The organism is Alphaproteobacteria bacterium, from assembly GCA_023898745.1.
Lineage (GTDB): Bacteria > Pseudomonadota > Alphaproteobacteria.
This window is the reverse complement of the sequence record CP060237.1, coordinates 864,955-922,625: the sequence shown is the minus strand read 5'-3', so window position 1 is coordinate 922,625 and position 57,671 is coordinate 864,955. Positions and strand designations below refer to the sequence as shown.

The window sequence follows — 57,671 nt, the reverse complement described above, 5'->3', positions numbered from 1 at the left end:
TCAAACTTACAAGACCTGAATACATTGGTATTTTTTCTAGGGGAATTAAGTTTGAGAATTTTATAACAAATGACGTTAAATACAAAGGCACCGTCCAAGCAATGGTTCCAAAAATAATGGCTGTAAGGTACATTTTTCTATACATCATCCAAAATGCAAAAAACAAAAACGCACACCAGTTCAGTGTAAATTTTCGATCTTTTTTCCATTTTTTATAAGCTGCAAGATAGTATTCTGTTTGTTTTGTTTTCTTTCCGTCTGTTGTGGCGATATCTAAAAATTCTTTATCGCTAAGCATAGTAATTAACAATTCCTTCATATATCTTTTTGTAAAAGATTGTCTTTAGAAATGCAAGAGTATTTCTTTGTATATTTCTTTGAGTTTAGTCAAATCCTCCAACAAAACTCGTTCGTCTTTTTGGTGTGCTTGATCATAAAACAACCCTAATTCAAAACAAGGGCACAGGTCTTTAATAATAAACCCGTCGCTTGCTGCGCCGTGAGTTGAAATATTCGCGCTGCTTAAATTGAATTTGGAAATATCACAATAATAAGGTATGCCACAGAACTCAAAGTGACATTCATGCTCATGGGCGATACTTTGAATCCATGCTTTTAAAGATTCATGTGTATGAATATCGTTAAATCGAATATTAAATCGGATATCGATATAAGGTGGGATCACATTGGTTGCAGTGTTATTAACATCGATGGATGTAAGCTCCAAATTAGATGCTTGAAAATGCTCATTACCCTTATCTAATACATGTTCATTTAGTTTTTTTGCGAGGTCTAGCGCTATAGGAATAGGGTTTTTTGCTTCATCCGGATATCCAACATGTCCAGCTTGCCCATGAACACGAATGCGTGTATTGATACTGCCACGACTTCCTATTTTAATGCGATCACCAACCTTGTTTTTTGAAGTGGGCTCTCCAATCAAACACAGGTCTATTTTTTCATTTTTATCTTGTAAATATTTAATAATTTCACGTGTACCATAGGTTGCATCACCTTCTTCGTCGCTCGTTAAAAGAAAGCTTACAGAATAATTAATTTTATCTTTAACTTCCAAAAATGCAGCAACAAAGCATGCAATAGCGCCTTTCATATCGTTGGTACCGCGTCCATATAAATATCCATTTTTTACAACGCCATCAAAAGGCGGAACAGACCAATTATCAGACACTGGCACAACATCGATATGGCCAGCAAAAGCAAAATGTTTAGCGCCGTTTTTATATTTTGAGAATAAATTAGATGTATTTCCTTTGTTGATATAGCTATGTTCAAAATCAGGAAGATAAGATGCAATAAGCTCTAGACATCCATTATTCTCTGGAGTAATGCTTTTAATTTTTATGAGTTTTTTAGCAAGTTCGTGTTCAAGCATGTTTTTTGCGTGGGGTTGTCATCACGAGGAATGCGGCAACGCGGTGATCCATAATGGATGGCCACAACCCTTAAGGGTCTCGCCATAACGACCTTACCTATTTTCTTATCCTAATAAATTATGGTAGCATACTCTATATAAGGACTTGAACAAGAAACAATGGCAAAGAAAAAAGGCGCAGTCATTCAAATCAGGATGATCAGTTCTGCAGACACAGGATATTTTTATGTAACTAAGAAAAATGCAAGAACAAAGCCTGATAAGTTAGAAATGAAAAAATACGATCCTCGTGTGAGAAAGCACGTAATGTTCAAAGAAGCAAAAATGAAATAGGTCTATGACAGAAGAAAAAGATCAAGAAGTAGAAGTAGATCCTATAGAGGAGCTGCAAGAAAAAGTTAAGGCGCTGGAAAGTGAAGTTCTTAGGGGTCGTGCAGACCTTGAAAACACTAGAAAGCGCTTTGAAAAAGAGCGCGTGGATGCGGCTCAGTTTGGTGCATTTCGTTTTGCAAAAGATCTGCTGAAGGTGATTGATGGTCTTGAAATGGCGTTGCAAAGTATTGAAAAAACGCAAGACGTTAAAAGTACTGTGGATGGCATCAAGATGATCCACCAAGAATTTGATAAAATTCTTAATGCGCATGGTGTTAAAAAAGTTGATTCACTTCATCATGAGCTCGACCCAAATGTACACGAGGTGGTTACAGAGATTGAAGATGAGACTTCTGAACATCCATCGCAAACAGTGGTGCGAGTGATGCAAGAGGGGTACAAGATGCACGAGAGACTTCTTAGACCTGCGATGGTTGGGGTGAAGAAGTAGCTATTTCAACTCCTGCCAATTTTCTCCCATTTTCATATTGGCAATAATCGGGACATCCAAGAAATCACATACAGTTTCCATCAAGAATTTCACTTTCATTTTTACAATATCAACTTCATTTTTTGGAACTTCAAATAATAATTCGTCATGAACCTGCAAAATCATCTTAGAACGTAATTTATCCATCTGTAGCCAAAAATATACACGATTCATCGCAATTTTCATCATATCGGCTGTTGTGCCTTGCAAGGGCGCATTGATGCTTTGACGTTCAGCATGTCCAGCAAACTTTCCTTGAATTTCAGAAATATAAATACGTTTATTGAATAGCGTTTTTACAAAGCCTTGTGTTTTGGCCATAGCTTTTTGTGTTTCAATGTACGCTTGAACGTTTTTATATTGACCTACATATTGATCAATGATTTTTTGCGCTTCAGATTTTGGGATTTTCAATGCTTCAGATAATCCAAATGCGCTCATGCCATAAATGATACCATAGTTAATCATTTTCGCATTGCGTCGCGTTTCATCTGTTACAGTTCCGAAAACTTCTTGGGCTGTTTTGGCATGGATATCCTCGCCATGGCGAAATGCTTCAACCAAAGCTTTTTCTTGGGAAAAATGGGCTAACAGTCTAAGTTCGATTTGTGAATAGTCGAAGCTTAATAGTTTCGTGCCTTTAGGTGCTACAAATGCCTTGCGCACATCATCTGATTTTGCTGGAATATTTTGCAAGTTGGGGTTTTGAGAAGAGAGGCGACCTGTTAAAACATTATTGTGCAATAAGGTTGTATGAACGCGGCCTTTTTGTGTTTTTTCAATCAAAGGCTTCACATATGTGTTAAGAATTTTAGCTAGCTGCCTATAGGTTAGAATGAGATTTGTCAGCGGGAGGTTAATTTTTTCTAACACATCAGAGTCTGTTGAATAGCTACCTGTTTTGGTTTTTGTCGTTCCGATAATTTGCATATCTTCAAACAAAATAGCTCCAAGTTGTTTTGGTGAATTGATGTTAAACTCCTTTCCAACAATGTTATAAATTTCTTTTTCACATTTAACTAATTCTTTCTCAATATGATCTTCATATTGCATCAAAAATTCCATATCAATTTGGATGCCGTGCTTTTCAATATTCACGAGAATTTCGGGTAGGTATCGCTCTCCTTGTTCGTAAAGTGACAGCGCTTCGGCTTTAACCAGGTCTTTTTTAAGTAGAGGATAGAGATTTTTATCATTGTAATATGCTTCAAGAGCTTTTAAAGAATGGTCGTGCTTTCCTGAAAATAAGCATAAAGACATAGATTCTAATGCATGATATCCTTTAAGGTTTGTATCTAATTCTTGACACTGATAAATCACATCTTTGACAGAGTGAAAGATTTTTGTGATACCGGGGTTTTCGAGAAGAGGTTTGATGTTTTTCAGAAAATTTGCATCAGATGTCTCAAAAGCAAATCCATTGACTAAACAAGTGGTGCTATTTCCATCTATACGAATATAGACTTCTAAACTATTAAGTGCGCGCTTATAGAACTCCTCAAAAGATGAAAGAGTTTTTAATTTAACAGCTTTCTGCTCTAGCATGGCTAATAAGCTATGAAATCCATTTTCTTGAAAGAATGTACGGTCAGGTGATTCTAAATGTAATTGCGATAAATCGTGTTTTATTTCTAAATCATCTTTCAAATGCGCCAGTTGTTTTGAAATAAAAGCCTTGTCCTTATGCTCAATCAAGCGCTCTTTACGCTTGTTATTTGGGAGATCATCTAAGTGTTCATAAACACCCTCTAAGGTTTTATATTTAGATATGAGCTCCTGTGCACCCTTGGGTCCTATGCCGGGAATTCCAGGAATGCCATCAGAAGAGTCACCCATGATAGATTGCACATCTAAAACCTGATGCGGTGGCACTCCAAACTTTTTCAGGACATCTTCGGACGTCAGTTCTTTTTCTTTAATGGGATGAAAGATTTTCACTTTTTCATTAGTTAGAAGCTGCATAAAATCTTTATCACCAGAAATAATATTTACAATGTAACTACCTTGAGAAGCCTTTTTCGCATAGGATGCAATAATATCATCTGCTTCATAACCATCTTGCTCAACTTGATGGATGCCCAAAGCTTTGCATGCATCTCTTATAATTGGGAACTGTTTTTTTAGATCTTCTGGTGCCTCTACGCGTTTGCTTTTATATTCCGGATAAAGATCATGGCGAAAATTTGTTTTGCCTGAGTCAAACACAGCCAAAAATAATTCATCAGGGCGACTTTGCATAAGCTTGATCATCATGCGACAAAACCCAAAGACAGCGCCGACAGGATCACCTTTTGGGTTGGTTAGAGGGGGAAGGGCGTAGTATGCCCGAAAAACATAGCCATAGCCATCGATTAAATTGAGACGTTTCACGAAAGTTGAAGTTTTTGCTTATTCGTTACATAAATATAACAATATATATCCTACAAAGTCATTTCATCGTGTCAGCAAATTTTACCGTTATTACCTTATTTCCTGAGATGTTTCCTGGTCCTTTGGAGCATTCTTTATCAGGCAAAGCTTTAGAGAAAAAAGAATGGAAGTTGCGTGTAATTAATATGCGTGATTTTTCTCATTCAAAGCATCATAAAGTTGATGATACGTCATTTGGCGGTGATTTTGGGTTGGTGATTATGTGTGATGTTGTGCATGATGCCTTAGTATATGCTCTGACGTTGCATAAAAATCCTATAATTGTATATTTGAGTCCGAAGGGTGAGGTGTTTAAACAAGAACATGTCAAAAGATTTTGGCATCGTCATTCTGAAACAAACACCAGAAGCTCTTTTGCTGAAGCTCAGGATGACGAGCTTGAGATTATATTCCTATGTGGGCGTTATGAAGGAATCGATGAGCGTGTGCTTGAATATTGGCGCGAAAATCATGGACTTATAGAACTCAGCCTAGGTGATTTTATTCTCTCAGGTGGAGAGGTGGCTGCTATAACCATGATGGATGCGATTTTGAGATATCAAACCGTTGAGCGAAAAGAAACATTAGCATATGAGTCTTTCGAAAATTGCTTATTGGAATACCCCCATTATACAAAACCAAGAGAATGGAAAGGTAAGCAAGTGCCTGAAGTTTTGTTGAGCGGGCACCATGGCGATATTGCAAAATGGAAAAAAGAAATGTCCGAAAAGATCACTAAAGAAAAACGCCTGGATTTATGGCAAAAGTATTTGAAAACTTAACCGCATGCGTCATTACGAGCTGACGCATCCCCACGAATTTTCTAAAATCCAAAAAAGTCCTAAACGCTTAACCATGTAAGCTTTTCTTCTGGAGAAATTGATAGAGAAATATAAGGATCACGACTGTCATGGCGAGATTTTCGAAAGAAAATCGTGGCCATCCATGTTTTTCTAGCTCACCACGCCTTGCTTCGCAAGGCTCGTGATGACGTCTGCACATATTTAATTCGTGAGGGATGAATCAGATCGCGAACGTTCGTTAGAGCGCGTGGCCATCTATGGATCACCATGTCGCTACGCTCCTCGTGATGACGACTGTGCGAATATTTGAAATCTTAATAAAAAGTAAATATATTCTAAATACAAGTGTTGTACTCACAAAAACTTACAAAATTTTATACTCTCTATAGTCACGACAAAAAAAACGTGACATACTTTAGTATGATCAGATGAAGAGCATGCAGTTTTGGGTTATCTTGTACCAACAGTTATTGAGCAATCCGGTAGAGGTGAAAGGGCATATGATATATATTCTCGCCTATTGAGGGAGCGTATTATCTTTTTAACAGGTGAGATTAATGATGATGTTGCATCATTGATTTCAGCACAACTTTTGTTTTTGGAAGCTGAGAATCCAGAAGCGCCTATTTATCTCTATATCAACTCTCCAGGAGGCGTGGTTTCATCAACCTTTGCCATGCTGGATACAATGAACTTCATTACTCCAGATGTCTATACGGTTTGTATAGGGCAAGCGTGTTCAGGAGGTTCGTTGCTTCTTGCGGGCGGCACAAAAGGTAAGCGTTATGCCTTAAAAAATAGTCGCGTAATGATCCATCAACCCCATGGTGGCGCAAGGGGCCAAGCAAGTGATATGAAGATTCAAATAGAAGAAATGTTGAAATCAAGAGAAACACTTTATGCAATGTATGCTGATTTTACTGGACAGTCAATTTCTAAGATTAAAACAGCCTTAGAGCGTGATACATTCTTAAGCGCAGATGATGCTTTGAAGTTTGGGTTGGTCGACGAAGTCATAGAAAAAAGAGTTGATATGGCTTTAAAATCCATATAACTTTTTGTTAACCTGAATTTGCCACAGTAGCATAGGAACTAAGATCAAACTTTAGGAGATGGAGACGATATGACGAGAAATACAAACGGTGGACTGCTTTTTTGTTCATTTTGTGGCAAAAGTCAGAATGAAGTGAGAAAGCTTATTGCGGGCCCAGCTGTTTTCATTTGCAACGAATGCGTTGATCTTTGTAATGATATTGTTCATGAAGAAGAGGATATAGCGCCACAAAAGGCAAAAACCTCCGAGACTTTGCCAAAGCCGAAAGAGATCTATAAAGCCTTAGACAACTATGTTATTGGTCAAGATCATGCGAAAAAAGTTCTCTCTGTTGCCGTGTATAACCACTACAAACGTCTCTTTAATGATTACTCTGAAGAAAATATTGAACTAGCGAAATCTAATATCTTATTGTTAGGACCAACAGGGTCAGGTAAAACACTATTAGCGCAAACGTTGGCACGTATTTTGGATGTGCCATTTACAGTGGCTGATGCAACAACACTAACAGAAGCAGGTTATGTTGGTGAAGATGTTGAAAATATTATCTTGAAATTGCTTCAAGCTGCAGATTATAACGTGGAGAAAGCTCAACAAGGTATTGTGTATATTGACGAAGTTGATAAGATTTCAAGAAAATCTGAGAATCCGTCTATTACAAGAGATGTTTCTGGAGAGGGTGTGCAACAAGCTCTTCTCAAAATTATGGAAGGCACTGTAGCATCTGTTCCGCCACAAGGTGGCAGAAAACATCCCCAACAGGAGTTCTTACAGGTTGACACAACAAATATTCTCTTTATTTGCGGTGGTGCATTTTCTGGTGTGGAAACAATCATCAGAAATCGTGTTCAAAAGGGCAGTATTGGATTCAACGCTGCGGTGCATAAAAAAGATACAACACCAACGTTTGAATTGTTGAAAAATATTGAGACGCACGATTTGGTGAAATATGGCCTTATCCCAGAATTTGTTGGTCGTTTACCTGTCATCGCAACTCTAGAAGAGCTTACAGAGGAGGTATTGATTGATATTTTGACACAACCAAAGAATGCTCTGATCAAGCAGTACAAAACTTTGTTTAAGTTAGATAATGTGGAACTAACTATCGATAATGACGCGGTGCATGCGATTGCAAAAAAAGCTTTAGTGCAAAATACCGGCGCAAGAGGTTTGCGGGCGATTATGGAAAATATTTTACTTGATATGATGTTTGAAGCGCCGTCCAAAGAACAAAAAACAGTTCGCATTACAAAAGATATGGTCGAAAAAACACCTGTGATTGATTTAAAAGAAAAAGAAAAAAATAAAGCGATCAATAAAAAAGTAAAAAGTCCTTCAGCGAACAAGAAGTTGTCATCTTGAGGATATAGCGTATCGTCATTGCGAGCGTGCCGCAGCTTTAGCGAAGGCGGCGTGGCAATCTATGATGGATCACCAGGTCGCTGCGCTCCTCGTGATGACAAGTTCCTATACTAAGTCCAAAGCCTCCTGAAATTCATCCCACTCTCTCTTTGACATTTTTGTATCTTCTTGTGTGATTTTCTCACCCTTTAGCATACGTTTAAGCGCTTTTACTGCTTCATCTGAGAAGTTTTGCCCGTTAACAGAATAATTCATAAAGGCCTCATATGTTAAAGGAACCCATTTTGCAATAATATCTTGCATAACTTCAGCGTAAACACGAATTTCGTATTGTGAATGCGGATCGGCTCTTAATTTTACGAAGTGCATAAGGTTGTGCAGGTCAATTTTCCAATACATTTGTGTATATACGTTAATTGGTAAGTTTGCGCGCGCAAGTTCTCTTGCAAGGTCGTAGTCATTAATCAATGATTCATACTGTTCATAAGATTGAGCTGCATTACCAGATAGAATCTCGATAATTTTATCAGATTGTTCTTTTGGCAAAGGCTCTGTCTCGCGACACTGTTTGTTTACAGCAGATTGTGTGGAAATATCCTCAGGACGTGGAATATAAAATTCGTTATCTAATATAGAATATCGTGCAGAATACTCGTTTATATTAGCTGTACGGTGGCGAATCCACTGACGCGCAACGAAAATAGGCATTTTAACATGCAGTTTAATTTCACACATTTCAAACGGCGTTGTGTGTTTATGGCGTAGTAAATAGTGAATCAATCCTCTATCTTGAGAAAGCTGTTTCGTACCTTTTCCATAAGATACACGTGCCGCTTGTACAATAGAGCTATCTGTTCCCATATAGTCCACAACACGAATAAATCCATGATCTAAAATTTTAAACTCTTGACCCAGGATTTTGTCTAATTCAGGAGATTGAACGCGTTGTTCTATATCGCCTGTTGGTGTAATTTTTGACATGTGTGTTTATCTATATGAATTCTCTATAGGTGGATTTTACACGAAATATCTTATCAACCCAAGAAAAAAACCGATGTTATTTGCTTAATCTAGTAGACTTGTTTTTTGAAATTGATTTACCATTAATTCTAATAAGTTAACCTATTTGGTTTTTTTGATGTTATTAACAAATTTTATTTTTGGTAGTGCGGTGGATGCAAGTACTAGTGCTGCAGAAGTTAGAAGTGCAAGTTCTTGGAATGATATTGGATTTTTTCGTGAGCAAGGGGTGGATTGTTCAGATATGTCTTTGCAAAGGCATGACAACTATTTTTTAGAATTGTTTGCTAAGGGTTTAGGGCGGGCGCCTACATTAAATGATGTGTTCCAGCTTGGTAAATTGAACCTACCCGAATATGTGCAAAAATATCTTCTGCATTATGCTACTTGGCTTTTAACGTTAAGAGTAGAGAGTTCATTGCATCAGGATGTGAAAGACGCAAGTTTTATGCTTTTTTCGAGGAATGTGTTCGACAATAACTCGCTTGAAAACATAGTTGGAGTGCTTGAGCCTGTCCCTTTGGCAAGAAGTAGGATTATAAAAGACGATCTTGGAAATGAGGTTGTCTTGCAGCGCGAGGTGTTTGATGCAATAGAACGTCAATTAGATTGCAAATTATTCCAGCGTGTTTTGCCAGTAGTGCGGTCTGAAGGAATAACTCTTGAAGAGATTGTTCATGGGTTATTGGATGGTAAATGTTTGATTGCTGGCTACCCAATCACTGCGCATGGTTTTTCAAGCAAATTTGCTAAAATGCCTACAGTGTTAGCTGCGACGCATGATCATTTTCATTATCAAAACTTTCTTATAAACTTTGAGGGCTGCATTTCAAATTGGATTTTCAAACAATTAGGGCGAGAGCGTTTTGAAGTCTTAAGTGATGAGGTAGATAGGTTATATAATGAAGCAATATCTAGATGGGAGCGCTTTACTAGTTATTTTAAAGAAGCTCTTGCGAGAGAAAAGAAGAAAATGGATGATAGCACGACCAACAGTTATAATGAGTTGCTGGTAAGTTTGTTTTATCTTCTGCATGAGTCTCCTGGACTGTTAGACAGTAGTCTTTTGGATAATCCAGAAAGTTTTGATTTCAGTGTTTTAGCAAAAGAAAAGTCACCATTGAAAGATTTGCCTTACTTTCAAGATAGTGTTGAAGCTACAAAACGAGCGTTGACTGCTAAGTTAAAGCAAAAATTAAGCACACTTCGTGCCCCAAAAGAGGTTATGAGCACTCCTAATGAGAAGTTAGATGAAGAAATGCGCCCCATAATAAACGAGTTGGAAAAAATTCAGCGAACTGAATATATAATATTAAGGCAAAGCGAGTTAGCGGTTGTATTTACTCAGTATGATCCGAAGGAAGATTTAAACCCTCAAGAACGAACCATCCCAACGTTCCTATGGCTGCGCAGATCGTTATTTGATTCTTATTTTAATTTGTCGCAAACCAAACATAGGCTAGCAGACCAACCAACTGAAGCAAAAATTGATTCACACGAAGCTTTCCAAGCTTATGTAGACAAGATGATGCAATCGCTAGCAAAATGTGCGGAAGATGCGAATAGCGCTCTTACAAATCACTCCGCAGGTCAAGCGCAGAATTAAAGTCCTCCAATAATTTTTATTTTTTAGCACTCTAGTTGAACGAGTGCTAAAAACATGTCATAATTATGGTGTAAAAGGGGAAAACACTTTAATTGGAGGTTTACAATGTCAAAAGTAATCGGAATAGACTTAGGAACAACAAACTCATGTGTTGCGATTATGGAAGGTTCAAAAGCGCGCGTCTTAGAGAATGCTGAAGGCGCGAGAACAACACCTTCGATTGTCGCATTCAAAAATGGCGAAAAATTAGTTGGCGGTCCAGCAAAGCGTCAAGCAGTCACAAACCCAGCCAATACAATTTATGAATCCAAGCGATTTATTGGTAAGAAATTTAAAAGCATCAAATCTACTGTAGATAAATTGCCATATAAAGTTGTGGAACATGATAATGGTGATGCATGGTTTGAAATTGATAAAGAAAGGTATAGTCCATCCCAGATTGGTGCATTCATTTTGACAAAAATGAAAGAAACAGCAGAAAACTTTTTGGGTGAAAAAGTTACAGATGCAGTGATCACGGTTCCTGCTTATTTTAATGATGCGCAACGTCAAGCAACAAAAGATGCAGGTGCAATTGCAGGCTTGAATGTATTAAGAATTATCAACGAACCCACAGCAGCGGCTCTGGCATATGGTATTGATACAGAGAAAAATAAAGAAGGCTATATCGCAGTGTATGACCTTGGTGGTGGAACGTTCGACGTTTCTATCCTAGAGCTTGGAGATGGAGTTTTTGAAGTGAAATCCACAAGTGGAGATACAGACCTTGGTGGAGGAGACTTCGATCAAAGAATTATTGATTGGATGATTGAGGAATTCAAGAAGTCTGAGGGTATGGATCTTGGTAAGGATAAGCTAGCCTTGCAACGTTTAAAAGAAGCGGCAGAAAAAGCGAAGATCGAGCTTTCGTCCTCTGTAGAAACAGAAATTAATTTACCATTCATAACAGCAGACGCATCTGGTCCAAAGCATTTGTTGCTTAAGCTTTCACGCGCAAAGTATGAAGGCATGGTCAAGGATCTGATTGAAAGAACAGAAAAAGCATGCACAACAGCCTTAAAAGATGCAGGAATTTCCAAAAGCGAGATTCGTGAAGTTCTTCTCGTGGGTGGTATGACACGTATGCCAAAAGTGCGTGAGTTCGTAAAAGATATTTTCGGAAAGGAGCCTTCTGCTGGTGTGAACCCTGATGAAGTTGTTGCGACGGGTGCGGCAATTCAAGGCGGAATCATTAAGGGTGATGTGAAAGATGTCTTGTTGTTAGATGTAACACCTTTGTCTTTAGGTATTGAAACAATGGGCGGTATTTTCTCAAAATTGATTGAGAAGAACACAACAATCCCAACAAAGAAGAGTCAAATTTTCTCAACAGCTGCTGACAATCAAACAGCTGTGACAATTAGCGTTTATCAAGGTGAACGCTCTATGGCTCGTGATAACAAGAGTCTAGGGCAATTTAATTTGGAATCTATTGCGCCCGCTCCAAGAGGTGTTCCGCAGATTGAAGTGACGTTCGATATGGATGCAAACGGTATTTTAAGTGTATCTGCTGTTGATAAAGGAACAGGTAAAGAGCAGAAAATTACAATTCAATCATCAGGTGGGTTATCTGAAGAAGAGATTGAAAAAATGAAAAAAGATGCAGAGATGCATGAGGAAGAAGATAAGAAAAAGAAAGAGCTAATCGAAGCGAGAAACCAAGCTGAAGGTTTGGTTGCATCAGCAGAGAGTTCTTTGAAGGAGCATGGTGATAAGGTGTCTGAAGATGTAAAAAAAGATATCGAAGATAATATTACATCTATGAAAGAGATTTTAGCAAAAGAAAATGCGGATGTGTCTGAAATTAAAGACGCAACAGAGAAGCTGACACAAGCATCCATGAAGCTTGGAGAGGCGATTTATAAAGATCAACAGGCACAAGCGGGTGGTGGTTCTGATGCTCCGTCTGGAGAGGATGCAAAAACTGTAGACAGTGATAATAACGACGATACGCATAGCAACGCATAATGGCTGCCAAACAGGATTATTACGCAACGCTTGGCGTAAATAAAAATGCAAGCGCAGACGAAATTAAAAAAGCCTACCGCAAGGTAGCAATGAAATATCATCCAGACCGTAATCCTGGCGACAAAAACTCCGAAGAAAAATTCAAAGAAGCGTCCGAAGCTTATGAGATTTTAGGTGATGCAAAGAAGCGTCAGCAATATGATCAGTTTGGGCATGCGGCATTTGGTCAAGGAGGAGGTGCTGGAGGATTTGGTGGCGCTGGAGGTTTTGAAGGATTCTCTGGTGGATTTTCAGGCAATGCTTCAGATATTTTTGGTGACATTTTCGGTGAGTTTTTTGGCGGGGGTCAGCGTCAACGTAAGCCAAATATGCAGCAAGATGGCAATGATGTGCGTTATGATATTTCAATTACTCTGGAAGAGGCATTTTCTGGGGTGGCAAAAAGTGTAAGTTATCGCGTGAACGATACGTGTTCTACATGTGATGGCAAAGGATCAAAAGATAAAAGCGCTTTTCAAGACTGTTCAACATGTCGTGGGCAAGGTCGCGTGCGTATACAGCAAGGTTTTTTTATGATGGAGCAATCTTGTCACGCATGTCAGGGCACAGGCAAGACGATCAAAAATCCATGCCCAACATGTCATGGGCAAGGGCGTACGGTGCAAAATAAAACAACAGAAGCAAAGATTCCTGCTGGTATTGAAGATAATATGCGCGTTCGCGTTGCTGGAAAAGGTGAAGCTGGGCTTAGAGGCGGGTCTTCTGGAGACTTGTATATATATGTAACGGTAAAGCCACATAAAATTTTCAAGCGTATGGGAAGTGATTTGTTATGTCAGATTCCAATACCAATGGTAGATTGCGCTTTAGGTGCAGAAATCGAGGTTCCACTGATTGAAGGTGGAACTCAGAAGGCTACTATTCCTGCAGGTACGCAAAATGGTGCGAAGATTAAAGTGCGCGGCAAAGGCATGTCCGTTTTGCAACGTCAAACCAGAGGAGATTTAATTATTGAATGTCAGGTTGAAACGCCTGTGAATTTATCGGGCAAGCAGACGGAATTATTGCAATCATTCAAAGAAGAGTCAAAGAGTAGAAATAACAGCCCAGATTCCAAAGGATTTTTCGCAAAATTGAAAGAATTTTTCCAATAGTTTTACGAAGGTAATTAACTGTTTTTTAACTCTTGACAAGTATTTTAAATCGGATGAATATAGCAATGGAGGAATCCCATGGAACGCGAGAAAAGTATGTCACGTTTAATGAAATATAAACAAACTGCACCTGCAAGGGATGCAAAAATTGAAAGGAAACACGCTATGAAAGTAGCTTCAACAAAAGGAACAAAAACAAAGACAACAACTCCTAAGACAAAAAAGCCATCTCCTAAGAAGTAAAGTTACGTTTAAGGTTGTGTATTCCAACCCTGTTGTGTGTTTTAATTGCTCACAACGGCATTCTATTCAAATAGTTTTTTTTTAATTATTTAATTAATACATTCGAACATTTAATTATATTAAAATTTAATATATAATATTTATATCTAAGTATTTATCATTAGGTTGGCAAACTTATGTCGCACGTTAGAATTTTATCTTTAGACGGCGGTGGAACGCGAGGTGCGTTTTATTTTTATTTCTTGAACCTTCTGGAAAAGCGTTTAAAGATGCCTGTGCGTGATATGTTTGACTATATCGGAGGCACTTCAATTGGTGGAATTTCTTCTTTATTACTAACACATCCATTGAAATGGTTTGGGTATAGGGATGATTTTTATATTCAAGAAATGATGGATACGCATTTAGAGCAGACTTTGTTAAAAGTGTTTTTTGAACCACCACCATTTTGGATTAAGTCGTTTGGAATTTTTAGCGCAAAATATTCTTACCAAAAAGATGTTATTAATGCTGGTTTAAAAGACCATCTTTTTGGATCGGATCCTTTTGGAACAAACAAAAAAGCGAAATGCCTTGTATTTGCGCATAATGCGAGCACAAACGAGGTAAAAGCCTTCAAATCTTGGAAACACACAGATTATTATTTGTACACTGTTGCGCGGGCAACATCAGCTGCTCCTACATATTTTGCACCTGTATGTATTGGAGATGATGTGTTTATTGATGGCGCAATGGCATCTGCGAACAATCCTACAGCTTTTATGCTATATGAAGCATCCTTGTATGAACCTAAAAAGAAAGCTTTTGTTTTATCTTTAGGGGCAGGGTATTCCAATGTAAATTTCACCTGTGATGATATTGGACACGGAAGCATGAGCGAATGGTCAACGCGTTTTGTAAACTTAATGTTAAGCGCTTCAGATCGCTCTTTTGAGTACTTAAGTGGGCGTCATAAAAATTATAAACGATCTCACCAGATGGAAGAAAGTTGGTTAGAAAATCGCAGTGCATATTTTGGGCGCTATCAACACGGAAGTCTAACAACGTTTCGGATTAAGCCAAATGTATCTTCTGCAATTGACACGCTTGATCCTAAATTGTTCGAAAAATTAAAAGATACTGCTCAAAGAGTGTTTGACGAAAAACCAGACTTAATTGATGCTCTTGAGGAAGGGTTGAGAAATTACTAGTCTGAATCTGTTTTTAAGCTTCTGCAGCAGAAGTTTCTTCTTGTGCTACAGCTTCCACTGCTTCGGATACTAGGACAGTTTCTATTGAAGTTTCTTTTTTCTTAGCTGCTTCTGGATTCATAAGATCATTTAATGCTTCTTTTGTTCCACCAATGAATAGCGTGATATCACAAGAAACTTCAGGATGTAGAACAAGGCTGACTTTATGTTGACCTTCTTCTTTGATGGGCTTATGCAAATCAATTTGATTTTTTCCAACAGTAATATCTTTGTTTTTTAATGCGTTATGAATATCTTTAATTGTAATGGATCCATACAAAACACCGTTAGCTTGTGCTGGAGAGATAATATCCAAAGTAACGCCCTGAAGTTTTGCTGCAACTTTCTCCGCGTCTTTTTTGCGCTCTGTGTTAATTTTTTCAAATTCTTGCTTTTGATCCTCAAAGAGCTGCAAATTTTTGCTGGATGCGCGCAAAGCTTTTTTTTGTGGTAAAAGCCAGTTCTTACCAAATCCGTCTTTAACAGCAACAACGTCACCAATTCTTCCAAGACTTCTAATGTTTTCTAAAAGAACAACCTTCATCATTTTCATTTTCTGCTTTTTATACTGTATTTTAGACGGATTATTGCTAAGCCACAAGAGTATTTTTGCATTAGCTCTTCAAAATATTAAGGAAAATGTCCTATAATAAGCGTGTGTAAGATTCTTAGATATAACTATGACAATAAAATCAGATCGCTGGATTAAAGAGCAAGCGGAAAAACATGATATGATCAATCCATTTGTGGACAAACAAGTAAAAGACGGCATGGTATCTTACGGTGTTTCGTCTTATGGGTATGACGCAAGACTTGCGCCAGAGTTTAAAATTTTTACGAATGTAGACAATGCTATGATTGATCCAAAAAACTTCAGAACAGATAGTTTTGTGGAGCGCAAATCAGATGTGTGTATTATTCCACCAAACAGTTTTGTTTTAGGTCGAACTGTTGAATACTTTAAAATTCCTGAAAATTGTTTAGTTATATGCGTGGGTAAATCAACATACGCACGTTGCGGAATCATTGTGAATGTTACGCCTTTGGAGCCTCGTTGGGAAGGGCATGTGACATTAGAATTTTCTAATACAACCCCTTTGCCTGCAAAGCTTTATGCTAATGAAGGTGTTTGTCAGTTCTTATTTTTTGAATCTGATGAATCGCCTATGGTGAATTATGCAGACAGAGCTGGAAAGTACATGAAGCAAACCGGTATTACGTTGGCTAAAATTTAAGCGTGTTATGTTAGAAGAATTTGTTATACAAGGAAAGCGGCAGCTCAAGGGTTCTGTTACCATTAGCGGTGCAAAAAATTCAGCTTTAAAATTACTGCCAGCAACGTTATTAACAGACCAGATGTGTATTGTGAAAAATGTACCTCAGGTTTCTGATATTAACACAATGATTCAATTGCTTGGAACCTTAGGCTCAAGCATTCAGAGAACTGGTGATCAAATTAGGATCATAACACCTAATATTAAAAGCAGTTTGGCGCATTATGAGATTGTTCGTAAGATGCGCGCATCCACAGGTGTTTTAGGTCCGCTTTTAGCAAGGCACGGCGAAGCAAGTGTTTCTTTGCCTGGCGGTTGTGCGATAGGCGCTCGGCCGATTGATATCCACTTAGATGGATTGTCTAAGATGGGTGCGCAGATTGAGCTGAAAGATGGATATGTTCACGCAAAAGGACAATTAAAAGGCGCGGTTATCCATTTTAAATTTCCATCTATGGGTGCAACAGAAAATATTATGATGGCTGCAACTTTAGCTAAAGGTTCGACAAGAATTTATAATGCGGCATGTGAGCCTGAAATTGTTGATTTAGCACAGCTTTTGAATAAAATGGGCGCAAAAATTCGTGGCCAAGGCACTCCAGACATTGAAATTGAAGGCGTAGATGCATTGCATGGCGCTGAATATGAAACTATGCCAGATCGTTTGGAGGCTGCGACATATGCTATGGCGGCGCTTATAACAAATGGAAAAATTTTATTAAAAAACACGAGAGTGGAATTTTTAGAGCCGTTAAGGTGTTTAAATGCTGTGAAAGTTGAGCTCACATCTGATGGTCCTGTAGTTTCAGGATCTGTGGAAGATCAAAGGCCTGTAAATATAACTACAGCACCGTTTCCAGGATTCCCTACGGATATGCAACCGCAAATGATGGCGTTATTAACTCAAGTTCCGGGCATGTCTGTTATATCTGAAATGCTTTTTGAAAATCGTTTTATGCATGTGCCAGAACTTATTCGCCTGGGGGCAAAAATTGAAGTTATGGGTAGGTCTGCGCATATCTATGGAAAAACACCCTTAAGTGGTGCGCCTGTGATTGCATCCGATTTGCGTGGTGGTACAGCGTTGGTATTGGCAGCGCTTGCAGCTGAAGGCGAAACAGTGGTGAAGCGTATTTATCACATGGATAGAGGTTATGCGAATCTGATGCATAACCTTAATGCGTGTGGGGCGAGTGTTGAGCGTTTGGCACAACAAGATCAAAAGATTCAATTGGTTCGATAAATTCAAAAACTAAACTTGCACCACCCCCTATATTTCCTCTAAAATCTTTACATAATGAGAAGTTAAGTATCACGATTCAAATGGAACAGATGTTCATTATCGGAAGCGGGTTTTTTGCCATTTTATACGCTTCTTTCTTGATTTATAAAATCAACAACCTGCCTACAGGTTCTGAAAAAATGCGCGAGATTGCGGATGCAATTCAAAAGGGTGCGGGGGCGTTTTTAAATCGCCAATATTCTAGCATCACCTTAGTTGGATTTATTCTAGCAATTGGTTTGTATTTATTGATGGGGCTTTATTCAGCGCTTGGATTTATTGTTGGAGCCGTTTTGTCAGGTTTGGCTGGCTATATTGGAATGTTTATTTCTGTTAGAGCAAATGTTCGCACAACAGAAGCTGCAAAAACTGGCTTAGTTCATGCCTTAAATACAGCTTTTTCTTCAGGTGCGATTACAGGTTTTCTTGTAGTTGGCTTAGGTATTTTAGGTGTTGCGTTCTATTATATGCTTTTATCTAGCTTAAACCTTCCTCCAAGAGAATTAATGGAAAGCTTAATTGCTCTAGGGTTTGGATCTTCCTTGATTTCAATTTTTGCAAGATTGGGTGGGGGTATCTTCACAAAGGGTGCTGACGTTGGCGCCGATCTTGTTGGAAAAGTGGAAGCGGGGATTCCAGAAGATGACCCTAGAAACCCAGCTGTGATTGCAGATAACGTTGGAGATAACGTTGGAGACTGTGCTGGCATGGCGGCAGACTTATTCGAAACATTTGTTGTGACGATTGTTGGATCTATGGTTTTGGGTAAAATTTTCTTTAAAGATGCAACGCAAACCGCAATGTCTTTGTATCCATTAACATTGGGAGCGGTTGGCGTGTTTGCATCGATTTTTGGGTGCTTTTTCGTGCGTTTAGATAGTTCGCAGAATATTATGCGTGCGCTTTATAAAGGTCTGATCGCAAGCAGTGTGTTTGCGGTAGTTGGAATCGTAGCGGTTTCTAAATATTTCCTTGGTGGATTAGCGAATTTGTCTATCAATGGCATGGCATTTGGTGTAAATAATCTCATCACATGTGGTGTGGTTGGTATTATTGCTACGGCTGCAATTTTCTTAATTACGGAATATTACACGGGCACTGATCATCGTCCTGTAGACTCTATCGTCAAAGCATCTGCTTCTGGGCATGGCACAAACATTATTCAAGGGCTTGCAATATCTCTTGAGTCAACAGCATTACCTGTTCTTGTGATTTGCGCAGGTATTTTGGTGTCTTATATAAATGCAGGTTTATATGGTGTTTCTATTGCTGCAACTAGTATGTTGTCTCTATCTGGCATCGTTGTTGCGATGGATGCCTATGGTCCAGTAACAGATAACGCAGGTGGTATTGCAGAAATGGCTAACCTGCCAAAGAAAATCCGTGAAATTACAGATAAATTAGATGCAGTTGGAAACACAACAAAGGCAGTGACAAAAGGTTATGCTATTGGTTCTGCTGGTCTTGCATCACTTGTGTTGTTTGCGGCATATGCACAAGATTTGACGCATTATTTTCCTCAATATGATATTTCATTTGGTTTGGATGAGCCATATATTTTGATTGGCTTATTCTTAGGCGGTCTATTGCCATATTTATTTGCGAGCATGGCAATGCGCTCCGTTGGTTTGACAGCAGCAGCTGTTGTGAAAGAAGTGAGACGTCAGTTTAGTGAAATTAAAGGCATTATGTCAGGAGAGGCAAAGCCTGATTATTCAACATGTGTGGATATTTTAACAAAAGCATCTATCAAGGAGATGATCCTACCTTCGATGTTGCCAATTTTGGTGCCTGCGATTATTTACTTAGTGATTTTTTATGGTGTAGATGATCAAGTAGCTGCACTTCAAGCGTTAGGCGCTTCGTTAATTGGAACAATTATTACAGGTATCTTTATGGCGATCCAAATGACATCTGGCGGTGGCGCATGGGATAATGCGAAAAAAGCGATTGAAGATGGTCGTGAAGGCGGCAAGGGTTCAGAAGCTCATAAAGCAGCTGTAACAGGCGATACTGTGGGTGATCCTTACAAAGATACTGCAGGTCCTGCAATCAATCCTATGATCAAAATTATGAACATTGTGGCGATTTTGCTACTGAATGTTATCGCACGTTTCTTTGGGTAGTTTCGCTTGAGTGTAAGCTCTCTTAGAGAGCTGTTATGTTCCCCGGCGGTTTTGCTACATAATTCTAAACTTCAGTAGAACTCATGACTTTCGTCATTCCGGGACGAAGCCCGAAAGAGCTGAGAGCCCGGAATCTATATAGCGTTTATGATAAGATTAATGGATTCCAGGTCTTCGACTAACATCGAATCCTGGAATGACGAATGCTTGGTCATACAAATAAACATCTCAACGTTATGGGCTAAATTATATAGATACTCTATCTATTGCCTAGGTGATATTGTAAGTTAGGTAAACTTAATTCTGTTAAGTTTACCTACTGAGAGTCATTAAAAGAGAATGCCTGATTTGGTTCTTAGTAGGTTCTGTTGTGCATATTAAAGTATTTTAGATACTATGACTAAGCTACACGCTACAATTATATCGCCTTTTAATATGTTCTTGAAAATGACCAGCTGGCATTCGTGAGCCTTACATTTTTTCACATACTCTCAGTTTAGAAAAAAGAAAATATTCTGATGAAAACAACCATCATATAGACAGATCAAACCGCTTTATGCATAAAAGGCTTTTAAATTATTGTGCGGGAGAATGGTTATACTATGACACACATCACCTGGGTCTTTGGCTTAGGTATAAAAATCCTGGGATGACGCGATAGGGGGGGTTAGCGAATGAATCCTCTCTCATTATGTGTCATAAAGTTTAGCGTCTTTTGATACATATTATAAGTTAAAGCTTCCATTCTTCCATAAACATAAGAATTAGTTTCATCCATAATCTGCTCCATAAAGCCACCAAAATCGCCGCCTAAATCAACAAATTGCACGCGGTCTGTTCCTAGAAGTAAGTTCATTTGCTCATAAGCTGTTTCCATGCCGCCTAATGCGTCAATTAAACCTAGCTCAAGCCCAACTCTACCTGTCCAAACCTGACCTTTGGCAATTTCATCCACCTCTTCTAGTGTTTTATTACGAGCCTTTGCGACTTTGGCAATAAAGTCTTCATAAGCATAGCGTGTACTTTCCATAAACCTTTCTTTTTGTTTTTTTGTTAAGGCTTTTGTCATGGTATATACATTCAAATTCTCACCTTCTCCAAGTGCAGACGAATGAAGGCCTAATTTTTCGAACAACCCTTTTGCATTTGGAATCATGCGCGTTACACCAATAGATCCTGTTATAGTCAGAGCTTCAGCGATAATTTTATCTGACGCACATCCAATCAAATATCCAGCGGATGCAGCAACATCTCCCATGCTTATCACGATTTTGAGACCTTTTTGTCTAGCTCTTAACAGAACGCCATACATAGCTTCAGCAGCAGTTTCGCAACCACCACCTGAATTAATTCTTATCACAATACCATCATATTTCTGATCAATAATACGATTGATTTGCTTTTCAAACTGACGCTCATTAAACGCATTTGAAAGCTCTTGCCCTTTGGTATAGTTCAAAAACATACCTTCATAATACAGAACTGCTACTCTCTTGCTGCAACTTTTTTTCTTTTCTGTGAAGTGATATTTGCTCAACTTTACAAGATTGTATTTTTTAAACAGCTCGTAAAACTCATCCCTATATAATACGCCATTTACATATCCTTGAGCATAGGCTTCCTGATCTCTAAGAGGTGCATTTTGAATCATTTCTTCAATGTCTTTAATAGTTTTTCCGCGGTCATTTGCAATGTTTTGTTTAACCTCGGTAAACGCATCTTTTATATAACGCGTTAAGTTGCTTTTAACGGTTGGAGAGAAGTCATCATATATGAACGGTTCTTGAACGCCTTTAAATTCTTTTTGCCTAAATACATCGAATTTTATTCCAAGCTTATCAAAAAAATCTTTCATAAAAAATTTCTCAATTCCCATACCTAAGAAGCTTAAAGTGCCGCCAGGCTGCAGATAGATACCGCTACATGCACTTGCAAGATAATACATAGATGTGGCGTTTGATGCTTCACCAAACTGTCTCGTGTAAAAATATACAGGTTTTTTTGCATCTTTGAATTTTCCAATGATACGTCTCAATTCTTCAACTTGAGCATATCCGCCAATATAAGGAGTGCTTACCTCAATTAATACACCTTTGATATTAGGATTATCCAAAGCTGCATTTAATGCATGTCTTAATTTCTGCAATGAAGGATCTTTATTAAAGTTAAAGATGCTATAAGATTCCTTTTCTGCGAGCGGAGCATCGATTTGAATAGTCAATAATGAATTAGGGGGAGGGGGTCTATGCTTAAAATAAGAGGCAATGGATGGAACAATAAACAGCAAAAGGGCTGTAAATCCCAGATATGCAAACAGGAATTTGAAGAATTTTTTAATGTAATACATCTAAAAGGATTTAAAAAAACACTAAGCTATTTTTAGCATATTCTGACTGTAGAGGCGAAGCAGAAATTTTACCGAAGATTTTTACGGATGGTTTTAAGTTTCAAAACGTTCTATTCTAGACCTATATATTTATTTTCAAAATGCCAAAAACATTGTTTTATTTATTTTGTTCAAACGAGGATTTGCCTCATAGTATAGCACACGATGCTGAGGTCAAAACTTCAGTGATGACTATGTCTCCAGCTCAAACTCCAATTGCAGTAGACGATGTAAACAAAGTGAAACTTTTCGGTCTGCGTCCAGATCTCGATGATTTGAACTCTGTATTAGCTAATCATAGGGAGGTGTTTCAAGGATCTTCATTGTCTTTTTTGGGAAAATATACTTTTGAAGTTTGGTTAAAACTAGGAGAGTTATACTTAGAAGTTGGTGAAATTGAAAAAGCAGAAGAGTGTCAGCAACAGTATTCGAAAGAACACTTAAAGCAAGACTTGCAACAAAGCCAAAAAAACATCGTAAAGTATCAAAGAATCGTCGCTCAGTTTGATAAAGCGCGTGAAGATTTTTTAAAAAAACTGAAATTCATTGCAGAATGTGAAAAAGTCTGGCGTGATGCAAGCTTAGAAATGAGATCAGATTTATTGAATTTATATCCTGACCTTAATCCAAATAAGTGCTTCTTTAAATCGTGCGTAGAATGGGGATTGGGATTAGCTCTTTTTGAGATTGGAAAAAAATGCTATGATGCGGCGACTATTCCTGGTGTCCGAAAGGGTGTAAAATGCAACGATCCTGCACAATTACTTCGCATGTCTATTAAATACTCTAACACTGCGTTAAAAATCTTGTATCAAGATGGTGCGCAGCAAAAAGAGATAGAGGCGGTGTTAGTGCTAAAAAGGCAAGCAGATAAATTATTAACAGATTGTCTTGTTAGCAACTCAAAAGATAAAACACGTGCGCAGCAAGAAGATGATAGCGATTCAGATTGCGGCTGTTTTTGTTGCCCTTGTTTTTTATGATGAGAACAATGATCAAAGCTCTTAATTAAGTTTTTATTTACCCTTATTTTTGCTAAACTGAATCAAAGCGAGGGTAAGGTTTTGCATATGCGTCCTAAGGTTGGAATTTTGTATCGCTATGCTAAAGCGTTTTTATTGTCTCTCACACCGATACAACAAAAGAGCTTTATTAAGAAGTTTGGCCTTATGTTAGATACGCTTAAACTTACGCTCACACATCCTAAATACAAGGAGCTTTCTTTAAAAAAGAAAAATCAAATTCTGGTCTTGTGGGCATCTGATCTGCAGCTTCCTAAGTTTGAGTCATTTGTAAATCTTTTGATTGAGAACAACAAACAAGCAAGTTTGAAGGATATACTATACTGCACGTTTGAGTTATATTGTGATTTTAATAAAATTAAACATGTTTCTGTTACGTCCGCAAAAACCCTTACAAGAAAGCAAAAGTCCAAAATTCAAACAAAGTTTAAGGCGTCAGATCACTTTACTTATCACATTAACCCAAATATTATTGGTGGCTCAATTATAAAAGTTGAGCATAAGATTCAAGATACATCTATACTAACGTATCTTCAAGAAATTCAAGCACATCTATTGGAGGTACTATGACGATTAAGGCAGCTGAAGTTTCAAATATATTAGCAAAAAGAATCCAAGAGATTGAGCTCAAGACTAAGAAGTTTACGGAATACGGTGAAGTTTTATCTGTTCAAGATGGTATTGTTTTAGCACATGGCTTGGATGAAGCTTTTTACAAAGAATGTGTTGAGATTCAAACAAAATCTGGGCAAAAAATTCTAGGACTTGTTGAAAATCTCGAATCTACTCACGTTTCTATTGTTGTTTTGGGTGATGATACACATATCAAAGAAGGTGACTATATTATTCGCAAAAAAGAAACGCTTAAAATTCCTGTCGGAGAGGAGTATTTAGGTCGTGTAGTAAATGTGCTTGGGGAGCCAATTGATGGAGGCGAGGTGGTTGCGCCTAAAACATTTGCGCATATTGATCAGGATGCTCCGCCTATCATGGATCGCAAATCTGTAACCACACCCTTGAAAACAGGTATTACTATGATTGATAGCATGATTCCAATTGGAAGAGGGCAAAGAGAATTAATTATTGGCGACCGACAAACAGGCAAGACTGCAATTGTTATTGATACAATCATCAATCAAAAAAACAGTCCAAAAAAAGACCGTGTGATTTGTATTTATGTTGCTATTGGGCAAAAGCGATCTACCGTTGCGCGAATTGTGCAAAGTTTAAAGTTAGCTGGCGCGCTAGATCATACAATTATCGTGAGCGCTACTGCGTCTGATCTTAATATTTTTCAATTTTTAGCACCTTATGCCGCAACCTCAATGGGAGAATATTTTAGAGATAAAGGCAAGCATGCGCTGATTATTTATGATGATTTAAGCAAGCATGCAGTTGCATATCGTCAAATGGCGCTTTTGATGAAGCGCCCTCCAGGTAGAGAAGCATATCCAGGTGATGTATTTTATACACACTCAAGGTTGTTAGAGCGCTCAGGTCAACTATCGGATGAAAAAGGAGGAGGGTCTCTAACAGCATTTCCGGTAATTGAAACCCAAGCAGGTGATGTTTCAGCATACATTCCAACCAATGTGATCTCCATTACAGATGGTCAAATTTTCCTACAAACAGATTTGTTTCACAAAGGTATTAAACCTGCGATTAACTTAGGTATTTCTGTGAGTCGTATTGGTGGTGCAGCGCAAACAAAAGATATGAAAAAGCTTGCAGGAAAAATGAAGTTAGAAATGGCGCAATATGCAGAAATTAAAGAGTTTTCTCAATTCTCGCAGGACATGGATGATGCAACACGAAGTTTTTTGAATCGCGGTCAACGCATTACAGAGCTTTTAAAACAAGAGCCTTATAATCCTATTCCATATGAAATATCTGTTTGGTTGGTTTTCTTAGCAACAAATGGATATTTTGATAGATTTGAACTTCATGATATTAGATCACTTAAAAAGCAGGCTATGCAATTTTTCAAAAAAGAAAAGCTTGAATCATTTGATGAGAAGATATGGCGCGAAAAAGCGGATAAATTTCTGAACGCAAATAAGCCTGGAGGCACCTCTAGATGACAAGCTTGAGAGAAATTCAATCAAGAGTTAATGGGCTTAAAACAACCGAGAAAATTACAACTGTTATGAAAATGATTGCGATTACAAAGTACAGAAAGTTATCTCAAATCTTCCCCAAAAATCAGGCGTTTGTAGAGCAATTTCAAAAAACAAAACAATATTTTAAACCGGTGCGCAAAGGTAATAAAAAGTATCTTGTGACGTTTGAGCCAGCAAGAGGATTATGCAGTTCCTTAAATACAAAATTTGCGCGTTTTTTAAGGGATAAATATCAAGACTATTCGATAATTTCTATTAAAGATAACGAGATAAAGCCTTTAGATTTTTTTGAAAAAATCGTTGGAAAAATGGATGATTTTTCAGAAATAAAAATTGCCTATATTCACTTTGCTTCAACATCACGACATCTTGTTCAAGAAGACACTTTATTTCCTTGGGCTTATGATGAAGGGCGGGATTTTTATGTGATGAATGAAGCATTTAATTATGAAGCATGGCTAAAGCGCTACCTAGCATTGTCATTGAATAATGCCTTTTTAAGTACGCAAATATCTGAGAATGCTGCAAGAATGTTGGCAATGGATAGCGCAAGCAAAAATGCAGAAGAATTAATACGGGAGCTAAAGTTATCGTACAATAAAAAACGACAAGAAATGATTACAAAAGAAATTGCAGAAACGGGGTGTAGTGTCTATGGAGAATAAAGGAAAAATATCACAAATCACGGGAACAATTGTTGATGTGTTTTTTGAAAAAAAACTACCTAATTTGAAGAATGCCTTGTCTGTTGAAAAAACAAATATCATTCTTGAGGTTGTGGCGCATATGGGTGAAAATTCTGTACGCACAATTGCAATGAATTCAACAGTTGGTTTAAAAAGAGGGCAAGGCGTTAAGGATACAAGCGCACCTATAACAGTTCCTGTTGGGAAAAATATATTGGGTCGCATGATGAATGTAGTGGGCGAGCCAATAGATAACCTTGGCGATATTAAGACTAAAGAGCAAATGCCTATCCACAGAGATGCTCCTGAATTTATTGACCAATCAACAACAACGGAAATTCTTGAAACAGGCATTAAGGTGATTGATTTGTTAACACCGTATCTTCTTGGTGGAAAGATTGGTTTATTTGGTGGTGCAGGTGTTGGAAAAACTGTTTTGATCATGGAGTTGATTAACAACATGGCAAAAGCGCACAGCGGCTATTCTGTATTTGCAGGTGTCGGAGAAAGAACACGTGAAGGTAATGATTTATATTATGAAATGATCGAATCTGGTGTGATTGACCTAGAGGGTGATGAGTCGAAAGTCTCTCTTGTGTATGGTCAAATGAACGAGTTGCCAGGTGCGCGTTTTAGGGTTGCGTTAACAGGGTTAACACAAGCAGAGTATTTTAGAGATAAATTAGGGCTTGATGTATTATTCTTTATTGATAATATTTTCCGTTTTACACAAGCAGGCGCTGAAGTATCAGCACTTCTTGGAAGAACGCCTGCAGCGGTGGGATATCAACCGACACTAGCATCTGAAATGGGGGCGCTTCAAGAGCGTATTACATCGACATTGTCTGGTTCAATTACATCGATTCAAGCTGTATATATTCCTGCAGATGACTTAACCGATCCAGCACCAGCAACATCTTTCGCGCACTTAGATGCAACGACAGTTTTGAGTCGTAACCTAGCAGCAAAAGGAATTTATCCATCAGTGGATCCATTAGAATCCAGTTCTACAATTTTGCAAGAAAGTATTGTGGGCAAAAAGCATTACGAAGTCGCATTAAGAGTAAAGGAAATTTTACAACGGTATAAAGATTTAAAGGATATTATTAGTATTTTAGGCGTTGATGAATTGTCGGAAGAGGATAAGCTTGTTGTATCCAGAGCGCGTAAAGTCGAGAGATTTTTGTCACAACCATTCCAAACAGCTGAAGTGTTTACAGGTATGAAAGGAACGTTAGTATCTTTAAAGGATACAATCAATGGATTTGAGGCTATTTTAAATGGGGAAGTTGACAATTTACCTGAGATGGCGTTCCATATGGTTGGAAATCTTAGTGATGTGCATAAAAAAGCTGAGGCAATGAAATGAGGTTAGAGGTTTACCAATATGGGGGCGATATGAGTGTGCATGAGAATATTCGCTCTATTAATGTAAAAACTTCTATAGGAGAAAAAGGGTTTTTGAAAGATCATATGGAGTTTTTTGGAGAGCTTACAAAAGGTGCTTTGGCATTTTTAGACCGGGACGGTAGAGTAAATAAGCGTGATATAGAAGCTGGTTATGTGAAATTTCATAACAATATTTGCCAAGTGTTCATGTTATGATCGAGCAAACGGTAGATTTTTATTGCGTTCGAGCCTTTTCATCTGAGGAGTTTTTTGGCAATCCTGCCGCTGTATTTTTTGTAGAGGAATTTCCGAAGGATGCACAAGATATTTCTGCAAAAATAAACTTTTCAGAGACGGTTTTTGTAAAACCTTATAAGAAAAATATATTTTTTATAAGGTGGTTTTCTCCTAAAGATGAAGCGCCTTTGTGTATGCATGCAACAATAGCGGCTGTATATATGATCAATAAGAAATATGGACTATCTCAAGTGCGCTTGATTCACAAGAGAGGCGTGATTGATGCAAGTGTGGATGCAAATGATCAGGTGCATTTATTGACTCCAGTTATTTCGCTAAAACCTTTATCAAGCAATTATGATGTTAGCTTACCTAACGCAAAAGAAATCTTGACAGATGGTCTTATTGATATCGTTGTATTAGAGGGTGAAAGTGATGTGCTGCATTATCAACCAGATTTTGATGCGATCAAAAAGCTCAAAAAGCGCGCTCTATGCATTACAGCTTCATCTCAAAAGTATGATTATGTTTGTAGGTATTTTGCGCCTAGTGTTGGAATTTTCGAAGATCCATTTTGCGGTTCGGTGAATTGCAGACTTGCGCTTTACTGGAGTAATGTTCTAAAAAAGAAGAGTGTAAGCTCATATCAAAAAAGCGGAACGTGTGAATGCATAATTCATACTTCAGGTATTGTAGAATTTATTGCAAGAGCTGATTTATATGAAGAAAGAAAGTTAATGACTGCATGAAAAAAAGATTTGGAATTATGACAACAGGTGGTGACTGCCCTGGCTTAAATGCTGTCATTTATAGTATTTATAGGAATTTAAAACCCCACAAGGATATCGAATTATTTGGTATTTATCAAAATGCTATTCATGCTACTCAACCTTATACTATCGAAAAAATTACTTACCTAGATCCTCTTTTACCTTCCAGGTCGGGGACAATTCTAGGTTCTATGGTGGCATCTGATCTGCATAAATTTGAGGCTGGACGTTCACGTCCTTTAGCGCTTTTAGAAGATTACAATTTGGACGGTGTGTTTTTGATAGGAGGGGATGGGAGTATTGAAATTGCTAAGAAGTTTTTTCCGGAGTATCCCTTTATTATCATTCCCAAAACAATTGATAACGATGTGGCATTTACAGATTGTTCCATTGGATTTTGTAGCGCAGTTGGAACAGTAACATCTCTGCTAGATAACCTTAAGAACACAGGATATAGTCATAGGCGCATCATGGTGGCAGAGGTTATGGGGAGAGACACAGGATTTATTGCCCTTGAATCAGGGGTTGCGGCTTTTGCAGATGCTATTCTTATTCCTGAACAATCTCATAATGAGCAAGCGTTAAAAGAGTTTTTATTGAAACGCTATGATGAAAATCAATCAGGAGCTCTCGTGGTGGTGGCTGAAGGCGTTACGGGTATGAAAGAATTTATGGAAACACAAATTCCTATTCCAAGTCGTTATACAATATTGGGACATTTACAAAGAGGTGGTGCAGTTTGCGAAACTGATCGTCTTATGGCGTCCTATATGGGCGCTCATGCTGTAAAGTTGGCGCGTGATAATATGTGGCGCAAAATGGTTATATGGCGAGACTATCAAGCATCTGATATTGATATTCCAAAGGAATCTGTAAAGCGTTACGTTTCGCAAGCTGAAATTGATAGATGTGAAGAATTGGATATCTTTATCTCGTCATCCTGAACGAAGTGAAGGATCTTCCCAAATCAAAATTAAAAAGATTCTTTGCTGCGCTCAGAATGACGGAAAAGCTCTTAGCACTCAAGCTGACATTGCGTTTCACAACCAATAAAACATTTCTGTTCTTGCACGTGTAATAAAAACACAAATGCTGTACATTCCGTATCGTTTGAGAGATTTTTTACAGTAAAAGAAAATACATCTTTAAATTTTTCACAAGATTTTTGTATGGATGGAACTTGATAGCGAACTAAAGGTGCGCAGGGTGGGTGGAGTTTCGATAATGCAATTTGGCCTTTAGTATCAGAGCTGTCTAAGGTGTAAGTAAATGCGGTGTTATCATTTAACACAAACTGACTTAAATCAATTTCAGCACATTCATCAATTTTTAAATAGGCATTTTTTACAGCCGGAATATCTAAGCAGACGTATGCGCATGCTTTAATTTCTTCATATTTTTCTCTTGATACTTTTGTATGCATGATGAGAAAGTCAACCAAACTTTTTGTACAAAAATTAAAGCCAAGTGTTTCCCAAGTTTTTATGATATTGCACATAACATCTGCAATAACTTTTTCATTGTTTTTGATAATTTTCGCATCAATAAGTTTTTTTAATTCTTCACCAACAAATTTGATACGCAAATCAAGCTCTAAGTAAGATTCGCACATAGTTAAAAAGTCTTCTTGCTTTAAATCAAACAACGCTTTGAATGCATGAGCTAACATATTGCCTTTTACTTTTGTTGTGTAAGGCTTTAAACATTCTGTTAATTCTAAGCCAACAATTTTTGCATGCAATCCTATAGCGGTCCCAAAGTTTTTTGCTCCTTCATCACTTGTGAGTTTTATATCAAACCCCAAGTCTTTCAAAAGACTTAAAGTAAAATTCTCAAAGCAAGCGCAAGTTGGGCGGAAAAATTTACAAAAATACGCAAAAAACAAAGAAACTGTTTCAGCGCTTGGGTTTGGATCTAGATGCAGTAAGAGGGTTAACATGACGGCAAATATTATAAGATCTGTTAAATTTTCTGTAGTTTGAAGTTCGGTAAATAATGCGCCTGTGATAGCTTTTATAAGCGCAATATTTTCTTCATTTGAGATATCCACTCCATCAAACGCATCTTTTAAAACAGTCTCAAGATTTGCTTGAGAGAAGTCACCACCTAAGGAGATTTTGATTTCTTCGAGTGCGCTTTCAAGATTATTAATATCAACCATATATTTAAATATATTATATCTCTAATTAAAGTATACTTTATAATTAATAAAAACTAAATATATTTAAATAAATTTAGTGCAAAAGATTATATTAACTTCTGCAAAGCTGACGTTTTGGCTGATTCTGTCATACCGGGAAACATATTTCTCACACCAACCAAATTCAAATCTTTTATAATTTTTGATTTACTTGTGGCATTTGATTGCGTCACAATCGCAAAGAAAATCGTCCATAGCCCTGTGATGAATGGTGTGGCAGCTTGCCAAAATGATTTCTGTGTAAAATCTTCACCAGAAAATTTTTCAGAATAGAATCTTACAAAAGTACGCGTCAATAAAAAGAAAAGCTCTCCAAGAATCAGAACCCATAGCAGTCCAGGCAAGAAACAAAGAACGGCACTATTACAATTACAAGGAATGTTACTTTGTTGATCATCTGCCATAACACAAGAAAGACAAATTATTCTAATTTCATTATACTATAAATATCCTAAAAATTTCCACCATAAACTGCCAATGATGATCCAGATCCAAAAATTCATAAATCCAACAAATAGACCGGTTTTCCACCATTTTTCCATTTTTACAAATCCAGCAGAAAATAAAATACTTCCGGCAGTTGAGCCATAGTGTGTAAGTGAAGCAAATAGAACGCTAAAAACAGCGAGTATAACACCGGCCAGAACGGGATTCATACCAATGATAAGCAAAATTCCTAGAAATGAGCTATAAAGAGCGCTTATATGTGAGGAATTGCTTGCAAACAAATATCCAATCCAAAAATAGCCTGCTAAAATTAAAAATGCAGCAAGGGTAAAGGATAAGCCGGAGATAGCCTGAACGGCATATTGATTAATCATCGCAATAAACCCAAACTCTTTTAAATATGTGCTCATTGTAATAAGAATTGAAAGCCATAGAATAGTTTCCCATGCTTTATCTTCTGCTAAAATTTCTGAAAAAGTAATTGCCCCTGTTAAAAGACACAACACAACACCTAAAATTGCAACTGATGCTGCATGCAAACCAAGAGAATCTCCATATATCCATAAAAATAATAACAACACCAATATGAACACCATGAGATATTCTTTAAAGGAAAAAGCTCCAAGCTCATCAAGTTTGCTTTTCGCAAGCAACTGAAAGCTTTTTGGAATTTTAACATTTGGATGTTCCATTGCATAAACAAACAAAGGTGCAAGACATAAACACAATCCTGCTGGAATGCAGGTAATAGTGAACCAAGTAATCCAGTCAAACTCAACCCCTTGGATCTTTGCAAAAGAAGCGGCTAAAGAGTTGCTGACAGTTCCTGTAAAAAACAGAGCGCTTGAAGAAACACTGCTATGAAAAACGGTTTGGAATAAAAATGCGTTCATTTTATCTTGCTCGGGTTTTGAGAAGCTTCTTTTAAATGCATTTGATATAGATTCTAAGATAGGCAGAAGTATTCCGCCTGAGCGTGCTGTATTGCTAGGTATAAAAGGGGCAACAACCAGCTCTGTCAGCATAAGTGAGTACGCTAAACGTAAAGGTGTTTTTGCAGTGTAATAAATAAAAAAGTAAGCAATACGTTCCCCAAGTCGAGAATTCACAAAACCTCTACCAATGAAAAACACAGATCCTATGAGCCATACAATAGGGGTGCTGAACCCATATAGAGCTTGTGTTTTGATATCAAGTATACCAAGCACAAGGCAAGAAGTAAGGCCAAAAATCGCCGACAGCACGATAGGAAAAATTTGAAAAATTACACTAATGATTGTTGCTAAAAATATGATAAATAAATGCCATGCTTTCTCAGAAACAAAGTTGACTGGCAGGCAGTATAATAAGGCTGTTAGAGCAAAAAAGGAGGTTGTTTTAAATCCCATCCCTTAGTTACGAACTTCAGCAATGCGGGCTTTCTTTCCTGAAAGTCCTCTCAAGTAATATAGTTTCGCTCTTCTTACGCTTCCTCTGCGCTCAACCTCAATCTCGATATTAGGAGAGTAAAGATGAAATGAGCGTTCAACACCTGAAGTGCCAGAAATTTTTCTCACACGAAATGTGGAGCTTAACCCTCTGTTGTGTCTCGCAATAACAACACCTTGAAAGGGTTGTTGTCTGTTGGTTTTGCCTTCAACAACTGTCACTTTAACTGTCACAGTATCACCTGCTTTGAAATCAGGAATCGTTTTATCTTTCGTTAATCTAGCAATTTCGTTTTTTTCATATAATGAAACAAGGCTCATATATAGAATTTTATCTTTTTCTATACTCGAGTATAGTATATCAGCAATAAGTCTGCAACCGACCTCCATTAAATCTATGTTGAGTCTGTCAGCAATGGTTTTTCAAATGGCGAAGGGTGTTCCCTGAAATGTATAAGTACAAAAAAGGGTAGATTGATTCTCAAGCCTGAATCTCGCTACAATAAAGCGTAATCCCAAACAAATTATAAAATAAAGTGGCTTCAAAGAATCATATCATTACAGCGGTAGATATTGGATCATACAAAATAAGTGGCGCTGTTTTTGAGGTGGATTTTAATTTAACCTCAGATAAAGTCCTAAACTGTTTAAGTGCGCAAATGCAGCGTACACAAGGTCTTTCAAAGGGTATTTTGACAAATTTTAGTGATTTTGAAAATAGTATCTTGAATGTTTTAAATCTGCTAGAACGAGAATCAAGGCATAATATTCATAGTGTATATATCAGCTTGTCTGGAAATGTCTTTACTTCTTATTACACAAACAAAAGCATTAATTTAATGGGCTCAAGTGTAACGCAAGACTGTATTCAAAGACTTATTAATGAAGCATATACAGCAAATAAGTCTTATGAGATTGTCCATATTGCGCCTGTGAATTTTAAATTAGATGATGTGGATAATATTGAGAATCCTAACAATATGATAGGTGACCGCTTAACAGTATCCTTATATGTTATGACAGCGCCCAAAACACTTTTAAATAATTTAAGAAATTTGTTTGCTAGGTATGATATTAAAATTGAAAGCTTTGTTGCAGCGCCTGTTGCAACGATTTTATGTCAAGAATTTCAAAAACCAGGGGTTATTCTTGATTTTGGGCATGACTCTACATCTATTGTGTTTCATAAAAACAACACTTTAATGTTTCATTGTGAAATTCCACTAGGTGGAAATGATTTGATCAAAAAAATTGCCCAAGAGTTAAATATTAGTTTTGAACATGCTGAGCGTATGAAGAGCTATTATGGATATATTTCAAGCTCTGAGATTGAACTGAATGCGCGTAATTATCAAAATGCCGAGCATAATAATTTGAACTGCGTTATAAGACGGCATATTCAAGAGCTTGTTAAGGCGATAAAGAAACAATTTGATCAATTTGATATGTCACTTTATGCAACCATAGATATTACTGGTGGGTTGTGTGAGCTCAAAGGGTTCAAAGAATATATCGAAGACAGCTTATGTCGCAAGACAAGAATTCTGACCGCGCAAGATGGATTCAAGATTTCCAGTTTTACAACATGTTTCGGTTTGATAAGGTATGGGTATTATGAGCTTTATCAAAACTCTAAACTCAAAAGCCTATCTTACTCTAGAGGAATATGGCAAAAAATAAAAAACTGGTTTAATGAAGATTTATAATCTTCAAGAACTGCTCAAATTTTAATGCAAATAATTGACATATTTTAACCTCTGTGACAATAATGTCTTAGCACTCAAACGCATAGAGTGCTAATATTTTTAGGAAACAATTAAAGGGAGGAAGTTATGTCTGTTATAGAGCCAAAAAAATGCAGACCTTTGCATGACAGAATTTTAGTTGAACGCGAAGAGCAAGAGCAAAAAACAAAGGGCGGCATCATTATCCCGGATACAGCAAAAGAAAAACCCTCTGTAGGCAAAGTTTTGTCTGTTGGAAAAGGTGCGAAAGATAAAGATGGTGGCGTTATTCCTATGGATGTAAAAGTTGGAGATCGTGTTTTGTTTGCAAAGTGGGGCGGAACGGCGCTTCCAGGGCATGACGAAAAATATATGATTATCAAAGAATCAGATGTATTAAGTATTTTAGATTAGTAAGAAAGGATACAAATCATGACAGCAAAACAATTGAAGTTTGGTCACGAAGCAAGGGAGAAAATTCTTAAAGGGTTTGATAAGCTTGCAAATGCTGTAAAAGTGACTTTAGGTCCAAAGGGGCGATTAGTTGTTATATCAAAAGCATATGGCGCACCACGCGTAACAAAGGATGGCGTATCTGTTGCAAATGCTATTGAAGCGCTTGAGGATAAGTTTGAAGATATGGGTGTGCAGCTTGGTCGCCAAGTGCCAAGTAAAACAGCAGAGCTGGTGGGTGATGGAACAACAACAGCAACAGTATTAGCGCAACGTATTATCCATGAAGGTTACAAAGCTGTAACAGCAGGCATGAATCCAATGGATGTTGCTCGTGGCGTGGATTTAGCTATTGAAAAAGTGATTGCATTTCTTAAGGCAAAAAGCACCGAAGTAAAGGACAAAAAATCAATTGCACAAGTTGCAACTGTATCAGCCAATGGTGACACAGAAATTGGAGAGATGTTAGCTAATGCGTTTGAAAAAGTTGGTAAAGAAGGTGTGATATCTATTGAAGAAGCAAAGTCTGTTCAAACTGAGCTTGATGTGGTTGAAGGCATGCAATTTGATCGTGGTTATCTTTCTCCATATTTTGCAACAAATATGGATAAAAGAATTGCAGAAATGGAAAACCCCTACATTTTGATTTATGAAAAGAAAATTAGCACAATTCAGCCAATTCTGCCATTATTAGAGTCTGTAATGCAGTCAGGTAGACCGTTGTTAATTATCGCTGAGGATGTTGAAGGTGAAGCACTTGCAACACTTGTTGTGAATAGATTAAGAGGTGGATTAAAAGTATGCGCTGTTAAGGCACCTGCATTTGGAGATCGTCGTAAAGAAATTTTAAAGGACATTGCTGTTCTTACAGGTGGGCAAGTGATTTCTGAAGAGCTTGGCATGAAAATCGAAAATACAGACATTAGTATGCTTGGTTCTGCAAAGCGCATTCGTGTAACAAAAGATGATACAACAATCGTGGATGGTTCTGGCGCAAAGAAAGAAATTGAAGTGCGTTGTGCTCAAATCAAGGCGCAAGTGCAAGAAGCTACATCTGAGTATGATATCGAAAAACTCCAAGAACGTTTGGCAAAACTTAGTGGTGGTGTTGCGGTCATTCGTGTTGGTGGTGCTACAGAAGTTGAGCAAAAAGAAAGAAAAGATCGTGTGGAAGATGCAATGCATGCAACACGTGCAGCAATCCAAGAAGGTACTTTGCCAGGTGGAGGTGTTGCGCTGCTTCGCTCGATTTCAGAATTAGATTCTGTAACAGGAAAAAACTCCGATCAAGATGTGGGAATTGATATTGTGCGCAAAGCATTAACAGCACCTACACAACAGATTGCACATAATGCAGGTGAAATTGGCGCAGTCATTGTTGAGCATATTTTAGCGAATCAAGACTTTAATTATGGTTACAACGCGCAAACAGGTAAATATGGTGATATGAAATCTATGGGTATTTCAGATCCAACGAAAGTTACAAGAACTGTCCTTTTAGATGCAGCATCTGTCGCAAAAATGTTTTTCACAGTTGAAGCAGCGATTTGTGATAAGCCATCTGAAAATTCAGATACACCTGCTGCCGCTCCTGGTGGTATGGGTGGTATGGGTGGCATGTACTAACCCCATGAAAGCCTTGGCGCAGCATCAGCTCGAGACACCTCTTGGGCCAATGTTGGCAATTTCGGATGAGCAAAACCTTTATTTGCTCGAATTTCTTGATAAGAAAAATTTGTTATTTCGTCATCCTGAGGTGCAGCCGAAGGGTCTTCCCGTTAGGAAGACGCGTCCTATCATTTCCATAGAACAAGAGTTACAATCCTATTTCTTTGGCACGCTCAAGACTTTCAAAACGCCGTTTCACCTAGGTGGCACTGAGTTTCAAAATTCCACTTGGAGCGCTTTATTACAAATACCCTATGGCACAACAAAAAGTTATAAAGAGCAAGCTCATTTAATGAACCAACCTTCCGCTTGTCGTGCTGTAGCAAATGCTAACGGTGCAAATCAGCTGGCGATCATTGTCCCATGTCATCGCATTGTTCAAAGTGGTGGTGCGATAGGAGGATATGCAGCCGGTGCGTGGCGTAAAAAGTGGTTGCTTGAGCACGAGGCAAAACATAGATGAGCGAATTAACAGAACTCAAAACTATCTTGAATGATTCAGTAACAATTCCTGAATCCAAACGTGGTATGTTTTTCAAAACAGACCCTGGAGCATATTCAGCCCATGATGAGTTTATTGGTGTCACAAATCCAAATCTACGTAAAATTGCAAAACAATTTCAAAAACTGTCGTTTTTAAATCTGCAAAAACTTATAGAATCTCCGATTAATGAAGAGCGTTTATTGGCTCTATTTATATTGGTTCATCAATATCAAAAAGGTGACAAAGATAAAGTGTATGAATTTTATATACGAAATTTACAGCATGTGAACAATTGGAATCTTGTAGATGCATCGGCGCATTTAATTTTAGGCGCTTGCATCTTGCATAGAAACAAAGATGTTCTACTAGCTTTAGCGCATTCAAATAATATGTGGGAACGACGCATTGCGATTGTTGCGACATGGTATTTTATTCGACATCAAGAGCTTGAGTGGACATTTAAATTGGCAAAGATCTTATTAAACGATTCTCACGATCTTATTCATAAAGCAGTAGGCTGGATGTTGCGAGAAGCTGGAGCGAAAAATCGTGACATGTTGATGGAGTTTTTGAATGAACATGCTTCAGCTATGCCAAGAACGATGTTGCGTTATGCAATTGAGAAGTTTTTACCAGAAGAGCGGCAATTTTATTTGCAGCAGCGGCGCACCGTCATCACGAGTCTTGCATAGCAAGGCGTGATGATCTATGGATGGCCGCGATTTTCTTATGAAAATCTCGCCATGACGGTGGGCTGTCATCACGAATCCGCCGTAGGCGGATGTGGTGATCCAAATCATAAATGCGTTAATATACATTAACCTAAATGCAAACCTACAATCATGGCATTTGATCAAGTTCTTGCAGATCGATTGGAAGATATAATAGCAATACATTTTGAAGACATGCGCCTTATTCCAAAACGTATGTTTGGTGGTATTTGTTATACTCTCAATGGCAGTATGTGTTTTGGTATTTTTAATGACATGCTGATTGTGCGCGTTGGGGTAGAGGCGGCAAATGTGTTGCTCAAAGAATCACATGTTAGGCAAATGAATCTTACAGGTAAATCAATGAAGGGTTGGTTAACAATTGAGCCTGAAGCGATTTATGAAGATGAAGAGCTTTTAAGGTTTTGTGAGACGGCAGTGGAGTTTGTGAAGACGCTTCCAAAAAAAATATTAAGTTCCTGATGTGAGAAAGGCGCTCTCCGCATCAATCCAACTATTTTTTGAAGTTCCCAGGAATTCCTTAATGGCGCGCCATAAGTTTTTATTTTCCGCATTAGGCATACCCGCATCTCTCCATTTTATCGTAGAAGATTTGACTCGAGTAATAATCTCATAAAAATCTTTAACTTTCATTAGCTTAAAATCTTGACGCTCAAGATAATGAAAAGCTCCCCCAGTCATTTTTGCTTTTTGTTCATTAAGGGTCGTTAAGATGAGTTTGTTATTTTTTCCAAGCGCTCTCAGTGGAACAAAAATTACACCCTCTCTAAGCACTGTCGAAGATGGTTTTGTTTCTGTCCAAAAAAATGCTTTAACAAAATCAGTATCGATAAAATCACCTTTCCATTTATCTGTTTGGGAAAGAATGTTTTGCACTTCTTCATAGATTGATTCAGCATCAGGCTCTAAAGAAACCTTTCTTTGGTTTTGCTCAAAATATCCAGCACCCACTTCTTCATAAAACTCAGCTTGTTGGGCTTTATGCTGTTCCTTGCCATCAAATGAACCCCCATATGAGATTCCTCGTTCACCCAGATCCTCACTTTCAATGAAGTATAATTCTTCAGGATCGCCCACATCACCAACTTGGTCTACAACGACCATAACAACGCCACCGGCTGTTGCGTTCACTCCATGAGGTATGAGTGTTGCGGCGATATCGTTTGTTGCGCTCCAAGCAGGTTTGAGTTTATATTTATCATCAATTTGTCTTTTATGAAAATATCGCGTTTGGATTCGCACAATATCAGGAAAATAGCTAAGACCTGGGTCAGGTTCGAGATTTTTATTGGTATGATCAAAGATATATAACTTTTTAACTCGGGTTGTATTATATGCGTTTAACGCATCAGCAAGTGCAGATGCGACAGGCATTTTATTCTCATCTTTGACAAAAATACACCCATCTTTAAGTGTCGCATCATTTATAGTGAGAGAACCTAGATCCGAAAGTTTTATGCTTGCAGCCGTTAATTTTCCTAAAAAAGTTCCCTGATCAGTAGCAGCAGTAATACAAAACACCTTTACATTTTTTGCTTTCAAAGCATCAATGTCCTTTTTAATGACAGCTTTATTCCAAGTTGCCTTGTCATCAAAATCCAAAGTCAAAATAACAACATCACCAGCTTCAAACTTTGCTGGATCAAGCTCTACTGTAGGATCAGAAACTTGCCGTATTGCTGGTAAAGAAGTTCCTAGAACTCTAGCGGCGCGAAGTTGTGCATACTGCCGCACTTTATGAATATCAGGCTCTATCTTAAAGCGCGCTACAAGTTCTGCAGGATAAACCAGCTCTCCTTCAGGCGTTACATCACCCGCTTTAAATATTGTGAGTATATCAGCTACAGAAAGTTGTGTACGAACACTATCTTGAAGCGCCGGAAGAGCAGGAGAGAGACTCTCTCCCTTTTTGAATCGCCTCATATTCACGTTGTGCAACAAGCTCTTCTTGCGGGATAGGATCACAAAATAGCCAAAACATCATATTATCCTCCTATATTAATAGGTATCGTAAGACCAGCCATAACACGATATCCACTCATGCCTGTTGTATTGTCAAAATTGGTAGGTGTGTCAGGTCTTGCCGAAAATGCAAAACCTGGAATTCCTTTTTCAGATTTAAAAGATGCATCATGGCTTTTAATAGCAGCCTCTTTTGAAAAAAGATACTGATATTTGAAAGAAGCGTAAACGCCGCCTCTCATTTTATAATTCAATACTCCACCTAAGAAAAATCCTTTCATTGGCTCTTGAGGCGCGTCAGTACTAATGAAATGATCCAGTGTGTCAGGTTTTGATGGTGCGGCATAAGCGTATTTAAATGATTGAATCTGCATTTTCTCAAGTCCGCCAATAAATCCAATAGACAGACTTTTAAACAGAGACCACATTATTCGCATTTCCCCACCAAAGAAAGATGGATTTTTAAAATACTCTTGCTGAAAAAACGATCTGCCGCCATAGATCAGTCCAATCAAAGAGAAGTTGTCCATTTGATAGAACCTGAAACCAACAGAACCTACCGCGCTTATTTGATGTTGTGTTTTTGTATTATCACCATTTGCATTAAGGTTTTTAAATTTTGGATCATTAATAACTTGTTTAAAATCCTTCACTTCTCGCACATTCCGCGCATAGCCGGCATAAAATTCTAAAAAACAAAGCATATTAATGAGTCTGTGTTAATATACTCAACGTGTGAGGCAAGTGAATATTCTTATGTCTCATATATGCCATAACCGTATTCAGCATTAAGTTAAATACTGTCATCGGCCCAACACCACCAGGCACAGGGGTAATATGTTTTACAATGGGCTCAACTTTATCAAAATGCACATCACCATAAAGCCTCCCTCCAACTTTTGTAATACCTACATCAATAATCGTATGTTTGTCATGAACATATGTATCATCAATAAGTTCAGGCACACCCATAGCGGCTACAATAATATCACTATCATGGCACAATTTTTTTAAATTTTTACTTTTGGAATGTGCAATTTGAATCGTTGCATTTTGACGTAATAAAAGATGCGCTAACGGCTTTCCTACTAAATTTGATCGCCCAATAATAAGTGCTTTTTGTCCAGTTAAATCATGAATAACGGTTTTAATCAATTGAACACATCCTTGTGGCGTGCATGGCGCAAACCGAATGTGCGGTTGAAATAATGAGCCTAGGTTATACGGATGCAAACCATCAACATCTTTTTCTGGTGCAATTTTTTCTAAGAATTTCTCTGCTCTTAAGGGGTGAGGTAGGGGGAGTTGCAAAATAATACCATGAACATCTGTATTAGAATTCAAATTATCAATGGTTTTTAATAGCTCTACTTCAGTCGCTGTCTTCGGCAATTCAACACATTGAAACGCGATACCAATTTCTTGCGCTTTCTTGCGCTTTTGGTCAACATATACTTTGCTTGCTGGATTATCTCCTACCAAAATAGCAGCCAACCCTGGTGTGCCTTTTATATTTTCTTTCAGAACTTGAAAGTATTGTTGCGCAATCTTTTTGCCGTCAATGATCATGGGTTAGAAAATTGTCACGACTCTAATAAGCACTTGTTTTAAGAAATAAATAAGCAGCCATAAAATCAGCACAGACGCGTCAAAAGGTTCAAAATTTATAACACTCCTGATTTTTTCAAGTGCAGGATTATAAATCAAAAACAAGGTGTTGTGAATTTTATAAGTAACCTTATTATAAGAATCAATCACATTAAAGGACTCTAAAAGCATCAAAAGACCAAAAATAAATAACCCTAAGCTATATAACTCAAGGATAACGCGCAACACTTGCAGAATTGGAACGAAAATAATATCCATTGCGACGAAGAAATAAAAAATCTTTACTTATTACACCAAGTTTTGGTAACTATGTCCAGTGTTTGCAGATGCTCGTCATGGCGAGCGCACCGAAGGTGGCGTGGCCATCCATGGATCACCACACCTTGCTGCGCAAGGTTCGTGATGACATTATGTATAGACCTAGATAGACCTCTTGCAAGAATTCGATTATCATAAAACAAACATAATTGAACCCTTCTTTTTGACTCGATACAAAGCCATCATAGAATATGACGGAACGCATTTTTACGGATTCCAGCGACAAAGCTCTAAAAAAGAAACTGTGCAGGCATTTCTAGAAACAGCATTGCAAAAACTCACAAAGGAAACGATTACGTTAGCAGCGGCAGGGCGTACGGATGCTGGCGTTCATGCAAAAGGTCAAGTGATACATTTTGATTTGTCTAAAGAATGGGATCCCTATGATTTGCGTAGCGGATTAAACTTTTATCTTGAGTATGTTTCGGTTTTGTCTGTGGAAAAAGTTTCAGAAAATTTTCATGCACGATTCACAGCTAAAGAGCGTTGGTATGAATATCATATTATCAACCGACCAGCAAAATTATCGCTAGATAAGTATCGTGCCTGGCATGTATTTTATCCACTTGATATTCAAAAACTTCACGAAGGTGCAAAATTTTTTATTGGGGTTCATGATTTTAGCGCGTTTCAATCTGCAAGTTCTTTAGAAGAGATGCCTGAGATTAGAATAGAGCGAGCAATTGATGTATTTGATGTTCAAAGTAATAACGATCATATTGTGTGCACAATTAAGGCACGTTCATTTTTGCACAATCAAGTGCGTATGATGATGGGGTCGTTAGCATGGTATGCTGCCGAAAGAATTTCTAAGGATGTGATTCAAACGGCCTTAGAAAAAGGCGTGAAACAAGGTCTCGGACCAACAGCCCCGCCTCATGGATTATATTTTATGGGTGTGAAATACTAGTCGAGTGAATAGCGACATGCTATACACGCTTCAGAGTCTTGTCTTATTTTTTCTTTGGCGCCTTTTTTGTTGCTGGCTTTTTCGCTTTGGTGGCTGTTTTTTTCAAGCTTGATTTTGCGTCATTTGCTGCTTTTTTAACTGTTTCTGTTGCTGTTTCCGCTGTTTCTTTAATTGTCTCAGCAACTTTTTCTGTTTTACCAATCAGGTTATTAAAAAAGTCTCTAAATTTACCCATGAAAAATGTTCCTTTAATTAAATCTATGATTAAATTCTAACAAACTATAAAGCCATAGAACATGTTATTGTATTTTTTTTGATAAAAATATGATTTATATATTGCAAAATAATTTTAAATAAAATCCACTCGTCATTTTGAGGTGAAGTCGAAGGATCTTGCGAGTCGAATTTAGGAAGATCCTTTACTTCGTTCAGGATGATGGTTGGCGGTTAAATAAAATCTAATTTATATTTTAATCGTTGTATGCCCATATATCCAGTAATAACTGTAAGAGTAATAAGTGCAAGCGCTGACGGCCAAAACGGTAAAAAACCTTGCTGACCAATTGTTGCTACGCGAAGCATCTCTGTCATATATGTATATGGATTGATTAAGGCTATGTATGAAATCGTGGGTGCAATTTCATAGAGTGTTTCCCAAGGAAATGCAAACCCACCCAAAAACCATAGAGGAAATATAATACGAGAAATAACCGTTCCAATATATCCAGGATTTTTACAAATGCTTGTTAAAAATAAGATGAAACTGCCAAAAAATACGCTCGTTAAAATAATAGCAATACTCATATGCAAAGGAGAGATTTGAGATAGGTGCACTTGATCTGACATCAAAACTGCAGCGAATATTAATCCAATGATCGTAAAAACAAACACGTCGATAATATAGGCGCATACAGACTTTATAAATATAAGATAATTAGACATAGGAAGTGTCAGATGATAGTCAATATGACGGTCGCCGAAAAAGTCTGAGACAGCGTTAATCATATGTGGCAACATCTCAAACCATGCAGCAGATACCATAATACCTGCTACCATAAGTTGACCATAACCTTGTTGCAAACCTAATTTTTGTAACACATAAACGTTCACAAAAATTGTACACACAACCCATATAGCCAAGTTAATAAAAGCCTCAATAAATCGTCTTTTAAAGAAGATTAAATCTGTTTTGAGTAATTGCCAAAAAATCCTTGAAGTGTTCATTTTTTTTGCTCCTTAATTAATTGGATGAAGGCATTTTCTAAATTCTTCTCTTTGAATTTCTTTTTGAGGTTTTGTGATGAGTCTATCGTGATAACGTTACCTTTGTCTAAAACACATACGCGATCGGATAATTTTTCTGCCTCATCTAAATAGTGTGTGGTTAAAAGAACTGTCATGCCATTTTTTTTAAGCTCTGCAACGATATCCCACAATTCTCGCCTGATATCAGGGTCCAGACCAACAGTTGGTTCATCTAACACGATGAATTTAGGATTATGCATAAGAGCGCGCGCAATCATAACACGTTGTTTGTATCCGCCTGACAAGGTATTTGGATTGGCATGTAAATATTCTTTAAGCCATAGTTTTTCTACTAGCTCATCAAGTTTGTCTTTTGCGTCTTTCTCAGAAAACCCAAAGTACAGTGCGTCGAAATAAAGATTCTCTCTTACAGTGAGCTCGTTATGCAAATTGGGTTTTTGCGGGCAAAATCCAATAATTCTGCGATATTGATTTAGATCTTTATAAATAGATTGACCTTGATATAGCACATCACCTTCAGTGGGTGGAAGCAGTGTGGTGAGAATAGAAGATAAAGTTGTTTTTCCACAGCCATTTACTCCTAAAAGGCCTAATATTTCACCTTCCTGAATTTCCAATGAAACTTTTTTCAAAGCTTGGACACCATTTTTATATGTTTTTGATACGTTATGAATTTTTATGAACATGCTGCTCCGTATATGTACAGCGCCCCGTCATCACGAGGCGCGAAGTGCCTTGGTGATCCATGAATGGCCGCGCTTCGCTCGGCATGACGCGCTTTCGATCTAAGTTATTATGCTAATCTTCAAATTAACAAATCAATTATTTAAGGATCTTTTTTCCAAAAAGATTGTATGAAAATTTCACGTACCAAATGTTTCCTAATACGTTTCCAGCTGTTTCAATACAGTCTTGTAAGATGCCCAGTGTTAAGAAAATGGCTGACATTTTATAAGAAAAACCAAAATAACTTACAACCAGAGGTGTAAGAACCAGAGCAGATCCTGCTGGCACAGCAGCTGTAGAGAATTTCGCTAATCCATAATAATACAAGAACACCATAAATGCTGGAAATGTGGGGAACGTGCCATCAAATAAATAAATTGTTGCTGCAGCTGTTGCAGCAAAAATCAACCCATCTCCAATCGCATGAATATTAATTGTAGATGGAATCATAAATTCTACATAATCTTTACTTGCTGTATGTTTTTCAGCGGTTTTAAACATAAGCGGCATAGCAGCCAAACTGGAAGTTGTCGAAAATCCTGTGAGAAAGGCTGTGGAAGAGTCCTTAATATGCTTCATTGTATCGCTAAAACTGAACTTATTTGCCAGTAAAAACAAAATGAGAAAATAGCTAATATATATTGGCATTACAACAATCAGAACTTTTCCATAACCTAAAAATAGTGATTTGATAGCGCCTTCATATTGCAATTTTACAAAAAATCCAAAAATGAAAAGCGGCAATGCTGGAATAAAGTAACCATTGAAAATGTTTGTTACAAAACCTTTGAGCGTATTAGAAAATTGATCAATTTTTTTGTTATTCACGAAGCTAAATATGATACCCAAAATAAGTCCAGCAATCATACTGTTTTTTGGTGCCCAAAATCCTGGAATTGGTAAGGCTGTTAAACTTTCAATAGAATCTGTTTGGGTCGTCAAATCAATGCCAGATGTTAGATCTAAAAATGACATAAAGAATTTGCACAGATAAAACGAAATACCAAATGCTGCAACATTAGATAAGGTAACTGTAATTAATATCGCAAAGATCAACATAGGTGCGCTTTTCGCAAATTTCATCATAGATGAAAACATGTAAGAAAATACAAGAATTGGCAAAAAAATCATCAACGCATCTTTAAAGAGGCAGCTGATAGAGTAAAAAATACGCAAGATATCTTTGGATAAAAAGGGTGTAAAAACAATTGCAATCACTACAACGAGCAATATTTGAATGGGCAATTGTTTGAGTAGGTTTTTCATAATGTCTTTTTTAAGATCACACTTGCATTATAGAATAAGACATATTGGGCATGCTAGAATTTATTGAATGGGTAAAATAAAAATTTTTATGAGCTACAAAGATACAGTCTTCCTGCCAAAAACAGATTTTTCTATGAAGGGTGATCTCGCCAAAAAAGAGCCTGGGTTATTAAAAAACTGGGAGAAACTTTATGAAAGATTGCGTGTATCAAGCAAAGATAAAGAAAAATTCATTCTTATGTTTGGACCTCCTTATGCAAATGGTCATATTCATATGGGGCATGCACTAACTTATGTTTTGAAAGATATTATTAATAAAACACATCAAATGTTAGGGTATGATTCGCCTATGATTCCAGGTTGGGATTCGCATGGTTTACCAATTGAATGGAAAATTGAAGAACAGTATCGCAAAAAAGGCATGTCAAAAGATGATATCAAAACGACGGAACAGATTTTGGAATTTCGCCAAAATTGCCGAGATTTTGCGAAGCAATGGATGGATGTGCAGCGTGAAGAATTGAAACGTTTAGGCATCGTTGTGGACTTTGAAGATCCCTATAATACGATGCATTTTGAATCGGAAGCTGAAATTGTCAACCAAATGAATCACTTCTTATTAAATGGAACATTATACCAGGGGTTACGCCCAATCATGTGGTCTGTAGTTGAGCAAACGGCATTAGCAGATAATGAAGTTGAATATAAAAATATCAAGAGCCCTTCAATATATGTAGCCTTTCCTGTGCAAGGGGAAGATTTTTCTTGCGTTATTTGGACAACAACGCCTTGGACATTGCCGGCAAACCGGGCAATTTGTTTTAACAAAGATCTCGAATATGTCCTTATTGAATTGACATCTTCTCCGTCATCACGAGGGACGGAGTCCCGTGGTGATCTTTTAGAAGATGGCCACGGCCTTTCGGGTCTCGCCATGACGAAGCGTATAATTGTTGCTAAAGAGTGCTTAGACCGATTTATTGGAGCGGTGGGCCAAGTATATAAAGTGGTTCGAGATATTCCTTCAGATGAGTTGTCAAAAATGAAATGTCACCATCCGTTGTATAAACATGGATATGATTTTGATGTGCCATTGTTCCATGGTGACCACGTGACATTGGAAGCAGGCACAGGGCTTGTGCATACAGCGCCAGGCCATGGTATTGAAGACTTTGAAATTGGAAAACAACACAACATAAAAGTACCGCATTTGATTGGTGATAATGGAATATATTATGAAGATGTGCCTTTGTTTGCCGGCGAGCATGTTTTTAAGGTTGGTCCAAAAGTTATGGATGCCATTGAAGACGAAGGATATCTTATGGCAAAAGGTGAGATAGAGCATAGCTATCCACACTCATGGCGCTCTAAAAAGCCTTTAATTTATCGAACAACACATCAATGGTTTATTGATATTAAAGAGATTCGCAAGAAGGCATTGACCGAAATTGAAAAGGTGGAATGGTATCCAGCATCAGGCAAAAACCGTATTAGATCTATGGTTGAAACGCGTCCAGATTGGTGTATTTCACGCCAAAGATTTTGGGGCACGCCTTTGGCAATTTTTATGCATAAAAAAACCAAAGAACCCCTGCGTGATAAAGCTGTGCAAGATCGTGTTGTTGAGGCAATCAAAAAAGAGGGTGGGGATGCATGGTATACAAAGGATATATCTTACTTTCTGGGCGATAAATACAATGCTAATGATTACGAAAAAGTTTTTGATGTATTGGATGTGTGGTTTGATAGCGGATGTGTACATCAATTTGTAACCAAAAAGCGTTTTGGGCGATTGGCAGATGTTGTGCTGGAAGGTTCAGATCAACACAGAGGATGGTTTCAATCTCTGTTGCTCGAGTCTGTTGGTATTCAAGATGTTGCTCCCTATAAAAAAGTTGTAACGCATGGATTTGTATTAGATGAACACGGTTACAAGATGTCTAAGTCCTTAGGAAATAGCGTTTCACCGCAAAAAATTATAGAAGAGCATGGTGCAGATATTATTAGGCAATGGGCGATTTTCTCAGACTATACAGAGGATTTGCGTATTGGTAACGAGATTATCCGCAGACATCAAGATTTGTATCGCAGATTTAGAAATACCTTCCGCTACCTATTAGGTGCGCTTTCTGATTTTAAAGAAGAAGAGATTGTGGAATATAAAGATATGCCAGATCTTGAGAAATATATGTTACATCTGGTGAGTCATTTAGATCATTTGCACAAAGAATGCATTGCAGATTTTAAATACTCAAAATTTTATGAAGCATTGCATTATTTTTGTACAAAAGAACTATCATCATTTTATTTTGATATTCGAAAGGATTCTCTATATTGTGATGCCTCAAATGACATAAAGCGCCGCTCTACAAGAACAGTCATGTATTATATGCTGCAAATTTTGATGCGTTATCTGGCGCCTGTTTTAAGCTTCACAACAGAAGAAGTATATCAATCATTTACACAACAAACAGAGAAGAGCGTTCATGAGCTAGGATTTTTTGATATCAAGATTGAATGGATTAATAAAGTGGTGGCAAAAAAAATAGATCACCTGCGTGAAGTTAGAAATGTTATCACAGGTGCGTTAGAAATTGAGCGCGCGAATAAAGTGATTGGTTCTAGTTTAGAGGCTGTTGTGGATTTATACGTGGAAGGCGCCATTGACCTTGAATTGTTAAATGAAATGACAATTACATCATCTATTGAGTTAAGTCAGTCAAAAGATGGATTTTCTTTAGAAGAAATTGCAAACGTATACTGCAAAATTTCTAAGGCGTCTGGAGAAAAATGTGAGCGTTGTTGGCGCGTTGATCCGGAAGTGAAAACACTGTGCAAGAGGTGTTCTAATGTCGTTGGAAAATCCGAACATGCAGCATCTTGAATTTGAATACATTGATGGAGTTATTCCTGAGATTGAGCAGAAAATGCATTTTGGGCATATTGAAGATGAGAAACAGCACGGGGTTAAGTTTAACTACAAGAAGTTTTCTATTGTTATAAAAGATGGGCAAAAATTTGTTGGTGGCTTGATTGCTTATACAGTTTATAAAGAAATATATGTTGATGATCTTTGGGTTGATCCTTTATATAGACGAAAAGGTTTGGGTTGTGGATTGTTAAAAGAGCTTGAAAGTAGATTTGCTGGGAAAGGTTATAATAATATCAACCTTGTGACTAGCGCTTTTCAGGCGCCGGAGTTTTACAAAAAATGCGGCTTTGAGGTTGAATTTGTGAGAGAAAATAAAGAGAATCCGGAATTTACCAAAACGTTTTTTGTGAAATATTTAAAGTCCTAATTTTGATAATTGGAGGGGGCGTCAAGCTTGGGATACATACTACCTTGCATTTCTTTGAATAAACATTGTGCTAGAATGGAGCATATTAACTAGGTTTATTTATATATGTTGTTTCTTTTTTTTGCTCAAGAGCCATTTTATGGAATGAATTCCCCTTTAGGCAACAATTGTCTTGACACTCACTTTCAAGCCACGCCTGAATATAAAAATGAGCAGGAGTTTCGTTTCTCAAATAAAACAGATTCCTCTATATTAGACCTATGTCTTATTGTTACTAAAGATAGGGCGCTTAACTTTTTCAACCATGAACATTTTAATCAAAGATTTGCTGTCAGAATGAACAGATTAGGGATTGTTTTTGTTGGCTTAATGTTAGCTGATTATTTTTTTGCTTTTGAAGATAGAGTGGGGTTTTATGTAAAATCTTTAGGGGTTATTGGCGCGTTAGTGCTTATTATTAAACTCTATCCAATTTTTAAGATTGCGCATGAGATCAAAATAGGAGAGTGCGCGCTTTCTATTTACAAAAAATATGCTCCAAAAGAGAGATTAGGCGCTAGGATAGGAAATGCATTAGGTGGCGGAAGGATGCCTTCATCTTTAAAAATATGTGGGTTTTCTATTTTATATCCTGAGTTCAAAGAATTCTCTTCTTGCTATCATATCTCTATTGTTGCGTGTAAAAATGGAGCGAGCTATATAGAAAAAGCATATTTTCCTTTGACAATTTTTGTTGGAGATGAGGATAAGGCGCCAAGTTTTAAAGGGCTACAACAAAGTTGTGTAAATTATATCAAAACATCTTGTCAATATGAGATAGAAGGGAAAAATTTTAAACATCCAGATTTTGGTCAGGCTTATATTGCCGCTATTTTAGCGCAATTGATGCATCGTTATCCTGATAGATGGCTTTTAGATTACGTGGACGCATTGTGTGAACATGCTAAAAAACATGGCGGAAAAGTTCCGCAACCTTCTGAGTTAAAGGATCAGTTTTATCAAGAAGTTGCGGAAGAATTTTTACCGAGGATAACACCTGTATATGATGAAATGCTTGAGAGTAATGAGTGCTTTGTACGATTAACAAGAAAAAGAACACTAGATAACGCAGGAGTTCTAATTATAGACGAAAATCCAAGCATCATCTTAGATTGTTTGATGAGATTGCTGGAATTAAATCCCGCCAAAACATATTGTGAAGTTAGAAGGGCGTTTTTAGAATATGTGCAAAAAGATCTTAAGGGAGAATCTTTACCTTACTCTTTGACTGAAGATTTGATTCAAGCTATTCAAAAAAAACTTTAAGTGAAATCTTTACAATTCTCTTTCAGATATCTTTCCACCGCATCGGCCATATCCTCAGAAACTGTATGTATTGTCACAAAAGCATCATTTTTTTTATATGGCTCTCCAACGTTTTTATGTAAATACAATCCGGCTGTTAAAGATAAAGGCGCACCAGCCATTTTCGCGGCAGTGACAATTTTTTTGTTAGATAGCGCTTCCAGTACGCCGGATTTTTTGAAGTAAATTGTACGCTGAATTTTCGCTTCTTCTATATCGGGTTTATAAGCTCCTTGCGCTTTACAAATTGCCTTAAATTTTTCAAAAGCTTGGCCAGATTTCAAAATTTGTTTTGCAATGATGCAACCCTTTTTAGGTTCAACAAAATCAATAATCATACCAGCAATTTTTATGCACTTCTCGCGCAAATCTTTCGGCGCCTCTGGATCATTTTTCAGAACTTTCAGCACATCTTTTATTTCAAGTGACGGCCCTATTCCACGACCAATAGGTTTTGTTCCATCGGAGATATATACCTTAACTTTAACACCAAAATGTTTCGCAACCATTTCAAATGCACGTTTCAAATAGTTTGCATGTGCTTTGGTTTTAATTTTTGTTTCAGGTCCGACAGGAATATCCAAAAGTGTATGTGTTGAGCCAGCAGCGAGTTTTTTGGACATAATAGATGCAATCAGCTGACTATCAATGTTGAGTTCAAGCATGCGCTCAATTTTAATAATGATGTTATCTACAGGATTTACATTGCCGCCAAAAGCAAAACATCCCTTTTCTTTTTTTACAATCTTTTTAATATCTAGATCTTCAACATTTGTGATAACACTCATAGTGTCGGCCGTGCCAGCAGGGGAGGTGATAGCTTTTGAGGAGGTTTTGGGAATTGCTAATCCAAATGCTGCAACAATAGACACAATGACAGGCGTGGTTCTATTGCCAGCAACACCGCCTATGCAATGTTTATCCACGATAATATCATAAGGCCAAGATATTTTTTGACTCAAATCTAACATTGCTTTTGTTGATGCAATTAATTCTTTATTCGTAATTTTTTTACATGTACTTGCTGTCACAAAAGAAGCAACATGCAAATCAAATACCTCATAATTAAGAAAAGATTTGTACAGGCTTAAATAATCTTCATAGGTTAGCTCATCACCTTGCAAGCGCTTTTTAATCACACCTAACCCAAACGTTTGACTTAAGAGTTCAGCGGTAACGATATCGCCACTCTTTGCACCTATTGCATCATAGGTCTCTTGAGATAAAATAATTTCTTTAGGGTTAATCGTGTTCTGATTTATAATCCCAACATTAACAACCGCTGACTTTTTGCCTTTTTTGATGATAATGCGCGGCTGAATATCGAATTTCATATTTTGCACAATAGGTGCATCTTCATGAAAAAATACAGAAAATCCGCTGTGAATGACGAATTTTTTAACTTTAAATTTCACTAAAAATTATAGCCTCCACCGATCATAAAGCGCATCGCTCTTTTATAATCAGTATCAGTGATTTTATTACTAAATAGATAATTTCCTTCAATTTGAACAAATGTAACGCCTGTAATCATAGTTCTAGAGCTTGCACCAATAGAAACGCCCCATTTTTTATTCCAAGAAATTTCTGGGCCAATAGAAAATGAAACAAGCGTTGAGGGTGTAATATATTGCCCACACACAAATTCTAGACTTGAGAAAGATGCAGATGTATTTTCTGTATCGGGATTGGTGAAATCTCTACCAAATAAGCGAGCGCGACCACCCATATATAGACCGCCTGTTACTAAACCATAACCCCCAAAAACATTAACGGTAAATCCATCATCACTTTTGCTATCATTCGCAGAATCCTTTTTGGAAATAATGATTGCAGATCTTCCAAATGTTCCACCGAGATAAAATCCTCCTTGACAAGGGGCGGCTGTTAAAAAAAACATCACACAAATTATATAACTTCATAATGTTTAGTTTGGAATTTTTGATGAATTTTTTCAAGAGAAACCTATATGCGAAAAAATATAGATGATTTCAATCTATAGATGAAAGCATTCGCAAATCCTTGCCTGAAGCAGTTCTGGTTGAAGTGTTTTATATGCTAACCTTAGTGGTAAAAAAGATTAAAGGCAAGAAATGTTGAATTTAGTTTTGTGTGCGGATATTTTGAAGCGCATGGAAACGTTTGAGATGCGCGATGTAAAAAAAGAATTTGCGCAAGCGTTAAAAAAATATAAGCCAGATGAAGTTTTGGGTGTGTTCGATATTGATGCAACTTTAATTGGAACAAAAGATCCAGCATGCCAACTACCCAATATAAAAAAACATAGAAAAATCTTTAAAGAACTCACCAAAGCACTGTCGAAAGAAGAGGTATTTTTAGTTTTAATTGCATCAGTTCTGAAAGATTCTGCATTGATTGATTTGAAGACGCCCAAGTTTTTAAAAGATATTCAAGCACAAGGTGTGCAATGTGTGGCATGTACAGGCGGTGGATTGTTTCCTAAAAAGCGTTATGAGATTTTATCAAACTTAGGAATACATTTTACTTTTGATAATGATGCACCTCAGTTCGTATTTGAAGAATTTGAATCGTGTTTTGGATGTAAGCCAGTTTTTTACAAAGGTATTTTAGGAGCAAACAATACACCAAAAGCAAAGGTGGTGAAAAGTCATTTAAAACGAACAGGATTTCAGCCGAAGCTTATTATTTTTGTTGATGATCGCGATAAAGAGATTGAAAAGTTTGATATTGAAGGTGTAGATATCATAACAATTCACTATAAAGGTGCCTTAAATTTTCCATCTCAAAACGTTTCTGAAGAAGAGTTTATTCAGGCGTGGAAACAGCATATAGAGGATGCAAAGGCACTCAAGCCAGAGTTTATAGGTTCTTGAACGAGAAGGCGAAAAGTCTCCTGCGCCCATTTTGCGAAAGGTCATAAGCATCATTAATTCTTAATCCTATCAACCAACCTCCAGTTTGGTGAATAAAAATATTTAATCTTGGGATGTATATTGCTGCATGACCTATACAACTAGCACTTTCAAATCCTAATTCTCTAAACCCATAGGGTCCTACAGCTAATATAATGCAAGGTTGTTTGATTTCGCTGTAATCAGTAATATGCGCAACATCGAATGACATGTCCTCACCTGATAGATTTCCTGCAATAAGATTTGCCTCATATTCATTTAACATAAATGACACACCTTGTTGTCTTAAGAGTCTACAAGCTAGCCTATGAAAATCTTTTGTTGAAAATGGAAGGGAGGGTAAAGTTGGATAAAGTGTTTGCGCAATGCCCCAAGCAAAGTTTGTGCAGTCTGCAACACATCCTTCTATGCAGTGTTGTAGTACATAAGGAAAGAAGGTATACAAATATCCATCTTGTGAGAGCATAGGATGTTTATGGTGTGTGGCAATTTTTATATTTATTGCAACGCCTTGAAATTCTTTATAATTATCAGCGTTAATATATAAATTCATAATTTGAATTATTTCGACTATATCATGCTCTTGAAAATCAAAAATTCCTCCCTCTGTTTGAAGTTGTGCCAGAAACATTTCAGCAGTTTTTATGGATTGAAAGGTATCATCAGGATAAAGTCCTTGAAGGCGTCTTACTATATTAAATTCAGGACTTTTTCTATCTATTTCAGATTTTTCCATCTCTTCAAAAATGGCGCTAAAGGTAGTTTTGATCGATCTGTTTTGTGTGTGGTTTTTTTCTGAAGTTATTTTGGAAACAGTTTTGAGATTATGGATAAAAATCTCTTGATATTTACAAAGACGCTCTCGGAGCGCTCTTTCGAGTGGATCGGACGGATTAAGTTGATGGAAATGGGTTGAGGTGTATAGTGTAAAAAAGAATGGGTTTTTGTGAAAAATTTCTCTGGCTCATGATAATAGATTTGTGACAAAGTGTTAAGAGGTTTGGAAATTTTCAACTCTCGTGATGACGAGTTAGTGTTTATCTGGCAAAAATCCTGCCATCTGGTTATTCCAAAGTTTTTGAAATAATCCTTTTTTCGCTTTCAATTCTTCAATGGTTCCATCTTGTATAATTTTACCTTTGTCAAACACAACAATGCGATCCATTTTTAAGAGGGTAGAGAGTCTATGTGCAATAACAATGCAAGTTTTACCTTTCATAAGCTGCTCCAAGCTTTTTTGGATGTATTCTTCTGTTAAAGAGTCTAGAGAGCTTGTAGCCTCATCTAAAATTAAAATAGGGGCATTTTTCAAAATGGCACGCGCAATAGCAATTCTTTGCCTTTGACCACCAGACAATTTTACGCCACGTTCTCCAACCATGGTTTGATAACCTTGATTTAAAGTCAAAATAAAATCGTGCAGATGTGCTTTTTTACACGCATCTTCAATTTGTTGTTTTGTGGCATTTGGGTCGCCATACTGAATATTTTCATAAAGTGTGCGGTTAAATAAGGACGTATCTTGTGGAATCATAGAAATTTGATTACGTAAAGAATTTTGGGTGCAGGTTTTAATATCTTGCCCATCAATAGAAATAACACCAGAATTAAGATCAAAAAGCCTTAAGAGAAGATGTGCAAACGAACTTTTTCCACTGCCAGAATATCCAACTAAGCCAATTTTTTCGCCAGCATTAATTTTTAAATTCAGGTTTTGAAATAGCGTACTATCTTTTTTATAGGAAAAATTTACTCTTTCGACTTCAATCAACCCCTTTGAGATTTTGATTGCTTTTGCATTTGGTGCATCAACAATATCATTGGGTTTTGTGATGACAGACAGTCCCTGTTGGATAGTACCAAGATTTTCAAAAAATTTATGAATATCTGTGGTCATATTCCAAACCATATCAATAATTGTATTGTTGAGAATGAACAAAAATCCAAAATCTCCAACACTCACCTTGTCTAAGCTTGCTTCATAAATTAAGAATCCTAAAGAGGCCGAAACCATAAGTGAAGCAAGAATACCTGCAAACAAATTTGTCTTGAGATTAAACGCTCTTAGTCTTTTATCCGCTTCTTCGATTTGATATAAATTTTGACTTAAGTGTTTAGACTCGAAATCTGTACGTGCAAAAAGCTTTACGTTGATAATGTTAGATAAAATATCTACAATTCGTCCTACAGCTTGACTCATAGAAGTTGCGAGAGAATTGGCATAAGTTTGCGTTGTAGAATAAACAGAATGTTTGATTAAAAATAGGGCGATTAGCCATGTCAGGAGAATCATAACCAATCCTGAGTGTATTGTATACACAGCGAGGCAGGAAAAAATAATTGAAAAAACCGGCATCAAAATATCTTTCCCAAATGATTCCAAGATTCTTATCGTATTTTGGTTTACATCATTGATACGATTTGCAATAGTGCCTGTGCGCTCATTTTGAAAGTATTGGTAGGAATGTTTTTGAACATAGATCATCATGCTATCAATAATATTTTTACGAATTTCTGGTGTGATAGATAACAAAATAAGTTGTTGCGATCGATTTACAATCATGCGACCAAAAATCATCACATTGTAAAGCAAGAATGGTGTAAACAAGGCATTGATAATTTTCGAAGATGGGGTGATAGCAATTGCGTTTAAAATAATCCGCACAAGTTGTGGTCTGATGTAGATTTGGATAAGAGAAAATAAAATAGCTGCAAGGCAGTAGATGAAAATTTTGAATCTATAGCGCTTCAAAAAATAATAGAAAAATGAAGAAAGATTAGATGGCAGGGCAGTCATTCATGTATGAAAACGCATCTTTTTGTTATGTTAGTACAAAACTCCGAGAAAGGGTTAATGGATGTCATCACGAGATCTGCGAAGCAGATCACAGTGATCCCTTTTGTGGATGGCCGCGTTGCTACGCTCCTTGCCATGACGAGGTCTGCGTCAAGATACGTGAGCTAAATTTCTATATTTTCTGACCCACATTAACGCACCTAAAGATAAGACTGCCCAAAATGCGCTATATAGGTATACATAAGGATTGCCAAATGTGTCGGCAATATATCCAGATGTTGTATCTGCTGTTAGTAAACATACAGCATTAATTAAAAAGTATAAACCAATGGCTGTTCCACGAAGATTTGGTTCAACATAGTCTGCAATAAGCGTAAGGAAGGCGTTCGTCGTCAAGCCCATTTGAATACCCCAAAATACAACACCAATAAAAAAGGTTGTGAGTGATGTAGCGTTGAAAAAAAACATATCAGCCACCAGCATAGACGTAATACCAGCCACCAACACGGACATTCGCCCATATTTATCTGACAAAATACCAACAGGGTAGGAGCACACAGCCCATGTGATGTTAAACACAATCATAATCCAAGGCACATTAGCGTTTGTCATATTGAAACATTTAATGGCATAGGTACTCATGAACGCTTCATTACTTCTACCAAGCATGAAGATTGTATTTACAACCATAAGAAGCGCAAATTTAAGTCCAAGTTTTTTTAAATTTGCGAATTTAAATCGTTTTGTTGTGTTCACTTCTTGAAGAAACGGTGTGTCTTTTACTTTAAATGTTACCAGGAGCAAAATCAGGAAAGTTGGAATGATGGCAAATTGAAACACATCCTTAAATCCATACCCAGCTTTTTTCATTAGATAAGAGGCAAAAAATGCGCCCGCAACACTTCCAATTTGCCCTAAGCTTCGCACAAGTCCTAAACTTTGTGCGCGTGTTTTTTCAGAGGATGCGGTTGTAATAAGTGTATCTCTTGGAATTGAATAAATACCATTCCCAATTCTATCAATGGAGCGCCCAAAAATTAAGTATGGGAGATGGGAGAAAAAAGCAACCATAGAGCGCCCTAAGAAAACACATGAACAGCCAGCTAATATAACCAATTTCCTTTTTTGCAAAATATCGCTAATGAATCCAGATCCAAATTTTAACATTTGTGCAATAAATTCAAAAATACCCTCAAGAAATCCAATATTCATTTGGGAATGTCCAAGAGAAAGAAGATATGCTGGGAATAAGCTATAAATCATTAAGAATGACGCATTCATAAGAAACATTACAGCACTCAAGGCAATAATTGTAGAAGAATATTTTTTAGAAGCAGACGAAGATGCTTCATAGATATGATTCTGTTTAGGTTTACTCTGCGCTTCTTTCAACATTATATTATCTATAATATTCTTATCCCTTTATACTAGAAAATTTTTAATATTTTTTCAATAGGGAAAAGTAAAGGGCATAATAAATGTATTTTAAAAAAAGGATAAATTTATCCAATGATTGATTAACGCTTCATTTACTTTTTGTTTTTAGTTATATTGTGTAATAAGCAAAAATAGGTAATTTTATGTCAATTTTTTGGCCAGCAGTCATAGGTATGATTGTTCACATAATTCTCATAAAAATGGTGGCAGGGAAATGTTGCGACAAAGCTGGGTCTTTGTATATTTTAATCAATGCCTTGATTGGGACATTATTAG

56 protein-coding genes (2 of these 56 only partly in view) are annotated in these 57,671 nt (G+C 37.2%); 33 read left to right on the top strand and 23 right to left on the bottom strand.

The features are described from left to right. Nucleotides 1-319 carry the beginning of a DUF2628 domain-containing protein gene (locus H6850_04595; protein ID USO02346.1) on the bottom strand. The gene continues 323 nt to the left of window position 1, outside the view, so 319 of the gene's 642 nt are visible here — the first part of the coding sequence; the start codon lies at nt 317-319; the stop codon falls past the left edge of the window. Between the two features lie 24 nt (nt 320-343). After that, complete coding sequence (gene dapE / locus H6850_04590; protein ID USO02345.1) at nt 344-1,393, bottom strand: succinyl-diaminopimelate desuccinylase; 1,050 nt, start codon at nt 1,391-1,393, stop codon at nt 344-346. 159 nt (nt 1,394-1,552) lie between these two features. Between dapE and rpmG the strand changes: the two genes are divergently transcribed. Together rpmG and H6850_04580 are read left to right on the top strand one after the other, a co-directional pair. Next, nucleotides 1,553-1,726, top strand: a complete 174-nt coding sequence (gene rpmG / locus H6850_04585; GenBank protein ID USO02344.1) for a 50S ribosomal protein L33 — start codon at nt 1,553-1,555, stop codon at nt 1,724-1,726. Nucleotides 1,727-1,730: 4 nt separating this feature from the next. Next, nucleotides 1,731-2,216, top strand: a complete 486-nt coding sequence (locus tag H6850_04580; protein USO02343.1) for a nucleotide exchange factor GrpE — start codon at nt 1,731-1,733, stop codon at nt 2,214-2,216. Here H6850_04580 and H6850_04575 read toward each other — a convergent pair whose 3' ends face one another. Further along, nucleotides 2,217-4,625 (bottom strand): hypothetical protein, encoded by a 2,409-nt coding sequence (locus tag H6850_04575; GenBank protein ID USO02342.1) that lies wholly within the window; start codon nt 4,623-4,625, stop codon nt 2,217-2,219. It lies immediately after the preceding gene. A 68-nt stretch (nt 4,626-4,693) separates the two neighbouring features. On the opposite strand from H6850_04575, the gene trmD reads away from it, so the two are divergent. From trmD to clpX, 3 genes are all read left to right on the top strand, one after another. Beyond that, complete coding sequence (gene trmD / locus H6850_04570) at nt 4,694-5,446, top strand: tRNA (guanosine(37)-N1)-methyltransferase TrmD (GenBank protein ID USO02341.1); 753 nt, start codon at nt 4,694-4,696, stop codon at nt 5,444-5,446. Between the two features lie 466 nt (nt 5,447-5,912). Continuing rightward, complete coding sequence (locus tag H6850_04565) at nt 5,913-6,521, top strand: ATP-dependent Clp protease proteolytic subunit (protein ID USO02340.1); 609 nt, start codon at nt 5,913-5,915, stop codon at nt 6,519-6,521. A gap of 69 nt (nt 6,522-6,590) precedes the next feature. Further along, complete coding sequence (gene clpX / locus H6850_04560) at nt 6,591-7,883, top strand: ATP-dependent Clp protease ATP-binding subunit ClpX (protein USO02339.1); 1,293 nt, start codon at nt 6,591-6,593, stop codon at nt 7,881-7,883. Between the two features lie 105 nt (nt 7,884-7,988). Here the strand turns inward: clpX and H6850_04555 are convergent, their stop codons facing one another. Beyond that, nucleotides 7,989-8,864 carry an FAD-dependent thymidylate synthase gene (locus tag H6850_04555; GenBank protein ID USO02338.1) on the bottom strand — a complete coding sequence of 292 codons (876 nt, stop codon included), beginning with the start codon at nt 8,862-8,864 and terminating at the stop codon, nt 7,989-7,991. Between the two features lie 154 nt (nt 8,865-9,018). On the opposite strand from H6850_04555, the gene H6850_04550 reads away from it, so the two are divergent. The 5 genes from H6850_04550 (at nt 9,019) to H6850_04530 (ending at nt 15,103) form a co-directional block, all read left to right on the top strand. After that, a complete protein-coding gene (locus H6850_04550) occupies nt 9,019-10,509 on the top strand; it encodes a hypothetical protein (GenBank protein USO02337.1) in 1,491 nt (496 codons plus the stop codon). Nucleotides 10,510-10,614: 105 nt separating this feature from the next. After that, complete coding sequence (dnaK, locus tag H6850_04545; GenBank protein ID USO02336.1) at nt 10,615-12,516, top strand: molecular chaperone DnaK; 1,902 nt, start codon at nt 10,615-10,617, stop codon at nt 12,514-12,516. After that, on the top strand, nt 12,516-13,670 hold the full coding sequence (gene dnaJ, locus H6850_04540; protein USO02335.1) for a molecular chaperone DnaJ: 1,155 nt from the start codon (nt 12,516-12,518) through the stop codon (nt 13,668-13,670). Before dnaK ends, dnaJ begins: the two co-directional genes overlap by 1 nt. A gap of 78 nt (nt 13,671-13,748) precedes the next feature. Then, complete coding sequence (locus tag H6850_04535; protein ID USO02334.1) at nt 13,749-13,913, top strand: hypothetical protein; 165 nt, start codon at nt 13,749-13,751, stop codon at nt 13,911-13,913. A 176-nt stretch (nt 13,914-14,089) separates the two neighbouring features. Continuing rightward, nucleotides 14,090-15,103 (top strand): patatin-like phospholipase family protein, encoded by a 1,014-nt coding sequence (locus H6850_04530; protein ID USO02333.1) that lies wholly within the window; start codon nt 14,090-14,092, stop codon nt 15,101-15,103. Nucleotides 15,104-15,116: 13 nt separating this feature from the next. Here the strand turns inward: H6850_04530 and H6850_04525 are convergent, their stop codons facing one another. Further along, complete coding sequence (locus H6850_04525; GenBank protein USO02332.1) at nt 15,117-15,689, bottom strand: 50S ribosomal protein L9; 573 nt, start codon at nt 15,687-15,689, stop codon at nt 15,117-15,119. 133 nt (nt 15,690-15,822) lie between these two features. On the opposite strand from H6850_04525, the gene H6850_04520 reads away from it, so the two are divergent. The 3 genes from H6850_04520 (at nt 15,823) to H6850_04510 (ending at nt 19,824) form a co-directional block, all read left to right on the top strand. Beyond that, complete coding sequence (locus tag H6850_04520) at nt 15,823-16,377, top strand: dCTP deaminase (GenBank protein USO02331.1); 555 nt, start codon at nt 15,823-15,825, stop codon at nt 16,375-16,377. 7 nt (nt 16,378-16,384) lie between these two features. Continuing rightward, complete coding sequence (gene murA / locus H6850_04515) at nt 16,385-17,659, top strand: UDP-N-acetylglucosamine 1-carboxyvinyltransferase (protein ID USO02330.1); 1,275 nt, start codon at nt 16,385-16,387, stop codon at nt 17,657-17,659. A gap of 80 nt (nt 17,660-17,739) precedes the next feature. Then, the gene (locus H6850_04510; protein USO02329.1) at nt 17,740-19,824 is read left to right on the top strand and encodes a sodium-translocating pyrophosphatase; all 2,085 of its coding nucleotides are present in this window, start codon (nt 17,740-17,742) and stop codon (nt 19,822-19,824) included. Nucleotides 19,825-20,491: 667 nt separating this feature from the next. Here H6850_04510 and H6850_04505 read toward each other — a convergent pair. Continuing rightward, nucleotides 20,492-22,171 carry a S49 family peptidase gene (locus H6850_04505; GenBank protein ID USO02328.1) on the bottom strand — a complete coding sequence of 560 codons (1,680 nt, stop codon included), beginning with the start codon at nt 22,169-22,171 and terminating at the stop codon, nt 20,492-20,494. Nucleotides 22,172-22,404: 233 nt separating this feature from the next. Between H6850_04505 and H6850_04500 the strand changes: the two genes are divergently transcribed. The 8 genes from H6850_04500 to H6850_04465 all read left to right on the top strand — a co-directional run bounded on the left by H6850_04500 (nt 22,405) and on the right by H6850_04465 (nt 29,378). Further along, on the top strand, nt 22,405-23,193 hold the full coding sequence (locus tag H6850_04500) for a hypothetical protein (GenBank protein ID USO02327.1): 789 nt from the start codon (nt 22,405-22,407) through the stop codon (nt 23,191-23,193). An 87-nt stretch (nt 23,194-23,280) separates the two neighbouring features. After that, nucleotides 23,281-23,802 carry an ATP synthase F1 subunit delta gene (gene atpH, locus H6850_04495; protein USO02326.1) on the top strand — a complete coding sequence of 174 codons (522 nt, stop codon included), beginning with the start codon at nt 23,281-23,283 and terminating at the stop codon, nt 23,800-23,802. Further along, the gene (locus tag H6850_04490) at nt 23,799-25,313 is read left to right on the top strand and encodes a F0F1 ATP synthase subunit alpha (GenBank protein USO02325.1); all 1,515 of its coding nucleotides are present in this window, start codon (nt 23,799-23,801) and stop codon (nt 25,311-25,313) included. Before atpH ends, H6850_04490 begins: the two co-directional genes overlap by 4 nt. Beyond that, nucleotides 25,310-26,017, top strand: a complete 708-nt coding sequence (locus H6850_04485) for a F0F1 ATP synthase subunit gamma (GenBank protein USO02324.1) — start codon at nt 25,310-25,312, stop codon at nt 26,015-26,017. Before H6850_04490 ends, H6850_04485 begins: the two co-directional genes overlap by 4 nt. Continuing rightward, entirely contained in the window at nt 26,007-27,407 is a 1,401-nt protein-coding gene (gene atpD / locus H6850_04480; protein ID USO02833.1) for a F0F1 ATP synthase subunit beta, read from the top strand. Before H6850_04485 ends, atpD begins: the two co-directional genes overlap by 11 nt. Next, nucleotides 27,404-27,643 (top strand): hypothetical protein, encoded by a 240-nt coding sequence (locus tag H6850_04475; GenBank protein ID USO02323.1) that lies wholly within the window; start codon nt 27,404-27,406, stop codon nt 27,641-27,643. Before atpD ends, H6850_04475 begins: the two co-directional genes overlap by 4 nt. Continuing rightward, on the top strand, nt 27,640-28,413 hold the full coding sequence (locus tag H6850_04470) for a PhzF family phenazine biosynthesis protein (GenBank protein USO02322.1): 774 nt from the start codon (nt 27,640-27,642) through the stop codon (nt 28,411-28,413). The genes H6850_04475 and H6850_04470 overlap by 4 nt, the downstream gene beginning before the upstream one ends. Then, on the top strand, nt 28,410-29,378 hold the full coding sequence (locus H6850_04465) for an ATP-dependent 6-phosphofructokinase (protein ID USO02321.1): 969 nt from the start codon (nt 28,410-28,412) through the stop codon (nt 29,376-29,378). The genes H6850_04470 and H6850_04465 overlap by 4 nt, the downstream gene beginning before the upstream one ends. A gap of 71 nt (nt 29,379-29,449) precedes the next feature. Here H6850_04465 and H6850_04460 read toward each other — a convergent pair whose 3' ends face one another. The 4 genes from H6850_04460 to rplS form a co-directional block, all read right to left on the bottom strand. Next, nucleotides 29,450-30,595: a hypothetical protein gene (locus H6850_04460; protein USO02320.1), complete on the bottom strand. Its 1,146-nt coding sequence runs from the start codon at nt 30,593-30,595 to the stop codon at nt 29,450-29,452. 86 nt (nt 30,596-30,681) lie between these two features. Beyond that, entirely contained in the window at nt 30,682-31,038 is a 357-nt protein-coding gene (locus tag H6850_04455) for a hypothetical protein (protein ID USO02319.1), read from the bottom strand. A 36-nt stretch (nt 31,039-31,074) separates the two neighbouring features. Continuing rightward, nucleotides 31,075-32,469: a DASS family sodium-coupled anion symporter gene (locus tag H6850_04450; GenBank protein USO02318.1), complete on the bottom strand. Its 1,395-nt coding sequence runs from the start codon at nt 32,467-32,469 to the stop codon at nt 31,075-31,077. Between the two features lie 3 nt (nt 32,470-32,472). Next, on the bottom strand, nt 32,473-32,829 hold the full coding sequence (gene rplS / locus H6850_04445) for a 50S ribosomal protein L19 (protein ID USO02317.1): 357 nt from the start codon (nt 32,827-32,829) through the stop codon (nt 32,473-32,475). A gap of 215 nt (nt 32,830-33,044) precedes the next feature. Between rplS and ftsA the strand changes: the two genes are divergently transcribed. The 6 genes from ftsA (at nt 33,045) to H6850_04415 (ending at nt 38,030) form a co-directional block, all read left to right on the top strand. Continuing rightward, nucleotides 33,045-34,214, top strand: a complete 1,170-nt coding sequence (gene ftsA, locus H6850_04440; GenBank protein USO02316.1) for a cell division protein FtsA — start codon at nt 33,045-33,047, stop codon at nt 34,212-34,214. A 126-nt stretch (nt 34,215-34,340) separates the two neighbouring features. Next, entirely contained in the window at nt 34,341-34,646 is a 306-nt protein-coding gene (locus H6850_04435; protein USO02315.1) for a co-chaperone GroES, read from the top strand. Nucleotides 34,647-34,664: 18 nt separating this feature from the next. Then, a complete protein-coding gene (groL, locus tag H6850_04430) occupies nt 34,665-36,311 on the top strand; it encodes a chaperonin GroEL (protein ID USO02314.1) in 1,647 nt (548 codons plus the stop codon). 4 nt (nt 36,312-36,315) lie between these two features. Beyond that, nucleotides 36,316-36,816, top strand: a complete 501-nt coding sequence (locus H6850_04425) for a methylated-DNA--[protein]-cysteine S-methyltransferase (protein ID USO02832.1) — start codon at nt 36,316-36,318, stop codon at nt 36,814-36,816. Further along, a complete protein-coding gene (locus H6850_04420; protein USO02313.1) occupies nt 36,813-37,529 on the top strand; it encodes a DNA alkylation repair protein in 717 nt (238 codons plus the stop codon). Before H6850_04425 ends, H6850_04420 begins: the two co-directional genes overlap by 4 nt. A 150-nt stretch (nt 37,530-37,679) precedes the next feature. Then, nucleotides 37,680-38,030, top strand: a complete 351-nt coding sequence (locus H6850_04415) for a TfoX/Sxy family protein (protein USO02312.1) — start codon at nt 37,680-37,682, stop codon at nt 38,028-38,030. On the opposite strand, the gene H6850_04410 is transcribed toward H6850_04415, so the two are convergent. The 4 genes from H6850_04410 to H6850_04395 all read right to left on the bottom strand — a co-directional run bounded on the left by H6850_04410 (nt 38,019) and on the right by H6850_04395 (nt 41,396). Then, nucleotides 38,019-39,491, bottom strand: coding sequence for a hypothetical protein (locus tag H6850_04410; GenBank protein ID USO02311.1), 1,473 nt, complete (start codon nt 39,489-39,491; stop codon nt 38,019-38,021). The genes H6850_04415 and H6850_04410 overlap by 12 nt on opposite strands. A gap of 62 nt (nt 39,492-39,553) precedes the next feature. Beyond that, nucleotides 39,554-40,234, bottom strand: coding sequence for a hypothetical protein (locus tag H6850_04405; protein USO02310.1), 681 nt, complete (start codon nt 40,232-40,234; stop codon nt 39,554-39,556). A 1-nt stretch (nt 40,235) separates the two neighbouring features. Next, on the bottom strand, nt 40,236-41,099 hold the full coding sequence (locus H6850_04400; GenBank protein ID USO02309.1) for a bifunctional 5,10-methylenetetrahydrofolate dehydrogenase/5,10-methenyltetrahydrofolate cyclohydrolase: 864 nt from the start codon (nt 41,097-41,099) through the stop codon (nt 40,236-40,238). Nucleotides 41,100-41,102: 3 nt separating this feature from the next. Continuing rightward, a complete protein-coding gene (locus H6850_04395) occupies nt 41,103-41,396 on the bottom strand; it encodes a YggT family protein (GenBank protein USO02308.1) in 294 nt (97 codons plus the stop codon). A 223-nt stretch (nt 41,397-41,619) separates the two neighbouring features. Between H6850_04395 and truA the strand changes: the two genes are divergently transcribed. Further along, nucleotides 41,620-42,366: a tRNA pseudouridine(38-40) synthase TruA gene (gene truA / locus H6850_04390; GenBank protein USO02307.1), complete on the top strand. Its 747-nt coding sequence runs from the start codon at nt 41,620-41,622 to the stop codon at nt 42,364-42,366. 43 nt (nt 42,367-42,409) lie between these two features. Here truA and H6850_04385 read toward each other — a convergent pair whose 3' ends face one another. The 4 genes from H6850_04385 to H6850_04370 all read right to left on the bottom strand — a co-directional run bounded on the left by H6850_04385 (nt 42,410) and on the right by H6850_04370 (nt 45,624). Then, a complete protein-coding gene (locus H6850_04385) occupies nt 42,410-42,601 on the bottom strand; it encodes a hypothetical protein (protein USO02306.1) in 192 nt (63 codons plus the stop codon). Between the two features lie 212 nt (nt 42,602-42,813). Beyond that, nucleotides 42,814-43,590 (bottom strand): ABC transporter permease, encoded by a 777-nt coding sequence (locus tag H6850_04380; protein USO02305.1) that lies wholly within the window; start codon nt 43,588-43,590, stop codon nt 42,814-42,816. Then, a complete protein-coding gene (locus H6850_04375) occupies nt 43,587-44,318 on the bottom strand; it encodes an ABC transporter ATP-binding protein (GenBank protein USO02304.1) in 732 nt (243 codons plus the stop codon). The genes H6850_04380 and H6850_04375 overlap by 4 nt, the downstream gene beginning before the upstream one ends. Nucleotides 44,319-44,454: 136 nt before the next feature. Continuing rightward, nucleotides 44,455-45,624, bottom strand: coding sequence for a cation:dicarboxylase symporter family transporter (locus H6850_04370; GenBank protein ID USO02303.1), 1,170 nt, complete (start codon nt 45,622-45,624; stop codon nt 44,455-44,457). Between the two features lie 82 nt (nt 45,625-45,706). On the opposite strand from H6850_04370, the gene H6850_04365 reads away from it, so the two are divergent. From H6850_04365 to H6850_04355, 3 genes are all read left to right on the top strand, one after another. After that, nucleotides 45,707-48,508, top strand: a complete 2,802-nt coding sequence (locus H6850_04365; GenBank protein ID USO02831.1) for an isoleucine--tRNA ligase — start codon at nt 45,707-45,709, stop codon at nt 48,506-48,508. Beyond that, complete coding sequence (locus H6850_04360; GenBank protein ID USO02302.1) at nt 48,474-48,923, top strand: GNAT family N-acetyltransferase; 450 nt, start codon at nt 48,474-48,476, stop codon at nt 48,921-48,923. Before H6850_04365 ends, H6850_04360 begins: the two co-directional genes overlap by 35 nt. Nucleotides 48,924-49,028: 105 nt before the next feature. Then, nucleotides 49,029-50,228, top strand: coding sequence for a hypothetical protein (locus H6850_04355; protein ID USO02301.1), 1,200 nt, complete (start codon nt 49,029-49,031; stop codon nt 50,226-50,228). Here H6850_04355 and H6850_04350 read toward each other — a convergent pair. Together H6850_04350 and H6850_04345 are read right to left on the bottom strand one after the other, a co-directional pair. Then, nucleotides 50,225-51,682 (bottom strand): thymidine phosphorylase, encoded by a 1,458-nt coding sequence (locus tag H6850_04350; GenBank protein ID USO02300.1) that lies wholly within the window; start codon nt 51,680-51,682, stop codon nt 50,225-50,227. The genes H6850_04355 and H6850_04350 overlap by 4 nt on opposite strands. After that, nucleotides 51,682-52,167, bottom strand: coding sequence for a hypothetical protein (locus H6850_04345; GenBank protein USO02299.1), 486 nt, complete (start codon nt 52,165-52,167; stop codon nt 51,682-51,684). Before H6850_04345 ends, H6850_04350 begins: the two co-directional genes overlap by 1 nt. Before the next feature lie 193 nt (nt 52,168-52,360). Here H6850_04345 and H6850_04340 point away from each other — a divergent pair, with 193 nt between their 5' ends. After that, complete coding sequence (locus H6850_04340) at nt 52,361-53,122, top strand: DUF2608 domain-containing protein (protein ID USO02298.1); 762 nt, start codon at nt 52,361-52,363, stop codon at nt 53,120-53,122. Here the strand turns inward: H6850_04340 and H6850_04335 are convergent. From H6850_04335 to H6850_04325, 3 genes are all read right to left on the bottom strand, one after another. Then, nucleotides 53,109-53,897, bottom strand: a complete 789-nt coding sequence (locus tag H6850_04335) for a hypothetical protein (GenBank protein USO02297.1) — start codon at nt 53,895-53,897, stop codon at nt 53,109-53,111. The two genes, H6850_04340 and H6850_04335, sit on opposite strands and share 14 nt — an antisense overlap. A 294-nt stretch (nt 53,898-54,191) precedes the next feature. Then, the gene (locus H6850_04330; GenBank protein ID USO02296.1) at nt 54,192-55,958 is read right to left on the bottom strand and encodes an ABC transporter ATP-binding protein; all 1,767 of its coding nucleotides are present in this window, start codon (nt 55,956-55,958) and stop codon (nt 54,192-54,194) included. Between the two features lie 150 nt (nt 55,959-56,108). After that, nucleotides 56,109-57,353 (bottom strand): MFS transporter, encoded by a 1,245-nt coding sequence (locus tag H6850_04325; protein ID USO02295.1) that lies wholly within the window; start codon nt 57,351-57,353, stop codon nt 56,109-56,111. Nucleotides 57,354-57,538: 185 nt separating this feature from the next. Between H6850_04325 and H6850_04320 the strand changes: the two genes are divergently transcribed. After that, nucleotides 57,539-57,671, top strand: the 5' portion of a protein-coding gene (locus tag H6850_04320; protein ID USO02294.1) for a hypothetical protein. 164 nt of this gene lie beyond the right edge of the window; the window shows 133 of its 297 coding nt (coding positions 1-133); its start codon is at nt 57,539-57,541; the stop codon falls past the right edge of the window.

Excerpts from the sequence above, each read along its gene's own strand:
- H6850_04525 (USO02332.1), bottom strand. The coding sequence starts at position 15,689 with ATGATGAAGGTTGTTCTTTTAGAAAACATTAGAAGTCTTGGAAGAATT.
- rplS (USO02317.1), bottom strand. The coding sequence starts at position 32,829 with ATGAGCCTTGTTTCATTATATGAAAAAAACGAAATTGCTAGATTAACG.
- rpmG (USO02344.1), top strand. The coding sequence starts at position 1,553 with ATGGCAAAGAAAAAAGGCGCAGTCATTCAAATCAGGATGATCAGTTCT.
- H6850_04470 (USO02322.1), top strand. The coding sequence starts at position 27,640 with ATGATCGAGCAAACGGTAGATTTTTATTGCGTTCGAGCCTTTTCATCT.
- H6850_04425 (USO02832.1), top strand. The coding sequence starts at position 36,316 with ATGAAAGCCTTGGCGCAGCATCAGCTCGAGACACCTCTTGGGCCAATG.
- H6850_04405 (USO02310.1), bottom strand. The coding sequence starts at position 40,234 with ATGCTTTGTTTTTTAGAATTTTATGCCGGCTATGCGCGGAATGTGCGA.
- H6850_04510 (USO02329.1), top strand. The coding sequence starts at position 17,740 with ATGGAACAGATGTTCATTATCGGAAGCGGGTTTTTTGCCATTTTATAC.
- H6850_04400 (USO02309.1), bottom strand. The coding sequence starts at position 41,099 with ATGATCATTGACGGCAAAAAGATTGCGCAACAATACTTTCAAGTTCTG.
- H6850_04380 (USO02305.1), bottom strand. The coding sequence starts at position 43,590 with ATGAACACTTCAAGGATTTTTTGGCAATTACTCAAAACAGATTTAATC.
- H6850_04530 (USO02333.1), top strand. The coding sequence starts at position 14,090 with ATGTCGCACGTTAGAATTTTATCTTTAGACGGCGGTGGAACGCGAGGT.
- dnaJ (USO02335.1), top strand. The coding sequence starts at position 12,516 with ATGGCTGCCAAACAGGATTATTACGCAACGCTTGGCGTAAATAAAAAT.
- H6850_04410 (USO02311.1), bottom strand. The coding sequence starts at position 39,491 with ATGAGGCGATTCAAAAAGGGAGAGAGTCTCTCTCCTGCTCTTCCGGCG.
- H6850_04345 (USO02299.1), bottom strand. The coding sequence starts at position 52,167 with ATGTTTTTTTTAACAGCCGCCCCTTGTCAAGGAGGATTTTATCTCGGT.
- H6850_04435 (USO02315.1), top strand. The coding sequence starts at position 34,341 with ATGTCTGTTATAGAGCCAAAAAAATGCAGACCTTTGCATGACAGAATT.
- H6850_04460 (USO02320.1), bottom strand. The coding sequence starts at position 30,595 with ATGGTTGATATTAATAATCTTGAAAGCGCACTCGAAGAAATCAAAATC.
- groL (USO02314.1), top strand. The coding sequence starts at position 34,665 with ATGACAGCAAAACAATTGAAGTTTGGTCACGAAGCAAGGGAGAAAATT.
- H6850_04465 (USO02321.1), top strand. The coding sequence starts at position 28,410 with ATGAAAAAAAGATTTGGAATTATGACAACAGGTGGTGACTGCCCTGGC.
- clpX (USO02339.1), top strand. The coding sequence starts at position 6,591 with ATGACGAGAAATACAAACGGTGGACTGCTTTTTTGTTCATTTTGTGGC.
- H6850_04330 (USO02296.1), bottom strand. The coding sequence starts at position 55,958 with ATGACTGCCCTGCCATCTAATCTTTCTTCATTTTTCTATTATTTTTTG.
- H6850_04555 (USO02338.1), bottom strand. The coding sequence starts at position 8,864 with ATGTCAAAAATTACACCAACAGGCGATATAGAACAACGCGTTCAATCT.
- H6850_04325 (USO02295.1), bottom strand. The coding sequence starts at position 57,353 with ATGTTGAAAGAAGCGCAGAGTAAACCTAAACAGAATCATATCTATGAA.
- H6850_04580 (USO02343.1), top strand. The coding sequence starts at position 1,731 with ATGACAGAAGAAAAAGATCAAGAAGTAGAAGTAGATCCTATAGAGGAG.
- H6850_04450 (USO02318.1), bottom strand. The coding sequence starts at position 32,469 with ATGGGATTTAAAACAACCTCCTTTTTTGCTCTAACAGCCTTATTATAC.
- dapE (USO02345.1), bottom strand. The coding sequence starts at position 1,393 with ATGCTTGAACACGAACTTGCTAAAAAACTCATAAAAATTAAAAGCATT.
- H6850_04370 (USO02303.1), bottom strand. The coding sequence starts at position 45,624 with ATGAAAAACCTACTCAAACAATTGCCCATTCAAATATTGCTCGTTGTA.
- H6850_04395 (USO02308.1), bottom strand. The coding sequence starts at position 41,396 with ATGGATATTATTTTCGTTCCAATTCTGCAAGTGTTGCGCGTTATCCTT.
- H6850_04535 (USO02334.1), top strand. The coding sequence starts at position 13,749 with ATGGAACGCGAGAAAAGTATGTCACGTTTAATGAAATATAAACAAACT.
- H6850_04355 (USO02301.1), top strand. The coding sequence starts at position 49,029 with ATGTTGTTTCTTTTTTTTGCTCAAGAGCCATTTTATGGAATGAATTCC.
- H6850_04485 (USO02324.1), top strand. The coding sequence starts at position 25,310 with ATGACAAGCTTGAGAGAAATTCAATCAAGAGTTAATGGGCTTAAAACA.
- H6850_04335 (USO02297.1), bottom strand. The coding sequence starts at position 53,897 with ATGGAAAAATCTGAAATAGATAGAAAAAGTCCTGAATTTAATATAGTA.
- H6850_04375 (USO02304.1), bottom strand. The coding sequence starts at position 44,318 with ATGTTCATAAAAATTCATAACGTATCAAAAACATATAAAAATGGTGTC.
- H6850_04340 (USO02298.1), top strand. The coding sequence starts at position 52,361 with ATGTTGAATTTAGTTTTGTGTGCGGATATTTTGAAGCGCATGGAAACG.
- H6850_04475 (USO02323.1), top strand. The coding sequence starts at position 27,404 with ATGAGGTTAGAGGTTTACCAATATGGGGGCGATATGAGTGTGCATGAG.
- H6850_04490 (USO02325.1), top strand. The coding sequence starts at position 23,799 with ATGACGATTAAGGCAGCTGAAGTTTCAAATATATTAGCAAAAAGAATC.
- H6850_04500 (USO02327.1), top strand. The coding sequence starts at position 22,405 with ATGTCTCCAGCTCAAACTCCAATTGCAGTAGACGATGTAAACAAAGTG.
- H6850_04415 (USO02312.1), top strand. The coding sequence starts at position 37,680 with ATGGCATTTGATCAAGTTCTTGCAGATCGATTGGAAGATATAATAGCA.
- atpH (USO02326.1), top strand. The coding sequence starts at position 23,281 with ATGCGTCCTAAGGTTGGAATTTTGTATCGCTATGCTAAAGCGTTTTTA.
- H6850_04385 (USO02306.1), bottom strand. The coding sequence starts at position 42,601 with ATGGGTAAATTTAGAGACTTTTTTAATAACCTGATTGGTAAAACAGAA.
- H6850_04505 (USO02328.1), bottom strand. The coding sequence starts at position 22,171 with ATGTATTACATTAAAAAATTCTTCAAATTCCTGTTTGCATATCTGGGA.
- dnaK (USO02336.1), top strand. The coding sequence starts at position 10,615 with ATGTCAAAAGTAATCGGAATAGACTTAGGAACAACAAACTCATGTGTT.
- H6850_04455 (USO02319.1), bottom strand. The coding sequence starts at position 31,038 with ATGGCAGATGATCAACAAAGTAACATTCCTTGTAATTGTAATAGTGCC.
- murA (USO02330.1), top strand. The coding sequence starts at position 16,385 with ATGTTAGAAGAATTTGTTATACAAGGAAAGCGGCAGCTCAAGGGTTCT.
- H6850_04360 (USO02302.1), top strand. The coding sequence starts at position 48,474 with ATGTCGTTGGAAAATCCGAACATGCAGCATCTTGAATTTGAATACATT.
- H6850_04420 (USO02313.1), top strand. The coding sequence starts at position 36,813 with ATGAGCGAATTAACAGAACTCAAAACTATCTTGAATGATTCAGTAACA.
- H6850_04520 (USO02331.1), top strand. The coding sequence starts at position 15,823 with ATGACAATAAAATCAGATCGCTGGATTAAAGAGCAAGCGGAAAAACAT.
- atpD (USO02833.1), top strand. The coding sequence starts at position 26,007 with ATGGAGAATAAAGGAAAAATATCACAAATCACGGGAACAATTGTTGAT.